This is a genomic window from Streptomyces sp. NPDC048002 (genome assembly GCF_040653275.1).
GTDB lineage: Bacteria > Actinomycetota > Actinomycetes > Streptomycetales > Streptomycetaceae > Streptomyces.
This window is the reverse complement of sequence record NZ_JBEZNL010000009.1, coordinates 1-55,417: the sequence shown is the minus strand read 5'-3', so window position 1 is coordinate 55,417 and position 55,417 is coordinate 1. Positions and strand designations below refer to the sequence as shown.

Below are 55,417 nucleotides of genomic sequence, written 5' to 3'. Positions count from 1 at the left end.
GGCGCGCGCGGCGCCCTGAAGGAGCGCGGGGGACCACGCCACTGGTCCCCGCGCGCCCGCACACCCACGCGCCCGCGTGCCCTCCACGACGCACGAAGGCCCGGATCGTCAGGCTGAGATGCCGTCGATCCGGGCCAGGGCGTCGTCCGCGCCGTACGGCTGCAAGTACGGCAGCCAGCGCGGGTCCCTATGTCCGGTCCCGATGATGCGCCAGGCCAGGCCCGTGGGCGGAGCCGGTTTGTGGCGCAGCCGCCAGCCGATCTCGAACAGGTGACGGTCGGCCTTCACGTGGTTGCAGCGGCGGCAGGAGGCCACCACGTTGTCCCAGACGTGCTTGCCCCCGCGGCTGCGCGGGATGACGTGGTCGACGCTGGTTGCGACGCCACCGCAGTACATGCACCGGCCCCCGTCGCGGGCGAAGAGCGCCCGGCGGGTCAGAGGAACGGGCCCCCGATAGGGAACCCGGACGAATCGCTTGAGCCGGACCACGCTTGGTGCGGGGACTGTGACGGTTGCGCTGTGCAGAAAGGCGCCGGACTCCTCAAGGCAGACGGCCTTGTTTTCGAGGACGAGGACGAGCGCGCGGCGGAGCGGTACGACGCCGAGCGGCTCGTACGACGCGTTGAGGACCAGGACATGCGGCACGGATGCCTCCTTGGGCGTCGGCGGCGCGTGGCTCGCGCCGGGACGATCTGTAGTCAGTCTCCCCTCAGCCCTGGTGAAAGCGCCACCATGTCCGGGTAACGGGCTGAGAGTGTTTTCGACCACACATTTCTTCATCCCCAGGTGAGCACGGTCTCTCCCTCGAACATTGCAACGATCCACACACGATGCACCGTTAGTGTGGTGGGTCTGCCCCCTCGGTGACCTTTCCGTGACCTTGTCGACCTTGACGCCCGGCCGCCGTACCGGGAGGCAGAACGCACCTGGAGGTACCCGCCGTGTCCTTGTCCGCCGTCCTGCTGGCCGCCGGTTCCACACCGTCCCCGTCCCCCTCGGGGACGAGCCCGGCGGTCCCGACGCTCCAGGACGCCCAGGAGCGCGCCACCAACGCGGCCAGCTGGGTCGAGGAGAACTGGTCCACCTGGCTCGCGATCGGTCTGCGGGTGCTGCTGATCCTGGTGATCGCGGCGGTGCTGAGAATGACGGTGCGGCGGGCCATCACCAAGTTCATAGACCGGATGAACCGCACCGCCCAGGCGGTGGACGGGACCGCGATCGGCGGCCTGCTGGTCAATGTGGAGCGGCGGCGTCAGCGCTCCCAGGCGATCGGTTCGGTGCTGCGCTCGGTGGCCAGTTTCCTGATCATGGGCACCGCCGCCCTGATGATCCTGTCCACCTTCGACATCAATCTCGCGCCGCTGCTGGCCTCGGCCGGTGTCGCGGGTGTGGCGATCGGTTTCGGTGCCCGCAACCTCGTCACGGACTTCCTCTCCGGCGTCTTCATGATCCTGGAGGACCAGTACGGCGTCGGCGACCAGATCGACGCGGGCGTGGCCTCCGGTGAGGTCATCGAGGTGGGCCTGCGGGTGACGAAGCTGCGCGGCGACAACGGCGAGATCTGGTACGTCCGCAACGGCGAGGTCAAACGCATCGGCAACCTCTCCCAGGGCTGGTCGACGGCCGGGGTCGACGTGACCGTGCGCCCGACCGAGGACCTGGACCGGGTGAAGGAAGTGATCTCGGACGTCGCCGAGCGGATGAGCAAGGAGGAGCCCTGGAACGAGATGCTCTGGGGTCCGATCGAGGTGCTCGGCCTGGACAGCGTGCTGCTGGAGTCGATGGTGGTGCGGGTCTCGGCGAAGACCATGCCGGGCAAGTCGCTCACCGTGGAGCGCGAGCTGCGCTGGCGGATCAAGCGGGCCTTCGACGCGGCGGACATCCAGATGGTCGGCGGCCTGCCGCTGCCGGTGGACGACGCGGCCCCGGCCGACCCGACCGCGGGCATGGCCGCCCCGTCGGCCTACGCCAACACCGCGTCCCCGCAGTCCCTGGCGGCTACTCCGCTGAGCCCGCCGAGCGTGACGAAGTAGCCCCTGCCGAGGGGGACGGAGTGGCCCCTGCCGAGGGGGGCGGAGTGGCCCCCGCCGAGCGTGACGAAGTACCCCCGCAGGCCAGGTCGTAGGCCTACCGGACCCAGGCGGACCGCTTCGACGCACCCTTGGTGCATCCGCACCGGAGGGCTGCCTCGCCGCCACTGCGCCAGGTGGTCACATGGCCGTGGATCGGGTCTGCGCCCTTCGGTCCGTCGCCGGCGCAGTCGAGGGTGAAGTCCGCCTCGACGCGCCGGACCGACCGGGTCTGTACGAAGCTTCCGCCCCCTTCGTGGTCGGCCTCCCCGAAGTGCCGCTCCTCCCGCTCGGCGGACGTCTCCCCGACGCGGGCCAGGTCCAGCCGCTCCCGTCGCTCCAGGGACCGGAGGATCCGTTCCTCGGGCACCGGTTCGCTCGCGTCGAGCCGCGGGACGACCGTGCGCACGTGCAGCAGCGGGAAGGCGACCGGGCCGTCGTCCTCGGCGACGTCGACGACCGGGGAGACGGCGGTGAGGACGAACTCGGAGGTGTGCGAGCTCCAGCGGAACGCGCCCCTTTCCCGGGCCCCCGTACCGGTGGCCGTTCGCACATCATTTTCCGGTCCGCCCTTGACGGCTCCGACGCCTGGGCCTACGTTCCTCATCAACCGATAGGAAACTTTCCTAACAGTGCTTCTTGAGCCCTCCCCGGTGGGCGGAGAGGCGTGAGAAGCTGTCCCCCCGAGAGGCAGGTGCAGACACGTGGCAGGAACCGCCGGCACGCCGGGCACCCCGCGCGTCCTGCGCGCCATGAACGACCGCGCCGCGCTGGACCTGCTGCTGGAGCACGGCCCCCTGTCCCGCACCCGGATCGGCAAGCTCACCGGCCTGTCCAAGCCCACCGCCTCCCAGCTGCTGGCCCGCCTGGAGGCCGCGGGCCTGGTCCTCGCCACCGGCACCACCGAGGGCAGGCCCGGCCCGAGCGCCCAGCTCTACGGCGTCAACCCGGCCGCCGGGTACGCCGCCGGACTCGACGTCACCCCCGAGCGGATCCTCGCCGCGGTCGCCGACCTCACCGGCCGCACCGTCGGACGGTTCGAACTCCCCACCCCGGGACGCCGGCCCGCCCACCCCGTCGTCCAGCAGGTCACCGACGCCCTCGACGGTGCCGTCAAGGCCGCCGGGCTCACCCGTGACGACCTGCGCCGGCTGGTCATCGGCACCCCGGGCGCCTTCGACCCCAACACCGGCCGGCTGCGCTACGCCGCCCATCTGCCCGGCTGGCACGCCCCCCACATCCTCGACGACCTCGCCGCCGCGCTGCCGATGCCGGTGGAGTACGAGAACGACGTCAACCTGGTCGCGGTCGCCGAACAACGGCTCGGCGCGGCGCGGGGGCACGAGGACTTCGTGCTGCTGTGGAACGAGGCCGGACTCGGCGCCGCCCTCGTCCTCGGCGGCCGGCTGCACCGCGGCTGGACCGGCGGCGCCGGCGAGGTCGGCTTCCTCCCGGTGCCGGGCGCGCCCCTGGTCCGCCAGGTGACCCGCACCAACAGCGGCGGCTACCAGGAGCTGGCCGGCGCCCAGGTGATCCCGCGACTGGCCCGGGAACTGGGCGACGAGGACATCCCCGAAGGGCCGTACACCGAGGTCGCCGCCACCCTGCTGGCGCGGGCCGCGGACAGCGGCGACGGACCCCGCCGGGAGCTGCTCACCACCTACGCGACCGGTCTGGCCACCGGTCTCGCCTCACTGGTCTCCGTGCTCGACCCCGAACTCGTCGTCCTCAGCGGCAGCGCCCTCAGCTCCGGCGGCGAGCGGCTGCTCGCCCTGGTCCAGGCCGAGCTGGCGGAGCTGGCGGCCTCCCGGCCCCGGCTGGTGCTGGGCGACGTGACCGAACACCCCGTACTGCGCGGCGCGCTGGAGAGCGCGCTCGCGACCACCCGCGACGAGGTCTTCGACACCTCGCGCTGAGCGCACCCGCACTCCCCCCTCCCCTCCTCCACCCCCTGCCGTCCCTCCCAGGGAGACTTCGCCATGCCCATGTCCATCCGAAATGCGGCCTATGTCCTCACGGCCTGTTCCCTCGCCCTCCTCGCCACCGCCTGTACCGGCGACGCCGGCTCCGCCGCGAACGACGACCCGAACGCCGAGACCACCCTCACCTTCTGGCACGGCTGGAGCTCGCCCGCCGAGGTGAAGGCCGTCCAGGAGAACGTCGACCGGTTCGAGAAGGCGCACCCCAACATCAAGGTGAAGGTCGTCGGCAACATCAACGACGACAAGCTCAACCAGGCCCTGCGCGCGGGCGGTTCGAACGGACCGGACGTGGTGTCGTCGTTCACCACCTCCAACGTCGGCAAGTTCTGCTCCTCCGGAGCCTTCCTCGACCTGAAGCCGTTCATCGACAAGTCCGGCCTCGACCTGGACGCGACGATCCCGAAGCCGATGCTCGACTACACCCAGTTCGAGGGAAAGCGCTGCGCCCTCCCCCTGCTCGGCGACGCCTACGGCCTCTACTACAACAAGGACGCCTTCGAGGCGGCCGGCATCGAGGCACCGCCGAAGACCTGGTCGGAGTTCGCGGAGGTCGCCGAGAAGCTGACGAAGACCAAGGGCGACTCCTACGAACAGCTCGGCTTCATGCCGACCTACCACGGCTACGAGACCGTCGTCTCGCACTACATGTCGCAGTGGGACCACGCCTACTTCGGCGCCGACGGCCGGTCGAACATCGCCGAGGACCCGGCCTTCGCGGAGATGTTCACGTACCAGAAGAAACTCGTCGACGACCTGGGCGGGTTCGCGAAGCTGGAGAAGTACCGCAACACCTTCGGCGACGAGTGGGGCGCCGAACACCCCTTCCACACCGGCCAGGTGGCGATGCAGCTCGACGGCGAGTGGCGCCTGGGCATGGCCGAGGACAGCGACCCGGGATTCGAGATCGGCACCGCGCCGCTGCCCGTCGCGGACGACGAGGTGGACGAGTACGGCAAGGGGTTCCTCTCCGGGACGATCATCGGGATCGCGCCGCGCAGCGAGAAGCAGAACGCCGCGTGGGAGCTGGTGAAGTACATGACGACTGACACCGAGGCCGTCGTCGCCTTCTCCAACGCCATCCACAACGTGCCGTCCACCTTCGAGGCGCTGGAGTCGCCGGACCTGAAGACCGACCCCGCCTTCAAGACCTTCCTGGACATCGCCCGGCACCCGGAGTCCAGCACCGCCCCGAACTCCGTCAACGGCGCCACCTACCAGCTGACCCTCCAGGACTTCGGCTACCAGTACGAGTCCGGCAAGGCGAAGGATCTCAAGGCGGGCCTGGAGAAGACGGCCGAGCAGATCGACCGCGACATCGAGCAGGCGAAGTAGCCGCCCATGTCCACCACGCTCGCCGTCCGGCGCCGCAGGTCCGCCCTGCGGACGCTGGCCTTCCTCTCCCCCTGGCTGATCGGCTTCGCGGTCTTCTTCGCCTACCCGCTGCTCTCCACCGTCTACTTCTCCCTGATGCGGTACGACGGCTTCAACACCCCCGAGTTCCGCGGCCTGGACAACTGGACCTACGTCTTCACCGACTACCCCATGTTCTGGCCCGCGCTGGGGAACACCCTGTGGCTGGTGCTGGTGATGGTCACCTGCCGGGTGGTCTTCGGGCTCGGCGTCGGCCTGCTCATCACGAAGATCAAAACCGGCACCGGCGTCTTCCGTACCCTGTTCTACCTGCCCTACCTCGCCCCGCCGGTGGCCGCGACCCTCGCCTTCGTCTTCCTGCTCAACCCGGGCACCGGACCGGTGAACTCGGTCCTCGACGGACTGGGGCTGCCGGCCCCCGGCTGGTTCACGGACCCCGCCTGGTCCAAGCCGGCGCTCACCGCCCTGGCCCTGTGGGGCGTGGGCGACCTGATGGTCATCTTCATGGCCGCCCTGCTCGACGTACCGAAGGAGCAGTACGAGGCGGCCGAACTGGACGGGGCCTCGGCCCGGCAGCGGTTCCGGTACGTGACGCTGCCGAACATCTCGCCGATCGTGCTGTTCGCGGTGGTGACGGGCGTGATCCAGACCATGCAGTACTACACGCAGCCGCTGGTGGCGGGGAAGGTCGCGTCCGGGGTCATCGGCGGCTCCGGCCAGTCCTTCGAACCGGGCTACCCCGACAAGTCGACGCTCACGCTGCCCCAGCTCGTCTACAACCTGGGCTTCCAACGCTTCGACTACGGCGCCGCCTGTGTGGTCGCCCTGGTGCTGTTCGTCCTCGCCATGGCGTTCACGGCGTTGCTGATGCGCAGCCGGGGCGGGCTGCTGGGAGCGGGAGAACGATGACTCACGTACTGGACAAGACGGTGCCGTCGCCGCCCGTCGACGACGGCGCCCGCACCGCCCGCCGCCGCGCGCTGCTGGAGTGGATCGCCGTGCACTCCCTCGGGGTGGCCGCCGCGCTCTTCTTCACCCTGCCCTTCGTCTTCGTCGTCCTCACCTCGCTGATGAGCGACCAGCAGGCGCTCACCCGGGACCTCGTCCCCGACACCTGGCAGTGGGACAACTACCGCCGGGTCCTGGACACCCCGGGCTTCCTCACCTGGTGGCGCAACACCCTGCTCTACGCGGGCCTGGGCACCCTGCTCTCGGTGGTGTCCTCGATCCCGGTGGCGTACGCGCTGGCCAAGTTCCGCTTCCGGGGCAGGAATCTGTCCATGATGCTCGTCGTGTCGATGATGATGCTGCCGCCGCAGGTCGTGATCATCCCGATGTACCTGTTCTGGGCGAAGCAGCTGGACCTGTCGGGCACGCTGTGGCCGCTGATCGTGCCGATGGCGTTCGGGGACGCGTTCTCCATCTTCCTGCTCCGCCAGTTCCTGCTGACGATCCCCGACGAGTACCTGGACGCCGCCCGGGTCGACGGCTGCGGGGAGTTGCGGACCCTGCTGAGGGTCGTGGTGCCGATGGCGAAGCCCGGCATCGCCGCCGTGGCCCTGTTCCAGTTCTTCTACGCCTGGAACGACTACTTCGGCCCGCAGATCTACGCCTCCGAGAACCCCGGTGCCTGGACACTCAGTTACGGCCTGGAGTCCTTCAAGGGCGCGCACCACACCGACTGGAATCTGACCATGGCCGCGACCGTCCTGGTCATGGCCCCCGTGATCGTCGTGTTCTTCTTCGCTCAGAAGGCGTTCGTCGAGGGCGTCACACTGACCGGAGTGAAGGGTTGAGCCGCACAATGAAACTGACCGTGGTCGGCGGAGGATCGACCTACACCCCCGAACTGGTCGACGGATTCGCCCGGTTGAGGGACACCCTGCCGGTGGAGGAACTGGTCCTGGTGGACCCGGCCGCCGAGCGTCTCGAACTGGTGGGCGGCCTGGCCCGACGCATCCTCGCCCGCCAGGGCCACCCCGCGCGGGTCGTCACCACCGGCGACCTGGACCGGGCCGTGGAGGGCGCCGACGCCGTCCTGCTCCAGTTGCGCGTCGGCGGCCAGGCGGCCCGCAACGAGGACGAGACCTGGCCCCTGGAGTGCGGCTGCGTCGGCCAGGAGACCACCGGAGCGGGCGGGCTCGCCAAGGCGCTGCGCACGGTGCCGGTGGTGCTGGACATCGCCGAACGGGTCCGCCGGGCCAACCCCCGCGCCTGGATCATCGACTTCACCAACCCGGTGGGCATCGTCACCCGGGCCCTGCTCCAGGCCGGACACCGCGCGGTGGGGCTGTGCAATGTGGCGATCGGCTTCCAGCGGAAGTTCGCCGCCCTGCTGGAGGTCGCCCCCCACGACGTCCACCTGGACCACGTGGGCCTGAACCACCTCACCTGGGAGACGGGGGTCCGGCTGGGCGGCCCGGAGGGCAAGGACGTCCTGCCCGAACTGCTCGCCGGTCACGGCGAGGCGATCGCCGCCGACCTGCGCCTGCCCCGCGCCGCGCTGGACCGGCTCGGCGTGGTCCCCTCCTACTACCTGCGCTACTACTACGCCCACGACGAGGTCGTGGACGAACTGCGCACCAAGCCCTCGCGGGCCGCGGAAGTCGCCGCGATGGAGGCGGAGTTGCTCCGTCTGTACGCCGATCCCGCGCTGGACGAGAAGCCGGACCTTCTGTCCCGCCGGGGCGGCGCCTTCTACTCGGAGGCCGCGGTGGACCTCGCCGCCGCGCTCCTGGGCGGCGGCGGAAGCCCGTACCAGGTGGTGAACACCCTCAACCGCGGCACGCTGCCCTTCCTCCCGGACGACGCGGTGATCGAGGTACAGGCGGCGGTCGGCGACCGGGGCGCCGCGCCCCTGCCGGTGCCCGCGGTGGACCCGCTGTTCGCCGGACTGATGGCGAACGTGACGGCCTACGAGGACCTCGCGCTCCAGGCGGCGCTGCGGGGCGGCCGCGAGCGGGTGTTCCGGGCGCTGCTGGCCCATCCGCTGATCGGCCAGTACGCGTACGCGGAGACCCTCACCGACCGGCTGATCGCACACAACCGGGAGCACCTCGCGTGGGCATGACGGGCACGGTCCTCGCTGTCGACGCGGGCAACAGCAAGACCGACGTGGCGGTGGTGACGGCCGAGGGGCGGGTGGTCGGAACGGCCCGGGGAGGCGGATTCCGCCCTCCGGCGGTCGGTGTGAACACGGCGGTGGACAAGGTCGAGGAGGCCGTCCGGCGCGCCTTCGCCGAGGCCGGCGTGGACTCGGTGAGCCATGTCTCGGCCTGCCTCGCCAACGCCGATCTCCCGGTGGAGGAGGCCGAGTTGACGGAGGCGCTCCAGACGCGCGGCTGGGGGTCGACGGTCGAGGTCCGCAACGACACCTTCGCCATCCTGCGCGCGGGCGTCGCCGAACCCCGGGGCGTGGCGGTGGTCTGCGGCGCGGGCATCAACTGCGTGGGCATGCTCCCCGACGGCCGCACGGCCCGCTTCCCCGCGCTGGGCCGCATCTCCGGTGACTGGGGCGGTGGTTGGGGCCTCGCGGAGGAGGCACTGTGGTTCGCGGCGCGGGCGGACGACGGACGCGGCGAGCCCACGGCCCTGGCCTCGGCGCTCCCCGCCCATTTCGGCCTGCCCTCCATGCCGGCCCTGATCGAGGCCCTCCACCTGGAGCGCTTCCCGCTGTCCCGCCGCCACGAGCTGACCCCGGTCCTGTTCGCGACGGCGGCTTCGGGCGACGCGGTGGCGCGGTCCCTGGTGGACCGACTGGCGGACGAGGTGGTCACGATGGCGACGGTCGCCCTCACCAGACTGAACCTCCTGACGGAGGAAACCCCGGTGGTCCTGGGCGGCAGCGTCCTGGCAGCCCGCCACCCCCTCCTGGACACGGCCATCCGGGACCGACTGTCCACCCGAGCCCCCAAAGCAACGCCCACAGTGGTAACGGCCCCACCGGTCATGGGCGCCATCCTCCTGGGCCTGGACAGCACGAAGGCAGGGGAACAGGCGAAATCCCAAGTACGCGCCCACTACAACTCACCCAGCCCGTCCGGCGTCTGAGGACGAGGCCCCTTCAGGGCCGAAAGGGGGTCCGGGGGCGCAGCCCCCGGTGGGGGTCCCCCTCTGGGGGAGGGAAGGGAAGGGGCGGCGGGGGCGAATCCAGACCGACCCCCGCACCCCCGCACACTCCCGCACACCCCCACCGGAACCGAACCGATTCCCGGCGCGTATTCATGGGCAGGGGGTGATCCGGGATCCCGCCTGGCCGTCGGCAGGCCAAGGCAGTGATACTGGCGGGCGACGGATGACCATGGGGGAGGTCGAAGTGACACAGCCGGCGCACAGCAACACCGCACCACCACCACCGCACCCCACCGCGCCCACCACCACACCCCCACCCCTCCCACCCCAACAGTCCCACCCCACTCCCCCCACTCCCTCCGCCCCACCCGAGCGCCGCCGCACCGCGTTCACCGAGGGCACCGCCCGCCTGCGCACCGCGGCGACGACGGAACCCGGCCGCCTCCGGATCATCGGCGCCGTACTCGCCCTGCTGGTCGTGGCCTTCGGGGCCGTCACCGCCTGGCAGGTCACCGACCGCGCGGCCGCCGCCGACGACGTCCTGCACAGCAGCCAGCCGCTCAGCTCCGACGCCGCCGACATCTACCGCTCCCTCGCCGACGCCAACACCGCCGCCTCCAGCGGCTTCCTGGCCGGCCGCCAGGAGACCGGCGTCAACCGGGTCCGCTACGAGAACGGCATCCGCACGGCCGCCCAGAAACTGGTGAACGCCGCGGCCAACTCCGACCCCGACTCCCCCTCCGCCGCCACCATCGCCGAACTCAACCGGCTGCTGCCGGAGTACAAGGGCCTGGTCGAGCAGGCGCGGACGTACAACCGCCAGGGCTTCCCGGTCGGCGGCGCCTATCTGCGCTACGCCAACGAGAAGATGCAGAAGGAGATGCTCCCGAAGGCGGAGGACCTCTACACGCGGGAGAACCAGCGGCTGCGCGAGGACTACGACGCCGCCACCCCGTATCCGTGGATCGCGATAACCCTCGGCGTGGTCGCGCTGGCCGCGCTCGGCTGGGCGCAGCACCGCAACTACCGCCGGACGAACCGGGTCCTGAACCACGGCCTGGTCGCCGCCTCGTCGGCCACCGTGGTGGTCCTGCTCTGGCTGGTCGTCGGGCACAGCGTGGCCCGCGCCGGGCTGAACGACTCCTACGACCACGGCGTCCGCTCGCTGAACGTCCTGCACGACGCCCGGATCGCCTCCCTGAAGGCCCGCGGCAACGAGAACCTGACGCTGGTCTCGCGCGGCGCCCAGACGAAGAAGGTCGGCGACGTGTCCTACGACGCCTACGACTACGACTTCGAGCAGGAGATGAAGACCCTCGGCAAGGGGCTCGCCCTGGCCGAGGATCTCGCGGACGACCGGGCGGGCGAGCAGCCGGTCACCGCGGCGGTGGGGAACATGCAGGAGTGGAAGAAGCGCCACGCCTCGGCCCGCGCGGAGGACGACAACGGCGAGTACCAGCGGGCGCTGGACAAGGTGATCGGCGCCAAGGGCACCACCGGCGAGTGTTTCGACAGTGTCGACACCAACCTCGCCAAGGCACTGGAGCACGAGACGACCGAGTTCAAGGCCGCGGCCGGGGACGGCCTGGGCGCGATGTCGGGGCTGTCGATCGGCGCCGCCGTCCTCGCCGTGCTGGGTGCGGCGGGCGCCGTACTGGGCATCGGCCGCAGGCTGTCGGAGTACCGGTGAGAGGGGGAGTGACGATGCACGGTCGCAGGTTCTTCAGGCCCCTCGGGGGCGGGGCCCGGCTGCGGGCCAGTCTGCGGGGCTGGGGAGGCGTGGGCGCGATGGCGGCGGTGTGCGCCCTCGCGGCGCTGCTCGCACTGCTGCTGCCGCTCACCCAGGCCCGCGGTGACGGCAGCACCGGGATCGGCGGACCGGGTGTCGCGGAGGGCACCCACGCCCGCGCGGAGGAGGAGTGCGTCGACCCCGAGAAGCAGACGCTGACTCCCTCGGGCGCCGACGGCCCGACCATCGACGCGATCAAGAACCGGCAGGGCGAGAAGCGCAAGCTGATCGTCGGCGTCGACCAGAACAGCTACCGCTGGGGCTACCGCAACCCCAACAGCACCGGCACCGCCGAGCTGGAGGGCTTCGACATCGACCTGGTGCGCCGTATCGCGGAGGACATCCTCGGCGACCCGGACGCCGTGCAGTTCAAGGCGATCCCCACCAGCCAGCGCATCCCGGCCATCCAGGAGGGCCGGGTCGACATGGTCGTCCGCACCATGACGATCAACTGCGACCGCCTCACCGACGTCGCGTTCTCCGCGCCCTACTTCAAGACCGGCCAGCAGGTCCTGGCCCCCAAGTCCTCGACGGTCACGGGGTACGACGACACCCTCGCCGACCGGAGGATCTGCACCGCCGACAGTTCGACGGCGTACTCCACGCTGAAGCAGGGGAAGGATGACGGCGACCTGCCGGCCAGCGCCGACATCGACTCGACCGTCGTCCCCAACCAGCTCGACTGCCTGGTCCGGCTGCAACTGGGCGAGGTGGACGCGGTGGTGACCGACGGCGCCCTCGCCGCCAGCCAGGCCGCGCAGGACCCGACGGTGGAGCTGAAGGGCGAGGCGTTCACCACCGAGTACTACGGCGTGGCGATGAAGAAGGACGCCGACGACCTGGTGCGCCGGGTCAACCGGATCCTGGTGGAGTACCGCCAGGACACCTCCGGCGGCTGGCAGTCGTCCTACGACAAGTGGCTCTCGGCGACACTGGGGGCGGACGCGGCGGAGTCGGAGCCCCCGGCACCGCAGTACCTGCGTACGACCTGAGGACGCGACCTGAGAACGGCGCAACCCCACGCACAAACACATGCACGAACCGACACAGCAGCGAGAGGTGATCGATGGGCGTCACGGGACCCCCCGGGCCGGTGATGGACCGGGACGAGGTGGACCGTGCGCTGGCGCGGCTCGGCGCGGAGCACGAGGCGATCGAGACCTCGTTGCTGGCCCTCCAGGACCACGCGGGCCGCAGACTCCTCGAAGGGGCCGAGCTGACCGGCGTCACGAAGGAGCGCTGGGCGTCCACGGACGCCTCGATCACGCTGCTGTGGGCCTACTTCGACGCCTACACGGCGACCCTGCGCGGCGCCCGGGAGATCCGTTCCCGGCGCCGCTGGTCCAGCCGTGAGGACCTGGTGGAGCTGACCGAGCTGCTGCGCGGCGAGTCGGTCACGATCGCCGGTTCCACCGCGGCGACCGCCAACGCACCCACCCTGCAAGGGGTTTCGGGCAAGCTCAGCGAGCGGTTCACGCTGGTGACGCTGGTGGACCGGATGAACGAGCTGTACGCGACCTCGCTGGACATGGTCGTCACCGCCGACGCGGTCTGGTCGGCGCTGCCCGCCCGGATCGATTTACTGGCCGCGGAGCTCCAGCGCACCCGCAGGCTCGCCCACTCGGTCGGCGTGCGTCCGGGCGAACATCCGGCCGGCGACGACCTGGAGCGGATCACCCGCACGCTGACGGCCCTGCGCGAGCAGGTGGTGTCCGACCCGCTGGCCTACTGGTGCCCCGCGCAGGGGAGTTCGGCGCCGGGCGGCGGCAGGCCCGACACCACGGTCTACGACCGTGAGGCGCGGGCGCTGGAGGAGGTGCGCCGGGAGATCGACGCGGTGCTCACGGTCCGCCAGGACGCGGAGGCCCGGCTGGTGAAGCTGCGGGACGTGCTCTCCCGCGCGGACCGCACGCTCGCCGAGGCCCGCACCGCGCGCGGTGAGGTCCTCGCGAAGATCGCCGCCACCGAGGTCCCGGTCGTCAGCGGTCCGCCGACGGTGCTCCAGGAGCAGCTGGCGACGGCCGCCGAGTACCGCAGGCACGGCCAGTGGCACCGGCTGTCCCCGCTGCTGGAGTCGCTGGAGGAGAAGGCCGAGGACGAACTGCTGCGCGCCCGCGAGTCGTTGACGGCCGTGACCGCGCCGCTCGCGGTCCGCGCGGAACTGCGCGGCCGGCTGGACGCGTACAAGGCGAAGGTGGCCCGGCACGGCATGGCCGAGGACCCGCTGCTGGTGGAGCGGTACGACGCGGCCCGCCGCATGCTGTGGAGCGCGCCCTGCGACCTGCGCGTCGCGGAACAGGCCGTGCTGCGCTACCAGCAGGCGGCGGCCGAACAGCTGGGCGCCCCCCGCGTGCCGGGGCAGGGCGGCCCGGAGGATCGTCGGGGGGAGAGCAGCTCATGAGTGGGACACGGACCTGCCAGCGGCCCGGCTGCGGCGGCGCCTACGAGGACGTGGGCGGCGGCGAGCTGTACTGCGACACCTGCGGGCTGGCCCCGGTGGTCTCCGCGAGTCCGGCCGGGCCGTCGGCCGGCGACAAGGACAGCTCCGGCAGCGCGAGTTCACGCGCCAGTAGCCGCGCAAGCTCCCGTACGTCCTCGCAGTCCTCGAAGTCGCGCCGCTCGGTCTCGGGTCGGCTGTCGCGGTCCCTGTCGGGGCGCTCCACCAGCCGCTCGGTGTCGGTGCGCAGCTCCGGTGCCGCCGCCAGTGCCTCCGGGCGCGGACGGCTCGGCGTCGGTCTGGTCGAGGTCCCGGACGTACCGCGGCCCGATCCGCGTGCGATGGTGCTGGAGAACCCGGAGGTGCCCGAGCGCAAGCGGTTCTGCTCGCGCTCCGACTGCGGGGCGCCGGTGGGCCGTTCGCGCGACGAACGGGCGGGCCGCACGGAGGGCTTCTGCACCAAGTGCGGCCACCCGTACTCCTTCGTGCCGAAGCTCAGGTCCGGCGATGTCGTGCACGGCCAGTACGAGGTCGTGGGCTGTCTGGCGCACGGCGGGCTCGGCTGGGTGTACCTCGCCGTGGACCGCGCGGTCTCCGACCGCTGGGTGGTCCTCAAGGGCCTGCTGGACACCGGTGACCAGGACGCGATGGCCGCCGCGATCTCCGAGCGGCGCTTCCTCGCGGAGATCGAGCACGCCAACATCGTGCGGATCTACAACTTCGTCGAACACCTCGACCAGCGGACCGGCTCGCTCGACGGCTACATCGTCATGGAGTACGTCGGCGGCAAGTCGCTCAAGGAGATCGCCAACGGCCGCCGCACCAGCGCCGGAAAGCGCGATCCGCTGCCCGTGGAGCAGGCCTGCGCGTACGGCATCGAGGCCCTGGAGGCGCTCGGCCATCTGCACAGCCGCAACCTGCTGTACTGCGACTTCAAGGTCGACAACGCCATCCAGACCGAGAGCCAGCTCAAGGTCATCGACATGGGCGCCGTGCGCCGGATGGACGACGAGGAGTCGGCCATCTACGGCACGGTCGGCTACCAGGCGCCCGAAGTCGCCGACGTGGGCCCGTCGGTGGCCAGCGACCTGTACACGGTGGCCCGCACCCTGGCGGTGCTGACCTTCGACTTCCAGGGCTACACGAACGTCTTCGTGGACTCCCTGCCGGATCCGGACCACATCGAGGTGTTCCGGCAGTACGAGTCCTTCTACCGGCTGCTGGTGCGGGCCACCGACCCGGACCCGGCGCGCCGGTTCGCGTCCGCGCAGGAGATGGCGGAGCAGCTGACGGGCGTGCTGCGGGAGGTCGTCTCGCTCCAGACCGGGCAGGCCCGGCCGGCCCTGTCGACGCTGTTCGGACCCGAGGTGAGGGTCACCGACACCGAGCTGTTCCCTCGGCTGTCCGGCGAGGTGTCGCGGCTGGGGGCGCGACGGGGGGCGCGCGACACGCCCGGTCCGTCCGCCGCGTCCGCGCTCACCGAGGGGCTCGTCAGGCCGGTGGACACCGCCGCTGCCGCGCTGGCGCTGCCGGTGCCGCACGTGGACCCCGGTGACCCCAACGCGGGCTTCCTGGCGGGCCTGCTGACCTCCGCGCCCGCCGAACTCGCCGGGGCGCTCGCCGCCGCGCCGGCCCCGTCCACCGAGACCCGGCTGCGGCAGGTGCGGGCCTGGCTGGAGAGCGGGGACGCGGGCACCGCGCACCGGACCCTGCTGGAGCTGGAGGCGGACCGGCCCGACGACTGGCGGGTGGTCTGGTACCGGGGCGTGGCCGCGCTGGTCACCGGCGACCACGAGGGCGCCGCCCTCGCGTTCGACGCGATCTACGACGCCTTCCCCGGCGAACCGGCGCCGAAGCTGGCCCTCGGTCTGTGCGCGGAGGTGCTGGGCCAGCTGGACAACGCGGCCGAGTACTACCGCCTGGTCTGGTCGACCGATCCGAGCTTCGTGAGCGCCGCGTTCGGCCTGGCCCGGGTACAGCTCGCCACCGGTGACCGGCGCGCCGCCGTGGTGACGCTGGAGTCGGTCCCGGAGAGTTCCGTGCACTGCACGGCCGCCCGGGTGGCGGCGGTGCGGGCGCGGCTGCGGCAACGCACCGCGGTCGCCGGTGACGTACCGTTCCTGGAGGATCTGACCGCCGCCGCCGGACAGGTGGAGGCGCTCCAGGCGTACGGCCTGGACCCGGCGCGCCGCGAGCAGTTGGCGGCGGAGGTGCTCGGCTCCGCGCTGGACTGGGTACTCTCCGGTGGCCAAGGTTCCGCCGTCCCCGACGCCGCCGGGGGACGGCTGCTGCTGGGCAGCGGCCTGGACGAGCGTGGACTGCGGTTCGGCCTGGAGCGTTCGTACCGCATGCTGGCCCGGCTCGCGCAGGGCGGCGAGGAAAGGATCGACCTGGTGGAACGTGCCAATCGTTACCGCCCCCGGACGTGGGTGTAGTTGATGTCGCAGATGCCCCAGCAGGCCGCGCTGTCGAAGTGCCCGAGTTGCGCCGAACCGCTGCACTCGGGTGACCGGTTCTGCGAGAAGTGCGGATACGACCTGTCCGCGCTGCTCGCCGCGCCGTCCGCCGTGAACGGCGACGTGGCGTGGCCGCACGCCTCCGAGCCGGCCGGCTCGGACACCCCCGAGGCGGTCCATCTGGCGACCGACCTCCAGGGCCGGGAGTCGGACGGCCGCGGTGGTCACGGGGTGCGGTTCGACCGTGCGCCCGAACCGGAGGAGTACCCGCTCCAGGCACCGGACCCGCGGATCTCCGCCGAGCAGGCCGCCGCCGAGGCGGCCGCCGCCAAGGTGTGCGTGGCCTGCCGCGCGGGCCGGGTCGACCACGACGGCTACTGCGAGAACTGCGGGCACGCCCAGCCCCGCGAGCGCGACCACATGGAGCAGGAGTGCGGCCCGGTGGCCGCCGTCAGCGACCGCGGGCTGCGCCACCACCGCAACGAGGACTCCTTCGCCGTGGGCTGCACGGCCCTCGCCGACGGCTCCCCCGCGGTCCTGGCGATCGTCTGCGACGGCGTCTCCTCCGCGACCCGCCCCGACGACGCCTCGCTGGCGGCGTCCAGGGCGGCGAGCGACGCGCTGCTGGCCGCCCTGCCGCAGGGCACGCACCCGCAGCAGGCGATGCACGAGGCGATCGTGGCCGCCTCCCGCGCGGTCAACGCGCTGGCCGGCGAGCCCGCCACCGCCCGCGAGCACGCCCCGCACCAGAACTCCCCCGCCTGCACCCTGGTCGGCGCGGTCATCACCGCGGGCCTGCTGGTCGTCGGCTGGGTCGGGGACAGCCGCGTCTACTGGGTCCCGGTGGACCGCAGCACGCCCCCCGCGCGGCTCACCGAGGACGACTCCTGGGCGGCGCAGATGGTCGCCGCGGGCCTGATGAACGAGGCCGAGGCGTACGCCGACGAACGGGCCCACGCGATCACCGGCTGGCTCGGCGCGGACGCCTACGAACTGGAGCCGCACACCGCTTCCTTCAAGCCGGACCGGCCCGGTGTGGTGGTGGTCTGCACCGACGGCCTGTGGAACTACGCCGAGGGCGCCGAGGAGATGGCCGAGGTGGTGCCCCTCGACGCGGCCACCCGCCCGCTGCACAGCGCCCAGGTCCTCGTCGGTCACGCGCTCGACGGTGGGGGCCACGACAACGTAACAGTGGCCGTGCTGCCGTTCCCGGCCCCGCAGATGGGGGCAGGATCGGCCTGAGGCCGCGTACGGGGACAAGCCTCGACGGACCGGAGGGGACCGGTCCGCCAACAGCCATCGCCCCACCCCGGTGGGGTGTCACAGGGGGATCAGAGAAGGCATGGCCATTTTCTCGAAATCGAACGTGCCGCAGTTCTCGATGGACGTGTACCAGAACGAGTACCTCCCCGAGGGCGGTCGCGAGGTCAACGCGATCGTCACGGTCACCTCGACCGGTGGCGGCACGATCGGCAACGCGGTCGCCGCGCCCCACCTCTACGCCCCGGGCCGGGGCCCGTCCGCCGCGGTGGCGATCATGGTCGACTGCTCGGGTTCGATGGACTACCCGGGGACCAAGATGCGCAACGCCCGGGACGCGACGGCCGCGGCCGTGGACACCCTGCGCGACGGGGTCCACTTCGCGGTGATCGGCGGCACCCATGTCGCCAAGGAGGTGTACCCGGGCGGCGGGCGCCTCGCGGTCGCCGACGCCACCACCCGCGGGCAGGCCAAGGAGGCGCTGCGCCGGCTCAGCGCCGGCGGCGGCACGGCGATCGGGACCTGGCTGCGCCTGGCCGACACCCTGCTGTCCACCGCCGACGTCGCCATCCGCCACGGCATCCTGCTCACCGACGGCCGCAATGAACACGAGTCACCACGGGATCTGCGGGCCGCCCTCGACGCCTGCGCGGGGCGTTTCACCTGTGACGCACGGGGCGTGGGCACCGACTGGGAAGTGAAAGAAGTCACAGGGATCGCCTCCGCCCTGCTCGGCACCGCCGACATCGTCGCCGACCCGGCGGGCCTGGCCGCCGACTTCACGTCGATGATGGAGACGGCGATGGGCAAGGAGGTCGCGGACGTCTCGCTGCGGGTGTGGACCCCGGTCGGCACGACCATCAAGTTCGTCAAGCAGGTCGCCCCCACGGTCGAGGAACTCACCGGCCGGCGCACGGAGTCGGGGCCCCGCTCCGGGGACTACCCCACCGGCTCCTGGGGCGACGAGTCCCGCGATTACCACGTGTGCGTGGAGGTCCCGGCCGCGGAACTGGGCCGCGAGATGCTGGCCGCGCGGGTGTCGCTGGTCACTCCGCTGCCCGGGTCGGACGACGTCCACAACCTCGGCGCCCAGGGCCTGGTCCGGGCCGTGTGGACCGACGACATGGCCGCCTCGACGTCGATCAACCCCCAAGTCGCCCACTACACCGGGCAGGCCGAACTGGCACAGGCCATCCAAGAGGGGCTCGATCTACGCAAAGCAGGCGATATCGATGGAGCAACGGCCAAACTGGGCCGGGCCGTTCAGCTCGCCGGCGCCTCCGGAAACGCCGATACGGCGAAACTCCTTTCGAAGGTGGTGGACGTGGTCGATGCCGCGACGGGTACTGTGCGACTGAAGGCGAAGGTCGCGGAGGCCGACGAGATGACTCTCGAAACACGGTCCACAAAGACTGTTCGTGTAAAGAAGTGACACCAGCACCGACCGAGCAAGACCACGAGCCCGGCCCCTCGGGGTGGGAGTAATCCGGCCATGGCGGCCGGAAAGGAGAGGGGGAAGCGCCGACATGCCGACCTGCCCGAACGGACACCAGTCGGGTTCCGACGACTGGTGCGAGGTCTGCGGTCACCGCATGGCCGGTGCCGTACCTCCGCCCCCTCCCCCGCCGCCCGGCGGTGGCTACGGCTTCCCGCCGCCCGGCGCCCAGCCCGGCGGCTCCCGCCCGCCGCACCTGTCGGCCGTACCGAACGCCGAGCCGGAGCTGTGCCCGCAGTGCCGTACGCCCCGTGAGGGCGGCGCGCCCTTCTGCGAGGAGTGCCGGTGGAACTTCCTGACCAACACGGCGACCTCGTACACCCCGGCCGCGCCGCGTCCGCCCGCGGGATCCGGCCCGAGCCCCGCCGCCCGCTTCCAGCAGCCGCCCGGTCCGTCCTACGGCGGCGGTGACTCCTACGACTACCAGAGCTCGCGGCCGTCCCAGATGAACCGGCCCGCCGAACCGATTCCGCCGTTCGGCTCCGACCCCGGCCCGGCGCCGGGCGGACCGGGCGGACCCGGATACGGCGGTCCCGGTGGACCCGGCGCGCCCGGCGGCCCCGGTCCCGGCTACGGCGGTCCGGGTGGCCAGGGAGGTCCCGGTGCCCCTGGCGGCTACGGCGGCCCCGGTGCGCCCGGCGGCACGGGCGCGTACGGCGGCCCCGGCGGTCCTGGTGGTCCCGGTGGCCCGTCCGGCTTCGGTGGCGACCCGTCGCGGCCGGTCCCGCCGCCGCCCGGTCCCACCCCGCCCGCCGGTCCCGGCGGCGCTCCGCAGGCGTTCCAGTCCCCCTCCGGCCCGCCCGCCCCGCCCGCGTTCCCGCAGGAGACGAACCGGCCGCAGCCCGGCGGTCCCTCCTTCGGCGGCGGCGAGGACGACTGGGTGATCCAGCCCCCGTCCGGCGGCGCGCCCGGCGGACCTGGCGGCCCCGGCGGTTACGGCTACCCGCAGCCCGGCCCCGGCCAGGCCCCGCCCGGACCGGGCTTCCCGCAGCGGCCGGCCACCTGGTCGGCGACGATCGGCCCGGACCGCGAGTACTTCATGGCGATGATGCAGCGCTCCGGCCCCGAGGCCGCGGGCCTGAACCTGCCCGCGTACTCCCCCGAGCAGCAGCGCGCCCTCAACGGCAACCAGGTCACCATCGGCCGCCGCCGGCACTCCACCGGCGACACCCCCGACATCGACCTGTCGGTGCCGCCGGAGGACCCGGGCGTCTCGCACCAGCACGCGGTGCTGGTCCAGCAGCCCGACGGCTCCTGGGCGGTCGTCGACCAGAACTCCACCAACGGCACCACGGTGAACGGCTCCGAGGAGCCGATCCAGCCGTTCGTCCCGGTACCGCTCCAGGACGGCGACCAGGTCCACGTCGGCGCGTGGACGACCATCACCATCCGCCGGGGCTGACCCCCCGGCCCGTCGAACGGGCGCTCACCGGAGGGGCCAGGCGTACGGCCCCTCCGGATCGTCCAGCCAGGCCCACCCGCGCCCACCGCTCACGGTGACGCCGTAGCGCCGCCGCTGCGGCCTGCCCTCCCGCTCCCACATCGCGTACGCCTCCCGCGGGTCCAGGCCGGCCCGGCTGAGCGCCAGCAGGAAGCGGAACAGCTCGTGCTCCCTGGCCCGGCGCGGGACGCCTCCGTAGGGCAGGGGCTCCTCCTCGGGCGGGCCGCCGCGCAGCGGGACGAAGTAGGCGGGCGTGGGCAGGAAGCGGCCCTCGGCGTGCTCCGGGTCGCGCACGGTCAGGACGACCAGACCGGTGGCCATCGGCGCCAGGATGCGGGCACCGGCCCGGCACTGGGCGAGCCAGGCCGGCGGGACCGACGACAGGGCACAGGTCGCGATGATCCGGTCGAAGGGGGCGCGTGCGGCGGCTCCGCGGGCGCCGTCGCCCGTCAGCACGGCGGGGCGGTGTCCGGCGGCGGCCAGATGGACCCGGGCCGACTCCGCGATCTCCGGCTCCAGCTCGACGGTCGTGACGAGTGCGTCGTCGCCCAGCCGCCGGGCCAGCAGCGCCGCGTTGTACCCGGTCCCGGCGCCGATCTCCAGCACCCGGTCACCGTCCCGCACGCCCAGTGCGACGAGCATCATCGCCATCAGCGAGGGCTGGCTGCTGGAGGAGAGCAGTTCCCCGTCGCGCAGCCGGGTGGCCAGCGGTACGTCGGCGTAGGCGCCGCGCAACCAGCGCTCCCGGCCGCCGGGTTCGGGGCTCCCCTCCCAGCAGCGCTCGTACCCGCCGACGGCGCCCACGTAGTAGTACGGCACGAAGAGGTGGCGCGGGACGACCGCGAACACCTCCCGCCACACCGGGTCCTCGTCCCAGGCCCCGCTGCGGTCGATCTCCCGCACGAGCTCCGCCCGCGCCGCGGCGGCGAGGTCGTCGAGATCGCGGACGTGGTCGCGGTCGTGGTCGTGGTCACGATCGGGAGCGGGGACGGGGGCGCCCATGTCTCCACTGTCCTGCGCGGGACGGTCCGCGGCGAGTGCCGGACCGGACGAATCCGGCCGCTTCCCGGTCCCCGGCGGCCGAGGTCCTAAGTCTCCGGACCTCGGTCGTGGCGTCTGAGACCATGGGAGGGTGAATGAGATTCGGCGCGGCACGCTTCAGGAGCAGACCTTCTACGAGCAGGTCGGCGGGGAGGAGACCTTCCGTCGGCTGGTGCACCGTTTCTACGCGGGTGTCGCCGAGGACCCGCTGCTGCGGCCCATGTACCCCGAGGAGGACCTGGGCCCCGCCGAGGAGCGCCTGGTGCTGTTCCTGATCCAGTACTGGGGCGGTCCGACCACCTACAGCGAGAACCGCGGCCACCCCCGGCTGCGGATGCGCCACGCCCCGTTCACCGTGGACCGCGCGGCCCACGACGCCTGGCTGAAGCACATGCGGGACGCCGTCGACGAGCTCGGCCTCTCCGAGGAGCACGAGCGGACGCTGTGGAACTACCTCACGTACGCGGCGGCGTCGATGGTGAACGCGCCGGGCTGAGCCGCCCGCCGAGCCTGTCCGCGCGGCGGGTCACCGGGAGACGCTGAAGCCCAGCGCCCCGAGGCCCGCCGTCCGCACGGCGACCGATCCGTAGGGGGTGCGCAGGCGCAGCCAGGCGCCCGCGGAGAGCAGCGCCGGTTCCCCGCCGGGCCGCAGGAACCCGAGCGACTGCGCCGCGTGCACGGCCCGTACGGGCAGGGTGGTGTCGCCGACGACACGGGACCAGATGTCCCGCCCGATCCGGTCGAGTTCGGCCCTGGTACGCCGCTCGGGGTCGAGTTCCTCGGTGCGGGCCCGGAATTCGGCGACCGCGGCGCCCACCATGGCCCGCAGCGCGTCGGGCGCCGGGAGCCCCGGCTCGGTCCGCCAGCCGCCGCGGGGCGGCAGCACACCCGCCCAGGGCGGTCCGGTGACGGCGCCCGGGACGACGGCCGTGGCCGCCGCCTCGTCCACCGCCTCCAGAAGCTCACCCGCGGACACGGTGAGGTCCAGGCGCACGTCGAGGCCGTTCTCGTAGGGCTTGGCCAGCCGTGCCGCGCGGATCGCCAGCACCTCGAAGGAGGGCGGGCGGCCGAAGACGGCGAGCGCGGTGCCGGCCGCCTGGAGGCGCACCGCGGCGGACCGGTCGTAGTGGAGCAGCCGGGAGAGGAAGGCGGCCAGATCGGCCGCCTCCCCCTCGTCGGCGAGGTGGAGCACCGTCATGCGGCGACGGCCTCCTCCTCGGTGTCGTCGGTGTACTCCTGGAGGAACTCGCGTTCCTCGGCGGTGATCCTGCGGGGCCGCTGCGCCTCGAAGTCGAACGGCACGATCACCGTCGACGCCCGGACGTAGACGAGGTCCTCGTCCTTCACCTCGTAGGTGAGGGTGAAGGACGCGGCCCGTATCTCCGTGACCCACAGCTCGATGTCCACCGGGCGGTGCCGGTGGACGAGCTGCCGCTTGTAGTCGATCTCATGGCGCGCCACCACGGACCCCTGCTGGAAATCCTTGTCCGGACGGAACAGGAAGTCGATACGGGCTTCCTCCAGGTACCGGAGGAAGACCACGTTGTTGACGTGGCCGTACGCGTCCATGTCCGCCCAGCGCAGCGGGCAGCGGTAGATGTGCCGCAAGATCGATCAGCCCCGGGTCAGCTTCTTGTAGGTGGCGCGGTGCGGACGCGCGGCGTCCGCACCGAGGCGCTCGATCTTGTTCTTCTCGTAGGACTCGAAGTTGCCCTCGAACCAGAACCACTTGGACTCGCCCTCGTAGGCGAGGATGTGGGTGGCGACCCGGTCCAGGAACCAGCGGTCGTGGGAGACGACCACGGCGCAGCCCGGGAAGTCGAGCAGGGCGTTCTCCAGGGAGGACAGCGTCTCGACGTCGAGGTCGTTGGTCGGCTCGTCGAGGAGCAGCAGGTTGCCGCCCTGCTTGAGGGTGAGCGCCAGGTTGAGGCGGTTGCGCTCACCGCCGGACAGGACGCCGGCCGGCTTCTGCTGGTCCGGGCCCTTGAAGCCGAAGGCGGACACGTACGCCCGGCTCGGCATCTCGACCTGGCCGACGTTGATGTAGTCCAGCTCGTCGGAGACCACGGCCCACAGGGTCTTCTTGGGGTCGATGTTCTCGCGGCTCTGGTCGACGTAGGAGATCTTGACGGTCTCGCCGACCTTGATCGAACCGGCGTCCGGCGTCTCCAGGCCCTGGATCATCTTGAACAGGGTGGTCTTGCCGGCGCCGTTCGGGCCGATCACGCCGACGATGCCGTTGCGCGGCAGGGTGAAGCTGAGGTCGTCGATCAGGACCTTCTCACCGAAGGCCTTGCTGAGGTTGTTGACCTCCACGACGATCGAGCCCAGGCGCGGGCCCGGCGGGATCTGGATCTCCTCGAAGTCCAGCTTCCGCATCTTCTCGGCCTCGGCGGCCATCTCCTCGTAGCGGGCCAGACGCGCCTTGGACTTGGCCTGGCGCCCCTTGGCGTTGGAGCGCACCCACTCCAGCTCTTCCTTCAGACGCTTCGCACGCTTGGCGTCCTTCTGCCCCTCGACCTTCAGACGGGTCTGCTTGGTCTCCAGGTACGTGGAGTAGTTGCCCTCGTACGGGTAGGCGCGGCCGCGGTCGAGTTCCAGGATCCACTCGGCGACGTTGTCCAGGAAGTACCGGTCGTGGGTGATGGCCACGACGGTGCCCGCGTACTTGGCGAGGTGCTGCTCCAGCCAGTTCACCGACTCGGCGTCGAGGTGGTTGGTGGGCTCGTCGAGGAGCAGCAGGTCCGGGGCCTCCAACAGCAGCTTGCAGAGCGCGACACGGCGCTTCTCGCCACCGGACAGGTTGACGACGGGCCAGTCGCCGGGCGGGCAGCCCAGGGCGTCCATGGCCTGCTCCAGCTGGGCGTCGAGGTCCCAGGCGTTGGAGTGGTCGAGGTCCTCCTGGAGCTTGCCCATCTCGTCGAGCAGCGCGTCGGAGTAGTCGGTCGCCATCAGCTCGGCGATCTCGTTGAAGCGGTCGAGCTTGCCCTTGACCTCGGCGACACCCTCCTGGACGTTCTCCAGGACGGTCTTGTCGTCGTTGAGCTTGGGCTCCTGCATCAGGATGCCGACGCTGTAGCCCGGCGACAGGAACGCGTCGCCGTTCGACGGCTGCTCCAGCCCCGCCATGATCTTCAGCACGGTCGACTTACCGGCGCCGTTCGGGCCGACGACGCCGATCTTCGCCCCGGGGAGGAAGTTCAGGGTGACGTCATCGAGGATCACCTTGTCGCCGTGCGCCTTGCGCGCCTTGCGCATGGTGTAAATGAACTCAGCCAAGAGAAACCGTCCGGCAGCTTGAAATCTGGCAGTGGGCAGATACACCCCATCTTGCCTGACGTCCACCCTTGGGTGGTAACCCGTTTGGCTGGGGCGCTGTGACCTGGGGGTTCGTCGTCGGCGCCTATAGATCGACTGTCACTGTCAGTTGTCGTCGAGTGGCCTCGGGGGACGTCGGACGGCCCAGGGACGGCCCGAGCGCCCTAGGCATCTAGCCCCTGCAGGACACGTGCGGGCGGTGCCGCGATTGACAGAACGCAGGAGTCAGCTACTCTGGACGCGTGCTGGTAGGACTGCCAACGCGGTTCCGAGCAGCAGGATTAGGACTGCCAACGCGGTGCCTAAGTAGCTGCACCGGCTAGAGTGCCAGGAAGAGCGGACCCTTTATATAAAGGGTCCGCTTTTTCATTACCCCCTTCATAATGAATACCGCGTTCAAAGAACGAATGGGGTGGGTCAATGTACCTACTTTTTGTCGACGAGTCTGGCACCCACGGGGGAAGCCACGCCTTCGTACTGGGCGGAGTGGCTATTCACGAGCGGGACGCCAGAAAGCTTCACAAGCTACTCGATTCCGCCGTTCAAAAATACATCACAAACCCAGCACTGAACGCCGAAGAGTTTGAGCTTCATGTTTCCGAGATGAAAAACGCCAAGAAGCCCAAGCAGAAGTCTTCAAGGCCGCAAAAGGTGAGCAACTGGGCGTTCATCCCGCGAGCAGATCGACTCGCGCTTCTCGATGAGTCTTACAAAATCGTTAGAGATTTCAAGTCTAGCAACCCCGCTCTACCGATGGCCCTATTCGGTGTCGCCGTGGATCAGAATTTTCGAAGCGGCATGCCTCCAGCCGCGCGAGAAGCTTTCGCCTACGAAGTGTTGCTCAACAAGTTCGACGTGATGCTGAAGCGCAACAGGACGGACAATGGCAGCGGCGACCTTGGTTTGGTCATCCATGATCGCCGAGTTGTCGCCGAACGTGACATTCAGGCATGGACCAGAGAATGGCGTAGAGCTGCTGGAACAGTTGGCCAGATCAGGAATCTCGCAGACGTTCCCCTGTTCGCGGACTCTAAAGCAACTCGCCTAATTCAGGTTGCAGACCTCGTGTCGTACGCGATCTGGAGGCACTACTCACCTGACCCACCCAAGGATGACTACATGGAGTTCTTGTGGGATAGCTTCGACAAGAAGCTGGAACAAATGTGCGGGATGGTGCACTACACGCCTTCTTACGGCAGTGGAACTTGCACTTGCAAGTCATGCTCCGAACGCCTTACAACGGAGGCGTTGAAGAGTATTTAGCACCTTCCCCTGCAGTTTCAACGAGGTCGGCGGAGCGGCTTTGGGCTGGAGCTGCTTTGGGGCGAGTGATCATGGCCCCGTAAGCTTCCGGCGAGTCGGGCAGTCTGTGGACCTGCCCGTTAAAGCACGACGTTGGGGCCATGATCTTAGAGGCTCGCCCCAAAGTGGCTGCCTAAAGCCGTGGAGCCGACCGCCCCAGCCACAGAGGGTGTATCCCCCTTCATGCCCGCAGCCGCCGAGCGCGCCGCCGTGGCGCGGCCAGCCGGGGCGAAGACAGAGGCAGGCCGCGCCGTCGAGGCGGCGCGCGCCCGCGCCGTGCGCGGGCCTTGATGAACGTAGGGAAACTTCCACCGCATCAGGCTCAGGGCGCGGCGGGCTCCCCCACCTTGCTATGCGGCAACGCCCTTTGGCTGCTGGCCGTGTTCGAGATAGATCGGTGCGGCACCTGATGACCGGGCCTCAACGGCGGCAAGGATCCGCCGAGCCAAGCGCGGAATCGTCCGCTCGGCCACCTCGTCGGCGGCCACGAACGCATAGCTCTTCAGCTCTTCCGCCTGCAAGGTCACTCCGGCCAGGGTCTCCGGGCTGAGCTGGCCGCCATCGAAGAGGTACAGCACCTTGTCTCCCTCGGAGTCATTCGGCGCCCAGTCGACGGCCAACAAGCGCACCAGCGGAGGATTGATCCCCAGTTCTTCTTCCACTTCTCGGACGGCGGCCTGAAGGGGCGACTCCCCCACCTCGACATAGCCGCCGGGGATGTCCCAGTACTCCTTGTAGGTGGGCTGCACCATGAGGACGCGCCCGCCGGCATCAAAGAAGAGCGCACCCGCGGCCATACGCGGATGCGCCATCTTCGCTTCGTGCTCGCTCACTGCCATGTGGCTGAGGGTACCCACCTCAGACGACATGGAGCCTGTCGGCAAGGTCCGCCAGTGTCCGGCTCGGTCGGCCGCGCTGGTTCCGCACCCAGGTGAGGACAAGTTCCCTGGCAAGGTAGTGGCTGCGGACCTGTTCCGGCGCCCACTGCTCGGCTTCGAGGATCATCGACAGGGCGTCGTCGGTCCGGTTGTGCGCGCTGAGGGCGCGAGCCACTTCGAGGTTGTGGCGGGTCCTTCGCTCGACGGGCATGCCGCTGGTGTCGATCTGCGGGCCAAGATCCATGGCCACCTGCATGTCTCCCAGCTCGGCCGCCGCGGCGACTCGGTGAATGTCGACGTTCGTGGGCCCGAAGGCGGTCCACATGTGGTTGGCGTCTCGCCCGAGCCGCTGTGCTGCCTGGTCCGCCTCGGCGAGGAATGCGCGAGTAGTGGCACGGTCGTCGGAACGCGCAGCAGCGATCGATCCCGCAAGGAAGAGCGTCCCGTAGATCGACAGGAACTCCGCGTTGGCGTCCCTGAGCGCCGGGCGAAGGTAGTCGGCGGCATCGCCAACAAGCTGTACGGCGGCATCGAATCGACCATTGGACAAGAGGCAGTGAGCCACGGAGCGGAAGAGCGACCCGGACACGGCCATGTTGTCGGACTGCTGCGCCGCGGACAGACCACGGTCCGCCGCGATCCATGCGAGGTCGGTTTCCCCGACCTTCGTCAGCACCATGGCGGCGCCCTGATAGGTCATCGCCATCAGTTCATGCGCTCGCTCGCGTTCCCGGCCTCCGTGGGCCTGCGCCGTGATGAGCGCATCGGCCAGCACCAGGGGAAGACGCCGGGTCGCAAAGCCATACCGGGAATCCTGGTAGGCGTCCCAGACCTCGGCAACGCTGCTCTTCAGCTCGCCGAGCGGTGTCGGCTCGCCCTCGGTGGTCACGCCCAGGAGCGGGGTCAGCTGCCGGTAGTTCATCAGCGCCGACCGAAGCGCCGGCACTGTCCGGGTCCCGCTGTCCGGCGTCCACTCCATCAAGGTCGGCTCGGCAAGGAGGTCGCCAAGGGACACGTCCAGGGCGTCAGCCAGCGACTTGATCACTGAGAGTCTGTCCAGCTCCAGCCGGTTGTTCTCGGCCTTGCTCAGCCAGTCGACCGTACGGCCCACCAGACCGGCCAAGACTTCCTGGGACATGCCGCGTCGGCGCCGGTACCAAGCGACTCGCTCACCGATCGTCAGGTTCGTCGTCATTCCTCGCATGGGAAGAGCGTCCCCCTGTCTCTTCGCGCGACCCCGGAGAGTTTTTCCGGGGTGGTGAGCCGGACCGGTCCTAGCGTTGCTGACAACCCGAGGAGCTGTCAGACCGAGAGTGCGATGAGGGGGCCGTCATGGCGCTGACCCCGGCAGAACGGTTGGAACTGATCAACCAGATAAGGGAGCTTGGTGACGAGGTGGCACAACTGGCAGACCGCGCACATGCGTTGGTCACCGCCCTTGGGCCTGCTGCCGTACCAACTCCTCAAGCTGATCCATCCGTTCGGCGAGGCGGCGCACATCCCGGCGGACCTCCGTCAGGTACTCCGTGATCTGCTCGAACTCCGGACTCCGCTTCGCTGCGGCACCCTCGCCAGGCAGTGCGGCAAAGCTGCCCTTGCCCTGGTGAGAGATCGCGTAGCCGTCCTCGCGAAGTCGGGAGATCGCCTGACGGGCCACGGTGCGGGATACCCCGTGCTTGGCCATCAGGTCAGCCTCTGAGGGCAGCTTGTCCCCCGGTGCGAGTTCCCCGTCTCGGATCTTGCGCTTGAACTCGTCGGCGATCTGCAAGTACGCGGCCCGTCCGGCGGTGAAGTCGGCCATAGCCCCTCTCCGTGGTTGTCGTACCTAGTGCAGCACATTCCTCGGACAGGAGTCGAGGCCAAGCCACTTGACACACCAAGTAGTACAGGTGCAAGCTCGAAGGCACATGACATACCAAGTACGTCAAGTCAATCGACTCTAGGAGCACGCTCATGCGTCAGATCCCCGTCGACACCTCCGCCGCGACCGTGATGGTCGCCAAGGCCCCGCAGCCCAAGGTCAAGGACCGTCGTACCGGCGAGATCGCCACCGACGCCGAGACCGGCGCGAAGATGATGACCGTCGACGTGATGTTCGCGGCGAACGACGAGGTCGAGATCCTGTCCATCACCGTCCCCGAGCCCGGCATCTCCGGTGAGCTGGGTATGGGCACCCCGGTCGCCCTGACCGGTTTGATCGCCCGGCCGTGGGAGAACGAGTTCAACGGCCAGAAGCGGCACGGCATCGCCTTCCGCGCGGTCGCGGTCACCTCGCTCGTCGACACGTCCGCGAAGTCGAAGGCGGCCTGAGCCATGACCTGGCTGACCGTCGCCCTGGTGCTGGTCGTCGCCACTGCGGGTCTCCTGCGGTGGCGGCGCCCCGCCTGGTACTGGATGACGTTCGGCGTCACCGCCGCGGTGCTGCGGGTGCTGTTCCGGTACGCGTCCGTCATGGACGCCTGCGGGCTGACCGTCCCGCCGTCCCGCTGGCGCCTGGCCCTGGCCCGGATGACCAACCGGCCCGTACCGGAGTCCCGTTCGCCGCGCATCCTGCGGATACGACCAACACGTACCGGCCTGGTGCTGCGACTCAAGCTCCGGCCTGGTCAGGACGCGTTCGACGTGGCTGCGTCCTGCGATCGGCTGCGGCACTCCTTCGGCATGTACGGCGTCACCTCGCGGGAGCTGCGCTCGGGCGTCGTCGAGCTGCGGATGACCGGCTACGACGTCCTCAAGCGGGTTCAGATGCCCACCGAGACGGCCACAACTCCGATGCGCGTCCCGGTCGCCCTGCGCCAGGACGGCTCGGTCCACTACCGCGACTACCGGGCTGTGCCTCACGCCCTGACGCTGGGCGCCACCGAGTCGGGCAAGTCCGTCTATCAGCGCAACCTCGTGGCAGGGCTCGCCTCACACGACGTAGCCCTGGTCGGTATCGACTGCAAGCAGGGTGTGGAACTGTTCCCGCTGGCCCGCCGGTTCTCCGCGCTGGCAGACAACCCCGACACCGCCGCCGAACTCCTCGACGCGCTCGTCGCGCACATGGAGGACGTCTACCAGCTCATACGCACCGAGCAGCGCATCACCGCGGACGTACCGGATGCGGAGATCGCCGCTGACATCTGGAGTCTGCCTGCCCACCTTCGGCCGGTGCCGATCGTGGTCCTGGTCGATGAGGTCGCGGAACTCGCCCTGTACGCCACCAAGGAGGAGGAAAAGCGCCGGGATCGTATCATCACCGCCCTCGTGCGGCTCGCCCAGCTCGGCCGCGCCGCCGGCATCTACCTCGAAATCTGCGGACAGCGCTTCGGCTCCGAACTCGGCAAGGGCATCACCATGCTCCGCGCCCAGCTCACCGGCCGCACCGCCCACCGCGTCAACGACGAGACATCCGCCAACATGGCCTTCGGCGACATCGCCCCGGACGCCGTCCTCGCCGCCATCCAGATCCCCGCTGAGATGCGCGGGCTTGCCATCGCGGGCGATTCAACCGGTGGCTGGCATCGCATCCGCGCACCGCACACCTCGCTTCGCCAGGCCGTCAACACCTGCAACCGGCACGCAGATCTGACGCCCCACCTATCCACCCTGGCTCCCTTCCGCCCCGTCTTCGACGGACCGGCGCCGGTTTCTGCTCCGGCCGTCGAATCGGCTCCGGCCACCGCCTGATCCTCCCTGCTTCCCGGTCGGCGTGACCTCCATCGCGCCAGTGCCCTACCCCCTCCATGCCTACGACCCGAAGGAGTGCCGATGTTCTGCGAGCACTGCGGCGACCTTGACGGCGCCGAGACCGGCATCGACCACGACGAACGCGACTGCCCCTGGTACGCCGACCAAAGCTGGACGGCCGAAGACCTGGAAACCGTTCTGCGGCAGACCGCCGACGGCAACCCCGCCATGACGGCCGCCGTCGAGCTGCTCGCCGCGCACGCCGTCTGGCTGCCCCGCCTGGTCCAGCTCCCGGACGTGCTGATCGCCGACGACGAGAACCGCGAGGTGTACGACCTCGACTGGCCCGCCCTCGCCACCGCCGCCCAGGGCCCGGCCCTGCCCGGCTCCGGAAGCGAACTGCGCATCCTCGCCCTGGCCGCCTCCCTGGCTTCCGACGCCTCCGTCCGCCTCGGCGACGCCGTCAGCGGCCTGGATGACACGAACCTGCGCCTGGTCCTGCATGCCATCGCCACCGCCAACGGCCGCCCCGACGCGGCCTGATCACCAGGAAGGGAAGTCAAGCCCATGGCCCGCTCGATCCGTCTGGACGCCGTCCTCATTCAGGCCGTCATCGCGGGCGCGTTGTCCTTCGCCCACTTGCACGACCTCGCCGCAGCAGCAGGACAGACCGGCTGGAAGGCCTGGGCCTACCCGGTCTCTGTGGATCTGCTCCTGGTCGCCGTGTGGCGACGCCTCCGCACCGATGGCCCGTCCCGGATGGCCTGGTGCTGGTTCCTGGTCGCCCTGGTCGCCTCGCTCGGCGCCAACATCGCCACTGCCGGGCTCCTCGACCTCAACCACGTCCCGGCCTGGCTTCGCATCCTCGTCGCCGGATGGCCCGCACTCGCCTTCCTCGGCGGCACCCTGCTCGCCCACACGGCGACCGCGGTCGCCGACCCGACACCGGTCCCGCCGGCACCCACACCGGAGCAACAGCCTGATCCGGCACCGGCCGTGGAGGCGGAGCCCGCACCCGCACTCCCCGCCGCCGACCCGGCACCCGATCCGGTTACGGCTCCTGCTCCGGCTCCCGCGGTTCCGGTCCCGGCCGCCCTCGTCGACCACGCCCGCAAGGTCGCTGCCGACCACGAAGCACGCACCGGGACCCGGATCGACACCGACACCCTGCGCGCCCGCCTCGGCGTCCCGTCCCACCTCGCCGACGCCATCGCCGCTCAGCTCGCCTAGCAGAAGAGGAGACAGCTCATGCCCACCCGCGATCACTTCCACTCCGTGATGCGCATCGGCCCGGTGCAGATCGGCACGCACCGCGACCGCCACGGCCACACCAAGCACGCCGCCGTATGCACCGCCGACCACTGCGGCTGGTCCGCCGACTACTCCAGCCAGTCCGCCGCCCAGCTCGCCGCCCGCACCCACCGCTGCAAGGTCCGCTGAGGAGGCCACCGCCATGGAAGTACCGCTCTGGTTCGCCCTGCTTGTCGTCGGCTACCTCGGCGTGAAGCTCATTCGCCCGCCCGCCTGGCTCATCGCGGTCCTCCTGCTCGGCGGCTTCCTCCTCGCCGACAGCGTTCTGGCCCCCGCGATCGACAGCTTCGTCAAGTAACCCACCACTGAAAGGAGTTCATCCATGCTCCGCCCGAAGATTCCGACCATGCCGACGCCGACCGGCCACGCCGTCCCGCCCGTGGTCGTGGAGCCGACCACGATCGTTCCCAGCAGCCAGACCCCGCCGCCTTCCCCGGTCGCCCCGGTGCCCACCCGGCCCACCGTGCAGCTCACCCCTGGCACCGCGCTCGCCCTCGTCGGCGGTGGCACCGCCGTGGTCCTGGTCGTCGGCGCCGTCCTCGTCTCGCTGCTCCTGGCGGTCGCCATCACCGGCGTCTCGGTCGCCGTGTGCGCCGTGGTTTTGCGCTCGCTCCTCGCTTCCGAGGGCAAGCGACGCTGACCGGCCCCCGGGCGGCCTCGATACCGCCAAGCATCCGCCGCCCGGGCGCCATCCCTGTCCGAACCATCGATCCGGAAGGACCTCCATCATGACCGGCTCCACCCCGGCCGCGACCAGCAACGCCCGCATCTGCCCCAACTGCGACGGCTACGCCGCCGTAGCCATCACCGTCGGTGGCCGTGACACCCGCGGTCGCCTCCGCACCATCACCGCGCACTGCCCGGCCTGCAACGGCCTCGGCACCCTGCCCGTCCGTCGCGTTCGGGAGGGCGCCGGTGCCTGACACCCTGTTCGACCCGGTCACCCTCGGCGACCTGCTGAGGGTGGCCTCGGCCTCTGACTACACGCGCTGGGAAGACCAGATCCGCCGCACTGGCGGCTGCGCCGACCCGATCCACCTGCGCGGCTGGGTCCTTCACAAGGACAAGACGACTGGCGAGGTGCTGCACCACTACACCACCGAGAACGAGCCAGGCGGACGGCTTCGCGTCGCATGCGGCAACCGTCGCGCATCCCGCTGCCCGGCCTGCGCCTGGATGTACGCGGGCGACACCTACCGACTCATCCGCGCCGGACTTGCCGGGGACGAGGACAAGGACATCCCGGCAACCGTCCGCGATCACCCGCGAGTCTTCGCCACCTTCACCGCGCCGTCCTTCGGCCCGGTCCACAACCGCCCCGACCGCAGCACCTGCCGCTGCGGCGTACGGCACGCCTCGGATGACCCCGCCCTCGGAACAGCTCTCGACCCGGCCACGTACGACTACGCGGGCGCCGTGCTGTTCAACAACCACGCGAGCGAGTTGTGGATGCGGTTCGTCAACCGGCTCCGCCGCGAGATCGCCAAGCGTGCCGGACTGACGCAGCGGGAACTAAAAGAGGCCTGCCGGGTCTCCTACGGCAAAGTCGCCGAGTTCCAGAAGCGCGGTGCCGTCCACTTCCATGCCGTCATCCGCCTGGACGGACCGGACGGGCCCGACTCTCCCTCGCCATCATGGGCCACGGTCACACTCCTGGAAGATGCGATCCGGGCATCGGCCACGCACACCTACAGCAGTGTGAGCATCCCAGCCGCCGGGGACCAGCCTGCCCGCACCTTCCAGTGGGGGCGGCAACTCGACGTCCGCCCCGTGAAGGCCTTCGGCGACGGCTCCAACATCACCGAACAGGCCGTCGCTTCCTACGTCGCCAAGTACGCCACCAAAGCCGCCGAGAACACCGGCACCCTAGACCGCCGCATCGGCGAACTCTCCGAACTCGACCGCCACGGTGTCCCCGACCACGCCCGCCGCCTGATCACCGCATGCCGCGACCTCGACGCGCTGTACCCGGACCGGCGCCTATGGGCCTGGGCGCACATGCTCGGCTTCCGCGGCCACTTCTCCTCCAAGTCCCGCCGCTACTCGACCACCCTCGGCGCCCTCCGCCAGGCCCGCGCCGACTACCGCGCTGCCCAGGAACACGCCGCCCTCGGCCTGGACGATCGCGAGCCGGACACCGTCCTCGTCCTGGCCGATTGGCAGTACGCCGGACACGGCCACACCCCCGGCGAATCCGCCCTCGCCGCCACCATCGCTCGCGACCTGCAGCTGAACCGCGAAACCGCCCGTGAAGCCCTGCGTGACCAACTCTCTGAGGAAAGGGGGTGCTGAGTATGGCGACAGCACTGCCGCACCGCTTCCTGACCCCTGAGGACCTGGTCGAGATGTTCGAGCTGCCCAGCGTCGAGACGGTCTACCAGTGGCGCCGCAAGCGCACCGGTCCCCGCGGCTTCCGCGTCGGCCGGCACCTCCGCTTCGACCCGACCGACGTACGGGCCTGGGTCGACTCCCAGCTCGGGGAGGCTGCCTGATGGCCGGACACGTCCAAGACCGCTGGTACCGGACCGAGACCGGCCCGAACGGCAAGCCCCGCAAGGTCAAGACCGAACGCCACGGCGTGGGGATGCGGTACCGCGCCCGCTACATCGGTCCCGACGGCACCGAGAAGTCCAAGAGCTTCCCGGACAAGCAAAAGCGGCTGGCCGACACCTGGCTGACCAACATCGAAGCCGACATGGCCCGCGGGCAGTACATCGACCCGAAAGCGGCCCGTGTCACCTTTCGGGAGTACGCGGAACGCTGGCTCGCCGCCCTCACGACCGACCTCACCAGCCGGGCCGCCGTGGAAGGACGGCTGCGCCTCCATGCCCTGCCGTACCTCGGCGCCCGCCCCATCGGCTCGTTCCAGCCCGAGCACATCCGCGACTGGAACCGCCAGCTCGAAGAGGCCGTCTCGTCGGCTCAGTACCGGCGCCTCATCTTCGACGCGGTCTCCTCCGTGCTGAACGCGGCCGTGGATGACCGCCTGTTGGCCTCGAACCCCTGCCGTGCCCGATCGGTCAAGGCACCGCGCCCGGTCCCGACACGCGTCCATCCGTGGTCCGCTGAGCAGGTGTTCGGCGTACGCGCTGGCCTGTCCGAGCGCTACCGCGCCATGGTCGATGTCGGCGCCGGGTGTGGCCTGCGACAGGGCGAGATCTTCGGCCTGGCCGTCGACAACATCGGGGACCTCGGCTGGCTTTACGTACGCCAGCAGGTCAAGAAGGTGCGTGGGACGCTCGTCTTCGCCCCACCCAAGCGGGGCAAGGTCCGTGACGTCCCCCTCGACGCCGAGGTGTCGACCGCGCTGAGCGAGCACATGAAGCGGTTCCCGCCCGTCGAGGTGACCTTGCCGTGGCTCAGGCCGGACGGCCCGAAGGTGACACACCTGCTCGTCTTCACGAGCGGCGTCGACTCCGCCATCTGGAGCCAGGGGTTCAATGACCAGTCCTGGAAGCCCGCGCTGGCATCCGCCGGCATCATCTCAACCCCCAAGAAGGGCCAGCGGTACGCGGCGGCACGCGAACACGGCATGCACGCCCTACGCCACTTCTACGCCTCGGTCCTCCTGGACGCCGGAGAGAACATCAAGGCCCTGAGCCTCTACCTCGGTCACAGCGACCCGGGGTTCACCCTCCGCGTCTACACGCACCTCATGCCGTCCAGCGAGACCCGAACCCGGAAAGCCATCTCCGCGATGTACCGGGCCGCCGGTCACGCTCATGACGGCCCGGAGGCGCAAGACGGCCCACAGACGGCCCAAGCCGCCTGACACGGCCCCTCATCGGCAGGAAAACCGCTGGTGAGGGGCCTTTTCATGCCCTCTCGCGGTAAGTAACACCCCATCTTGCCCGACGGCTACCCCTGGGGGGAAACCCGTCTGGGCTGGGCCCTGTGACCTGGGGTTTTGGTAGCGCGCGTCAGCCGGTGCGCAGGACGCGGAACCGGTCCGGGCGCGCCGGGTCGCGGTCGGCCACCTGGACCGGCGGCCAGGCCCACTGCCGGACGCCGATGCCCGGTACACGGGAGAACCGGATCGTGCCGCGGGTGCCCTCGACTGTCACGTCCGGCCAGGCACCGGCGATCCGGGCCCGGTCCGTGCCGTGGGCGCGCAGCAGCCCGGCGAGGACCGCGATCGTGTCGTAGCCCTCGTAGGCCACGAAGGACGGCGTCCCGGCGAGTGTCTCGCGCAGGGCGGCGCCGACCCGTTCGCCGAGCGGGCCGAGGCGTTCCGGCAGGTAGCGCAGGAAGGGGATCCCGGCGCCGTGGGCGCCCAGCAGCCGCTCCCACTCCGGGAGTTCCGGCTGCCCGGCCGGAGCGCCGATCAGGACCTCGGTGAGCCGCTTGTCCTCCCGGACGGCCCTGACGAGGGGCACGGCCGGGTCGGGGTGGCCGACCAGGAGCAGGAGGGCGGTCGCGCCGTCCTCGGCGAGTGCGTCGCACAGTTCCTCGGGGCCGAGCGCGGCCGCGTCGAGTTCGGTCACGGTGCCGCCGTGCGGGGCGAGGCGCTCCCGCAGGATGCCGGTCCCGGACGCCCAGTAGAGGCTCGGCTGTGTCGCCAGGGCGACCCGGCGGTGGCCCGCGCCGAGCAGGTGGTCCGCGTAGGTTCGCCAGCCGTGGGACTGCGCCGGGGCGATGCGCGCCACATGGTCGGTCGGCTCGTCGGTGAGCGCGTCGAGCACCGCCGACGAGCACAGGAAGGGCAGGCCGAGGGCGTCGGCCCGCGCGGCGGCGGCGCGGGCCACGACGCTGTGGTACTCCCCGGCCAGGGCGGCCGCGCCCAGGCCGGCCAGTTCCGTGACGGCCGCCTCGGCCCGCCGGGGATCGGCGGCGGTGTCCCGGACGACCAGCTCCAGCGGCCGTCCCCCGATCCCGTCGGCCTCGTTGACCTCGCGTACGCCCAGTTCGAGCCCGGCGAGCAGGTGCCGGCCGGCCTCGGCCCAGCCGGGCGGGGTCAGCGGGGCGAGGGCGCCGATGAGCACGGCCGTGCCGTCGGCCGCTCCCCGCGCGGGCAGTCCTGAGCTGTCCATGTGATTCCCCCGTTGCTGTTCGGTTGTGGGTCCCCGGAGGACCGCCCGCGCCTCGGCCCGTGCCTCAGCCCGTGCCTCAGCCCGTGCCTCAGCCGGCCCGCCCGACCGCCCGGCCCGACCGCCCGACCGACCGCCCGCCCGCCCGGACGACGGTGCACGCCGGCTCGGACGGCGCTCTCAGCCCTGTCCCGATGCCTGCCGACGGCGGACGATCAGCAGGGACGCGCCGCCGATGACGACCAGGCCGATGGCCACCGCCGCGATCACCGGGGTCGCGGCGGAACTGCCCGTCGCCGCCAGGTTGGTGTCCGTCGAGGTGCCGCCCACCGTCGCGGGGCTGGGCTCGGCCAGCGTCTGGGTCGTGGTGTTGTCGGCCGCCTCCGCCGCGTGGGTCATGCAGTCCAGTACTCCGGTGAAGCGCTTCTCGAAGCCACCGGGCCCCTCGATGGTGAAGTCGTAGGCCTGGTCCTCCTGGAGCGGGATCGTCACCGTCCGCGTCTCCCCGGCGGCGATGGTGTACTCCGTGCCCAGCAGTGCGAAGGTGAAGCTCTCGTCGCCCTCGTTGGCGGCCACGATGTCCACGCCGCCCTCGGCGCAGTTCTTCGAGGCCGACAGCGCGGGTATCGCGCCCTCGCTCGCCCAGGTGGCACTGGCGGTCGCCGACACGGTCGACTCGCTGGAGCCGGCCAGGATCTGCGTCTGGCTGCGGCTCTCGGAGGTGAAGGCGCGCCCCACCGGCACGGTGGTGGACGCCTGCACGGTCAGCTCGGCGGTACCGTCCGCCGCGTCCTCGGGCACGTCGAACCAGACCTGGCCGCCGTCGGAGGTGCCGGTGACCGGCTTGCCCTCCTCGTCGACGACCCGGACCCCGCTCATCGCCGAGGGCGGGACCACGGTCACCGCGTTCGCGCCGGTGTGCACGGTCACCGGTCCGAGCCGCTCGCCGGGGTGCCCGGAGAGCACGGGCGGATCGAGGGTCAGCGATGCCCGGGGCTCGGCCACGTCGCGGGCGTTCTGCTCCAGGTAGTCGGCGAGCTTCTCGGCCTGCGGGTCGACGGCGTCCACGTCGGCGCCGTCGGAGTAGCGCCACACGGCGACCTGCGTGCCCGCCGCCGCGTCCTGCTCGGTGAGACCACCCTGCACCCCCGCCTTTCGGCCGAGCGCCGCGAGGTCGTTCACCTGGGGATAGGAGTTCTGAAGGATCCAGCGGATGCGGCCCGAGTTCTCGTTGGCGCCGAGCGAGGTCCCGTCCCACGGCGTCTCGTGATACTTGGCGTCCTTCTGCGTGGGGTTGTAGAGGTCCACGCAGTACGTCTGGAGGGTTCCCCCGCCGTCGACGGACATCTCGAACAGGCCCGCCGATATCTCCTGGTCGCCGGAGTCGCCGTGGACGACGGCGGCACCGTAGGTCTTCAGGCCGCCTATCGTGGCGGTCGCCCCGCCCTGGCTCCCCGCAGCGCCGGCCGCCGCGGCGGACGGGCCGGCACCGGCCACCGTCGTACCGGCGGCGAGCAGGCCGGACACCAGCGTCGCGGCGGCGAGCCGGGCCGCCGCCCCTCGGCCGCGCCCGGTCAGCGCGGAGAAAGCAGAGAGCACAGAATTCCCCTTCGAGCAGGACCCGTTGATGTGGGGGGACGGTCCCACCAGCAGAACTACAAGCCACCAGAGCCTTGTTCGGCATCCTAAGGAACTGCCGCACCACGCCTCCCGGAGATCTCATGGGAGGGGTGATCCGACTCGGAATCGTTATCGCCCCGGACGGTTGCGGGCCCGGCTTATCGACAAATCTACCGGGATGGGTCGAGGTGAAGCCATCGATAAGCCGAATAACGGTCAGATCGGCCCGTCTGGTGGTGACGTCATGTCACCGCTGCCGTCTGGGGAACTTGTTGAGCCGGCGGACCGGCCGCCATCGACCGGGCCGTCATCGGGCCGGCCTCCATCGATCCGGCCGTCATCGGGCCGGCCGCCGCCTCCCCCGTCGAGTCGTCCGCCGGACCCACCGGTGTCTCCCAGTCCGGCTCCGGCCGGGGCGGCGTGGCGTTCGCGGCCGGTTCCGGCCGGCCCGGGCGGCGGAAGGCCGACGTGCCCCGCGCGAGATCGTGGCCGATCGCCACCGCCTCGATGTCCGCCGAGGTCCAGGTCTGCTGGTCCCGCACCTCCGAGCGGACCTTCAGCCTCCCCTGGACGAGCACGGGGTCGCCGACGGTCAGCGAGGCCGCCGCGTTGGTGGCGAGCTGTCGATTGGCCCACACCGTGAAGAAGTTGGTGTGCCCGTCCGTCCACTCGTTCCTCTCGCGATCCAGATAACGCGCCGTCACGGCCAGCCGGAACCGCGCGGACGGCCCCGTCACCGCCTCCCGGTACACCGGCTGCGTCGCCACGTTGCCCACCACGGAGATGGTTGTCTCGTTCATCGTGCGCCCCTCACTCGCCCGGCTCACCAGGTCCGGGCGGATCCACGTACGGGCCCGTCCCGTACGGCTGCGTCTGCCGCGCCGACCGCGTCTTCCGCGTATCGCCGCGTATCGCCGCGAAGCCAGACTGCACCCGCCGGACCGAGCCCGCCGCGCCCTGTGGACCACCCCCGCGCCTGTGGAAAACCCCGCAACGCGAACGTGGGGCTCCGCATCCCGCGAAGCCCCACGTCCACATGAGCCACCGACCACCAACCGTCACCCACGGGCGATCAGTCGCCGAGCCCGCCCCCGCACCTCACTCGCCGAAGGTCACCCGGACCCCACCCCGCAAACCCGCCCGTACTGCTCCCGGACCTCCCGGTACCGAAGCAGTTCCGCGGCCAACGGATCCAGTACCCGCGCCCGGCCGCACCCGGCGGCCGCCTCCCGCAGTCGTCTCTCCGCCTCCGCGCCGTAGCGCCGGGCGGGCCCCCGCGCCGCCATCCGGCAGCCCCACTCCACGAGCGGACCGCCGACGATGCCGGCCACCATCAGCAGCACCGGCACGCCCAGGTTCGGCGCCATGACACCCGCGATCTGCGCGGCCAGCCACAGCCCCCCGACGACCTGGAGCAGCGTCATCGACGCCTGCACCAGCACGGCCGCCGGCCACCAGCCCGGCCTCGGCGGCCGGCCCGGCGGCAGCCCCGCCTTCGCCGCCAGGTCGTCGAGGGCCTCGGGCAGACCCTGGGAGCCGCGGACGGCGGCCTCCCGTACCGCCTGGGCCCACGGCGCCGGAAGCCCGGCCGAGGCCCGCTCGGCGACCGTGCGCACCGCCTGCTCCACCCGCTGGCGCGCGGTGGCCTCCTCGTCCGCCTGGGACCGCAACGGGAACCGTCCGGTCGGGGGTTCCATCCGGTCCTGGTACCACCGCCACAGCCGCAGCCACGGCGTGCCACAGGCGCGGTTGGCGTTGCGCAGCCAGGCGCGCTCGGCGGCCTCCCCGGCCGCGGTCGCGCCCACGGCGTCGGCGAGCCGGGCGGCGAACTCGTCGCGGGCTTCCTCGCTGAGCCCGCCGTGCCGGGAGGTGGCGTACACGGGCCGCAGCTGCCACGCGGCCGTGTCCACGTCGGCGGAGATCCGGCGCGCCGCAGCGCCCCGCTCCCCGACGAACTGGCCGAGCACCTCGCGCAGTTCACCGACGCCGTCGCCGGTGAGCGCGGACAGCGCGAGGACGGTGGCGCCCGGTTCGCCGTACTCGCCGAGCGCGATGCCGTCCTCGTCCAGCAGGCGCCGCAGGTCGTCGAGGACCTGCTCGGCCGCCTCGCCGGGCAGCCGGTCGATCTGGTTGAGCACGACGAACATGACCTCGGCGTGGCCCGCCATGGGCCGCAGATACCGCTCGTGCAGCATGGCGTCCGCGTACTTCTCCGGGTCGACGACCCAGATGACCGCGTCGACGAGGTTCAGCACGCGGTCCACCTGCTCGCGGTGCTGCACGGCCGCGGAGTCGTGGTCGGGCAGGTCCACCAGGACCAGTCCGCGCAACTGCCCGTCGGCGTCCGTGTGCTGGGCGGGGCGCCGGCGCAGCCGGGGCGGGATGCCGAGCCGGTCGATCAGCGCGGCCGCGCCGTCGCTCCAGCTGCACGCGATGGGCGCGGCGGTGGTCGGGCGGCGCACTCCGGTCTCCGAGATGGTCACCCCGGCCAGCGTGTTGAACAGCTGCGACTTGCCGCTGCCGGTCGCGCCCGCGATGGCGATCACCGTGTGCTCGCCGGAGAGCCGGCGCCGCGCGGTGGCCTCGTCGAGGACCCGGCCGGCCTCGGCGAGGGTCCGGCTGTCGAGCCGGGCGCGGGACAGCCCCACGAGTTCGCGCAGCGCGTCGAGCCGCGAGCGCAGGGCGCCGTCGTACGCCAGTGTCGGAGCCCCCTGCGGCACGGACGCCCGGCTCTCCACGGCGGGTACGGGCTGCTCGGCGTCGCCCTCGTTCACCCGGCGGGCGATGAGCCCGTCGTCCCAGGCGGGTCCGGAGTCCGGTCCGGCGCCGGGCTCCTCGGGCGCGCTCCCGGAACCGGAGTCCGCGGGTACGCGCGCGTGCCCGCGTCCGGACGCCCGGCCGGCATCCTTACGACCGACGCCGGGGCCGGGGCCGGCGTCGGCCCCGGGCGTGTCGTGCTCGTTCTCCGCGTGCTCGGCATGTTCGGCGCTCCCGGCCTTCCCACCGGTCCGCGCGGCGTCGTCTCCGGCGGTGTCGTCCTCGGCGGGCTCGCCGTGCCGCGGGTCGTGGTCCTGGTCAGTGACGGCGGTCACCGGTCACCTCTCCTTCTGCAGTACCGACAGGGCGGCGATGAGTTCGGCCTGGGGCTCGGGATGGACGTCGAGGGCGTCGAGGGGCGCGAGCCTGCGCTCGCGTTCGGCGAGCATCACCCGGTCCAGGTGCTCGGCGAGCAGCCTGCCGCCGCGGTCGCGCAGCCGCAGCGCGCCATGGGCGCCGATGCGCTCGGCGAGCCGCTCCCCGGCCGCGCGGGCGCGGCGGCCGCCCAGCAGCGCGGTGGCCACGAGGGCGGCGACTGCCTCCGGATCGGGCGCCACGCCATTGTCCATCTCGCGCACCTCCTCCTCGGCGCACTCCTCCAGCTCGCGCAGCCAGCGCCGCACGGCGAGACCGATGCGGTGCTCGGCGCTCTCCAGGGCGGGGTCGCGGTCCCGGAGGCCGGGCGCGGCGGACGCCGGTTCGCGGCGCCATGCCTCGTCGACGCGCTCGTCGGCGGCCGTGACGGCGCACAGCAGGAGCGCCGCGAGGCTCTCGGCGAGGGCGTCGAGCAGCTCACCGGCGGAGCAGTCGAGGGGGAAGGCGCGCCAGCGCTTGAGGGCGTCACCGGCGAGCACGGCACCGGACTGGAGCCGCCCCCGCACGCGCGCGTGCTCGCTGTCGTACGCGGACTCGACGGCGGCGGTGAGGCGGAGGGCGGCGGCGTATTGGGCCGCCGCCGCGCCGGCGAGCTCCGGCATGCGGGCCTTGAGGGAGTCGAGGACGCCGTAGGCGGTACGGGCCATGACGTGCTGGCGGGCGACCGGGTCCTGGGTCTGGTGCACCAGCCAGGTGCGCAGCGACGCCACCGCGCTGGCGGGCAGCAGCCCGCCGCCCCACGCCGACTCGGGCAGCTCGGGGACGGTGAAGCGGGGCACGCTGCCGAGTCCGGCCTTGGTGAGCAGGGCGCCGTACTGCCGGGAGACCTCGGAGACGACCTGGTGCGGTACGCGGTCCAGGACGGTGACGAGGGTGACGTCGTACTCCTTGGCGGTGCGCAGCAGGTGCCAGGGGACGGCGTCGGCGTAGCGTGCGGCGGTCGTGACCATGACCCAGATGTCGGCGGCGCAGATCAGTTCGGCGGCGAGGACGCGGTTGTCGGCGACGAGCGAGTCGACGTCGGGCGCGTCGAGGAGCGCGAGGCCGCGCGGGATCGTGTCGGCGGTCTCGACGCGGAGCACGCGCGTGGGGTCCTCGCCGGGCAGCAGGAGATCGTCGCCGGGATCCTGCTGGGGCACCCACACGCGGGTGAGGTCGGGCAGCACGCGCATGCCACTGAACCAGTGGTGATCCTCCGGATGGCAGACGAGCACCGGGGTCCGTGTCGTGGGCCGCAGCACGCCCGCCTCGCTGACGCGGCGGCCCACGAGGGAGTTGACCAGCGTCGACTTGCCGGCCCCGGTGGAACCGCCCACCACCGCCAGCAGGGGTGCTTCAGGTTCTCTCAACCGGGGCACCAAGTAGTCGTCGAGCTGGGCGAGCAGTTCGTCGCGGTTGGCACGCGCGCGTGGCGCCCCGGCCAGCGGGAGCGGAAAGCGTGCGGCTGCGACACGGTCGCGCAGAGCGGAGAGTGCGTCGATCAGCTGAGGCCGTACGTCCAAGGTCACCACATGTGAAGAATGCCCAATTTTAGGGGAATTCTGAAGCATATGAGCATGTCTGCGCGCCGACAGAACAGAAGGGACGGAAGGGGCGACTGGGACACCGGCACAGTCCAGGCATAACGAGTGCACAACACCCGGTGCGCCAGAGGCCAAAAGCGGTGCACGATTCGTACCTGCCTGCGATTATCAGGACCGCTTCACTGAACCTCCACATAGGGTCACGGAGGCGAAGCAACAGGGACAAGGACGCGGGAGCCCTATCCTTGTCCCCGGCAACGTCAAGGATCAGCCCGCACCCGGGCACCACGACAGAGGCCACCACACCGGCCCCCGTAGCTCAGTGGATAGAGCAGGCGCCTTCTAAGCGCTTGGCCGCAGGTTCGAGTCCTGCCGGGGGCGCCATTTCACAGCTCTCCTCCGGGAGGGCTTTTTGCTGGTCAGTGGCCGTTTCACTCACCCCGGGACGAAGCCCGTAGGGTGCTGGTCATGGTGACTGCGACCGTTCGTGAGTGGTACGACGAGGAAGGCTGGGGCGTGCTCGACTCCGCCGAGACTCCTGGTGGTTGTTTCGGCCACTACTCCGATATCGCGCGGCCCGGCTTCCGCACCCTGTCGCCCGGGGAGCAGGTGGACCTCACGTGGGAGGCACCCGGCTTCAAGCAGGACGGGTACGACTACCGCGCGGTCAGTATCGTGCCTCGGTCCGCCTGACCGCCGTAGCCGCGGACTCGGCGGACGCGACGGACTCGGCGGACGCGACGGACTCGGCGGACGCGACGGACTCGGCGGACGCGACGGACGCCGCCGGCACGCTCGCCAGCAGGCGCAGGGCCGCGTCCGACGGGGTGCCCGGCTCGGCCGTGTAGGCGATCAGGCGGTGGTCTCCGGGGCCGGGGACGAGCAGGTTCTCGAAGCTGAGTTCCAGCTCGCCGACCAGCGGGTGGCGCAGGCGCTTCAGGCCGGAGGTGCAGGTGCGCACCGGGTGCCGGGACCAGCGTGTCGCGAACTCGTCCGAGCGGAGCATCAGTTGGCCCACGAGTTCGGCCAGGGCCCGGTCGTCGGGGTGGCGGGCGGCGATCAGGCGCAGGGAGGCCACCGCGAGTTGGGCCTCCTCGTTCCAGTCCGGGTACAGGTTCCGGTACCGCTCGTCCAGGAAGAGCATCCTGGTCAGGTTGGGGCGGGTGGCGGGAGTGTCGGGGCTCCCGGCCGCCAGGTGCCCGGCGAGGAGGGCGTGGCCGAGCCGGTTCCAGGCGAGGACGTCGCCGCGCCGGTCCAGGACCAGGGCCGGGACCTCGGTCATGGCCGCCAGCAACTGCCGTGCGGAGGTGCCGACGTGCTCCGCCCGCGCGGGTGCGGGACGGGACGACGACGCGGCCGGCCTGGCGAGGGTCTTGAGGTGGGCCGTCTCGTCGGCGCTGAGGCGCAGGGTGCGCGCGAGCGCCTCCAGCACACTGTCGGAGACTCCGGTCGCCCGGCCCTGTTCGAGCCGGGTGTAGTGGGTGATGCTGACCCCGGCGAGCATCGCGAGCTCCTCCCGGCGCAGCCCCGTGACGCGGCGGCGCGTGGGGTGCGGCGCGATGCCGACCTCCTCCGGGCGCAGCGCGGCACGGCGGGACTTGAGGAACTCTCCCAGTTCGGACGGGGCGGCCATCCATGCCTCCAGGTCGGCGCGGTGCGGCGGGCTGCGGTCACTGGCTTCCCATGATGCCCGCCGCTCCCGGCCGACGGGGCGGGTGAGGGTGGTCCTGCGACGACTACCCTCACGCCGGCTGTGCGCGACAGGGATCTGGCTGGGGTCCCGGGCGCCGACCAGCCTTTCCTCCGTAACGACCATGTCCCCGACGGCGCATGGGGCGCCCCGTGGCGCAGCCCCGCCGGGAACCGTGAGGAAGAGGTCTCGACGTCATGTCCGTCACCGATGCGACCGATACGAAGGAGGCCGGCTCCGCTCCGGCCACCGCGCTCACCCCCCGCCTCAGGCTGGTGCTGGTGCTGCTGCTCGCGGCCCAGTTCATGCTGGCCGTGGACTTCTCCATCCTGAACGTGGCCCTCCCGGTGATCGGCGCGGGCCTCGGCTTCTCGCTGGCCCATCTCCAGTGGATCGCCACGGCGTTCGCGCTGTGCGCGGCCGGATTCACCCTGCTCTTCGGGCGGATCGCCGATCTCTTCGGCCGCCGCCGGCTGTTCCTGGGCGGACTCGTCGTCCTGGCGGCGGCCTCGCTGGTCGGGGGCCTGGCGCAGAGTCCGGAGGTGCTGATCGTGGCCCGGGTCTTCCAGGGGCTGGCCACCGCCGCGGTGACCCCGGCCGGGCTCTCGCTGCTGACCACCTCGTTCCCGGAGGGGCCGCTGCGCGAGAAGGCCCTCGGACTCAACGGGGCCCTGATGTCCGCCGGGTTCACCACCGGCGCCGTGCTCGGCGGCCTGCTGACCGACCTGCTGTCGTGGCGCTGGGCGTTCTTCATCAACGTGCCCGTCGCGCTGGCCGTGCTGGTGGTCGCCCCGACGGTCCTGAAGGAGTCGCGGCCCGCGGCGCGCCCCCGGCTGGACGTGCCCGGCGCCGTCGCGGTCACGCTCGGTCTGCTGGCCGTCGTCCTCGGGCTGACGCGGGCCGGTGAGCGGGGCTGGGGCTCGGCGGACGCCCTGGTGCCGCTCGCCGCGGGCGCCGCGCTGCTGCTGGTGTTCGTCGCCGTCGAGCGCCGGGTGTCCGCGCCCCTGGTGCCGGTCACCGTGCTCCGCAAGCGCTCGGTGGCCTGGGGCAACGTCGCCGGTCTGCTCGCCTTCCTCACCGAGACCTCCCTGGTCTTCCTGCTGACCCTGTACCTCCAGGAGGTGCTCGGCTTCTCCCCGCTCGCCGCCGGACTGTCCTTCGGGGTGCTCGGCGCCGGAACCGTGGTGGGCGGCTTCCTGGCCCCGAGGGTCATCGGAACGATCGGACGCAGGCGGACCCTGATCGCGGGCGGCCTGCTCCAGACCGTGTCCACCGCAGCCCTGCTGGGCCTCGGCGAGGGCAGCTCGTGGATGTGGCTGCTGCTGACCGCGACCTTCGCCGGCGGCGTGGGCAACATGCTTGTCATCGTGGGCTTCATGGTCACCGCCACCTCGGGGCTCGCCGACCACGAACAGGGGCTGGCCACCGGACTCGCCACGATGACCCAACAGATCGGCATCACCATGGGCACGCCGGTCATGAGCGCCGTCGCCACCGCCGCGATGACCGGCACCGGCGCCGCGGCCATGCTCGCCGGGCTGAAGGTGGCGATCCTGGTGAACGCCGCCCTCGCCCTCCTCGGCGTCCTCACCAGCGCCCTCTTCCTGCGCGACGCGTAAGGTCGCGCGGGAACAGGCCCGAGCCCCCGGAAGGATCTCCCGTGCCCCTGCGCTGTGCCGTCCTCGACGACTTCCAGCAGGTCGCGACCGAACTCGCCGACTGGTCGCCGGTCGCCGCCGACGTCGAAGTGGTCTCCTTCGACGCGCACTTCACGGACGAGGACGCGCTGGCCGCCGCGCTCGCGGAGTTCGACATCGTCGTCACCCTGCGCGAGCGCGTGTCCTTCCCCGCCTCCCTGTTCGCCCGTCTCCCCCGGCTGCGGCTGCTGATCGCCTCCGGCATGCGCAACAGCGTGATCGACTACGCCGCGGCCCGGGAGCACGGCGTCACCGTGTGCGGTACGGCCAGTTCCTCGACGCCTCCCGTGGAGCTGACCTGGGCCCTGCTGCTGGGCCTGGCCCGCGGCCTCGTGACGGAGAACGGCGCCCTGCGCTCCGGCGGGCCCTGGCAGTCCACCGTCGGCGCCGACCTGCACGGCAGCCGGCTGGGTCTGCTGGGACTGGGCCGGATCGGCGGCCAAGTGGCGCGGGTGGGGCTCGCGTTCGGCATGGAGGTCAGCGCCTGGAGTCAGAACCTCACCGCGGAACGGGCGCAGGAGGTGGGCGTGGAGCGGGCGGCGAGCAAGGAGGAGCTCCTGGCCCGCAGCGACTTCGTCTCGGTCCATCTCGCGCTCGGCGACCGCACCCGCGGCCTGCTGGGCGCCCCGGAACTCGCCCTGCTCAAGCCGACCGCCTACCTGGTCAACACCTCCCGCTCGGCCCTCGTCGACCAGGAGGCCCTGCTGGCCGCGCTCCACGCGGGCCGGATCGCCGGGGCGGCGGTGGACGTCTTCGACATCGAACCGCTCCCCGCCGGCCACCCGATGCGCACGGCGCCCCGACTGCTGGCCACCCCGCACCTCGGCTACGTCTCCCGGGCCAACTACCGTACGTACTACGGCCAGGCCGTCGAGAACATCCGGGCCTTCCTGGCGGGTTCCCCGGTGCGTCTCCTGCCCTGATCCGTGCTCCCGGGCAGCCCGCACCACGGCACGCGCCACCGCCCCCACCACCGCCCGCACCACCGCACGGGTTAACGCCCGGGGTGATCCCGGCGTGATCGCCGTGACCAGCCGCGCCCCTCCGCGTTGAACGGGAAGTGCGGCGGCGCACCCTGCCGCCCAGCTCACCGAACCAAAGGAGAAACGTGATGTCGCGCATCGCGAAGGCGGCCGCGGTCGCCATGGGCACCGGTGCCATGGTCGTCGGCGGGGCCGGAATGGCCCTGGCGGACGCGGGCGCCAACGGCATGGCCGAGCACTCGCCCGGCGTCGGGTCCGGCAACCTCATCCAGGTCCCGGTCAACGTGCCGGTCAACCTGTGCGGGAACACCGTCGACGTGATCGGCCTGCTGAACCCGGCCTTCGGCAACACCTGCGTCAACGCCGCCGACGACGAGCGCTCGCACGACGACGGCGGCTACGGCTACGGCGGCTGACGCCTCGTCGACCCTCGCAGTACCAGCAGTACCAGCAGTACCAGCAACACCCGCAGAACCCGCACCACCCGCACCACCCCCGTACTTCCCCGTACGGACGAGAGCCCCGGCACCTCCGAGCGCCGGGGCTCTCCCCCTTTCCGCACGCGGTCGGCGAACCGCGCTCACCCGTACCGGTAGATCGCGCTGACGTCCTCCAGCTGGTCCGGCGTCACGTCCCACGGCGGCAGCTTCTCGTGCCGGGCGACGACCCGCCCGCGCTGCTCGTTCCCGACGGCGGGCTGCTTGGCGGGCAGATAGCGGTGCACCTTGTGCCGCCGCTGCCAGCGGGTCCAGCACAGGTCGATGAAGGCGTGGTGCAGCCAGAACACCGGGTCATTGACGGAGGCGCCGCCGACCATGTCACCGCCGACCCAGCGGTGCACCCGGTTGTGGGTGCGCCAGGCGACCGGGCCGCGACCGGGGGCCCATCCCTCCAGCCGGTTGCGGAATCCCTTGCCGGAGGTGGAGTTCCACGGCGACACGTCGTAGACGGGGTCCGCCAGCGCCGCCTCCAGGTCGCCCTTGGTGGGCAGGGCGATCGGGTCTCGGGACCGGCCCAGGTCCCGGGTGAGGAACCTGCGGTCGGTCACCCGTTCCCGCAGGGGCCAGTTGCCCTGGGCGTAGGCGAACGGCCCGGTCATCACCTGCCGGTCGAAACTCCGTCCGTTCCCGCCGAGCAGATCCGCCGTCCAGGGCGCCGCGCTCGCGGTCCGGTCCTTGGTCCAGTCCCAGTACGGCAGGGTCACCGAGGAGTCGATCCGGCGCAGCGCCCGCTCCAGGTCCAGCAGGAACCGCCGGTGCCAGGGCAGGAAGGAGGGCGCCATGTGGGCGGTGCGCAGTCCGCCCTCGCCGTCGGCGACGTAGTACTCGATGTGCATCCGGACGAACTCGTCGTACTCGCCGCGTCGTTTGAGTTCCAGCAGCGCCTTCACCAGCCGCCGCCGTTCGGTGACGGTCAGTGTGCTGACGTCCTTACGCGTGTACGCCATGGGTTCCCCCTGTCCCGGTCCGTGTGTCACACAGCTGTTCGCCCGGCCCGAGTTCGTCCACCGCCGCCCGGGCCGCGTCCAGCGGTGCGGCGTAGGTGCAGTAGTGGTCGACCATGCTCAGCCAGGTGCCGTCCGCGCGGCGCATCAGGTGCAGCGGGGTGCCGTCGACGGTGACGTACCACTGCTCGGGGCCGCAGGCGCCGCCCGCCGAGAGGCGGACGCCGCGCAGGTGCCGCCCCCGGTAGGTCTCGTCGAAGGCCCTGCCCCCGGGGGCCTCCCGGGTCCGCTCGGGGGCCGGTGGCCGGGAGGCCGCGATCACCGGTGCCGTCGCCAGCGCCCCGGCCGCGGCGAGGAGCCGCCGCAGTACGGCCCGGCGGCTCCCCGGGCGCCGTCCCGGTCCCGCCCTGCCCCGCGTCGCGCGCTCCGCTCCCGCCGTCACGCCGCCACCTGCCATCGCGCGCTCCTCATCCGGTTGGTTTGTCATAGCGGTAACCTCCCGGCGGCCCGGCCGGTCACCGCCCGTACCCCGGAAAGGCGAAAGGGCCCGACGGGCGCGGCGCGCCCCGGGCCCACATCGCCGACGGCTACAGGCCCGGCCCCATCGCCAGGGAGGCGCCGGGCACGGTCTGCAGGAGCGGGGTGAGCACACCCACCTCCGGCAGCTTGGGCTCCGGCAGGCCGAAGTGGTCCGGGTTCGGCGGGGTGAGCGGGGCGTCCAGGGTCAGCCCCGGGGCCAGGGTGCGCAGGTCGGAGGCGGGGGCGTCGAGGGCGACGTGGTCGAAGTCGTCGCCGAGGAGCCGCGGCAGCGGGGCGCGCAGGCCCACGCCGGGCAGACCGCCGCTGACCGGGAGCTGCGGGACCGCCCGCTCGGGGATGAGCCGGCCCTCGACGTACCGCGGGCCCTCGGGGGCTCCCGGCACGGGCAGGGGCAGCTCGCCGCCGATCTTCGGGAGTTCGATGTTGAGGGACTTCTCCACGCCGTCCAGCGGCACCGGGACCGGGACCGTGCCGACCGCGGTGGCGGGGGTGGCGGAGGCCACCGCGGCCGCGACGCCCGCGACTACGGCGGCCAGGGTTCCTCGGGTGGTCGACTTCATCTCAGCTGTGGTCCCTTCCAGGGTCTCGGTGGAACGACGTCCGTACCGCACAACGACTCCGGGACCACGGCAGCGCGGAATTCGCCCGATCGCCGCAGTAGTAGGATCTTCGCCAGTGTGACCGTCGCCAGTAAGACCATCGTCAGTAAGGCCGTCGTCCGCACGAAAGCCGCCAGCACGAAAGCCGCCAGCACGACAGTCGGCAGTACGACAGTCGGCAGTACGCCCGTCGGCCGGTCAGCTCGTCCAGAAATCCCACCAGCGGGTCAGGATCAGCATCCCGACGACGCCGAGGTGCAGCACCGGGGGCACCCAGGCGAACTCGCCGAGGAACCCGGCCAGCCAGGCCGGAGCGGGCACGAGCCCGGTACGGACGAGCAGCGCGACGACGTACCAGAAGAGGACGATGGTGGCGACCCACGCCAGACAGCACCACAGGCACAGGGCGTTGATCCGGTACAGCGACTCGAACTGGAGCCAGGAGACGAAGCCGACGCCGAACAGACAGCCCGCCGCGAAGGTCAGCCAGTACCAGCGCGGGAAGCGGGCGCCGGCCCACAGGCCGACACCGACGCAGACGACGACTCCGTAGGCGACCAGGCCCAGCATCGGGTTGGGGAAGCCGAAGGCCTCGGCCTGGTCGCTCTCCATCACGCTGCCGCAGGACACCACCGGGTTCAGGCTGCACCCCGGGGTGAAGTCCGGGTCCTCCAGCAGCTTGAACTTGTCGATGGTGATGACCCAGGAGGCCAGCAGTCCGGCGGCCCCGGTGAGCACCAGCAGCAGGGCGAAGCCCCAGCCCGCGCCCACGGTCCGCGCGGACCGTCCCGCGGTCGCGGCCATCAGCGCAGGCTGCGGGCCGGCAGGACGACGTGCGCGGCGGCGTTGAGGGTCTCGTCCGCGCCCGCGAACGCGGCCAGCGCCTCGGGGTCGACGGGCTTGCCGGGCTCCGCCTCGGGCCAGGGGCGGGTGGTGAACACGAAGTAGGCGAAGCCGCGTTCGGCCACGGCCTCGATCCACTCCGGCGGCGGGGAGCACTGGGCGTTGAAGCCGGGCATGTTGACGACGGCCTGGCCGGCCTCGACGAGCAGGCTGACGGGCAGGCTGGGCCGGGCGTTGCCGTCGACGAGGTCGCCGCCGACCGGCAGGTCGTTGCGCTCCAGGAGCGCCTCGACGGCCCGGGTGGAACCCTCGGGGCCCTCGGCGCCGTCGCCGAGGGTGTAGGCGAGCAGGTAGGGCATGTCGCCGCCGGGGGCCTCGCCGCTCCAGGCCATCACGACGAGCGTGCCGAGTTCGGCCGCGCTGAAGGGGCGGTTTTCGCTTGAGGTTGAGGTCACCGCGCGACCTTATCGACGGCGCGGAACCCCCTCCGGGCGCTTCTCACCCGACCGGGCGACCTCCCGCGCCCTGTCCACACGAACGAGTTACCCGGGCCTCGAACAGGGCCGGGCGGGTACGCGCCGAGGGCCGGTTCCGCGGGTGCGGAACCGGCCCTCGTGGCGGTGCGGGGCGTCCTGTCAGCCCTGGAGGGGCAGGCCGCCGAGCAGGCCGCCGCCCGCGTTCAGCGCGGTGGTCGCGCCCTTGACGGTGTTGAGCACGGAGTCCTTGTTCTCGGTGTCGAGAGCGTCCGACTGGTGCTGGAGCGGGAGCGCGTCGGTGGCGGAGGGCGCCAGGCGTCCGCTGGTCAGCGTGTTCACGGCGCCGGTGAGGCTGGTCGGCGTGAGGTCGGCGGGGCTGTGCGCGAACGCGGGCGCGGCCGCTCCCGCGACGACCAGGGAACCGGCAACGACAGCGGCGGCCTTCAGGGACTTCATCGTCTTCCTTTCTTCGGCAACGCACGGTCACCACGGGGAGTTCTAACGACGTGCCTAACGACCTTGTCCCGGCGCGGAAACCCCGGGGCCGCATCCTCATATGAGATCCCGGCGAGGAGCGCGGGAGGGGCGGGAAGGGCGGAGCCCCGGGTGCCGGCGTGCGGTTCCCGGGGCTTCGCGGGTCGGTTCAGGAGGTGGGCAGCAGACCGCCGGTCGGCAGCGCGGGCGCCTCGACCGGCAGGCTCGGGGCCTCCACCGGCAGGCTCGGGGCCTCCACCGGCAGGCTCGGGGCCTCCACCGGCAGGCTCGGGGCCTCCACCGGCAGGCTCGGCAGGGCCGGCAGTCCGGGCAGGTTCGGCGCGGGCAGGCCGCCGCCGAGCAGGGTGGCGGCGACGACGTTGACCAGGCCGGTCAGTACGCCGGTGACGGCGGGGACGACCTGGCCCACGTCACCGGAGGTGACGGCGGTGAGCAGGGTGTTCACCGCCGTCTGGAGGCTGGTGAGGGAGTCGGCGACGACGTCGGCCGGCAGCGCGGAGCGCGCCGTGGAGTCGTCGCTCTTGGCGGCCGGCAGGCTCGGCGCGGCGGGCAGGGCGGGTGCGGCGACCGGGGCGGCCGGCAGGGCGGGCGCCGCTGCCGGGGCGGCCGCCGCGGCCTCGGCTATGGCGTCCTTGACGGCCTGGCCGAGCTTCTCGGCGTCCGCGGCGGGCAGTTGGCCGTTGTCGGCCTTGAGCGCGGCCTCCAGCAGGTCGGTGACCGGGGTGAGCACACCGCCGAGGTCGCCCAGGGCCTCGGTCTGGGCGAGCAGCGCGTCCGCGCCGGGGACGGGCGCACGGGACGCCGCGTGGGTGCGCTCACGGGCGGAGTCGTCGGCAGCCGTGGCGACTGGCCCGGCGATTCCGAGCAGGAGAGTGGCGCAGAGTGCGGAGACCGCGATACGCCGTGCGGGCAGGGCACGCATGGGTGTTCCTTTCGGTGGTGCTTCGATCTTGTGCCCACCGTGGAAGCGTCGAACGCGCTCTGCAACCGTTCGAGCGCTCTGCGTAATCATCGGCGCCCCGTTCGGACCACGTCTTCCCTGGTGAGAGGGGCTGTCAAGGCGACGCGACGGACCTGGCGACGGGGTCCCCCGTTCGGGGTAACGCGAAACGGCCGCCCCGCCGTGGCGGATCCACGGAAGAGCGGCCGGTGAAGGGGTTTCGCGGCGACGTCAGTCGTTGACGCAGGTGTTGCCGAACGCCGGGTTCAGCAGACCGATCACGTTGACCGTGTTGCCACAGACGTTGACCGGAACGTGGACCGGAACCTGGAGGACGTTGCCCGACAGCACGCCCGGGGAGTGGGCGGCGCCGCCGTTCGCGCCGGCGTCGGCGGAGGCGATGCCGGCGCCACCCGCGACGGCAGCGGCAGCGGCGGACGTAAGGACCAGGCCCTTCGCGATACGCGACATGGAGAGGTGCTCCTTGGTGTTGACACAAACATCCGGGCGGGGATGCCCGGCGCTGTGTCAACGCGTGACGCGCACCGGGGTTGTGCCGCCAAAGGGGTGATGTCCCGACGAGGCGGCTTCACGATTCCGACACACATGCCCGGTTTCTACGGATTAGTCCGGTCGGCCACTAGAGTTGCGGGCCTCGTTCGAACCGGACAAGGCCCGGCCGAACGGCGGTGACCCGCCGCCCGTTCGGCTCGTTTCCCAGCGGGGCGCGGTGTGGGCCGGCGCGCTCCTCGTCGCCGTCGGCGCCCTGAGCTGAGGCGCGATCCCCCGCCCGTCCCCCGCGACACCATGAGCGAGGAAGCCGCGCAATGCACCTGCCAGCCACCGACCGTCCGCCCCGGGTGCTGCACCTGACGCAGCCCGTGGACGGCGGAGTCGCCCGCGTCGTGACGGACCTGGCCCGCGCCCAGCTCGCGGCCGGTCTGCACGTCACGGTCGCCTGCCCCGACAGCCCGCTGACCACCACCCTGGGGGCGCTCGGAGCGGACGTACGCGCCTGGTCCGCGACCCGCGCGCCGGGTCCGACACTCGTTCGGGAAGTACGCCTTCTCGCCCGCCTGATCGAGGACGCGCGGCCCGATCTGGTGCACGCCCACAGCGCCAAGGCCGGTCTGGCGGGGCGGCTCGCGGTGCGCGGCCGGATCCCCACCGTGTTCCAGCCGCACGCCTGGTCGTTCGAGGCGGTCGGCGGCACCACCGCGGCACTGGCGCTCAACTGGGAACGCCGGGGTGCCCGTTGGGCCTCGCGCGTGGTGTGCGTGAGCGAGGCGGAGCGGCTGACCGGGGTACGCGCCGGGATCCGCGGCCGGTACACGGTGATCCCCAACGGGATCGACCCCGAGCGCTTCGGCCCCGCCCCCGCCGGCCCCGTCCGAGCCGAACTGCTGCCGGACCTCCCGGCGGAGGCCCCGCTGGTGGTGTGCGTGGGACGGCTGTGCCGCCAGAAGGGGCAGGACGTGCTGCTGCGGGCCTGGGCCTCGGTGGCGGAGCGGGTGCCCGGGGCGCGGCTGGTGCTGGTCGGCGACGGACCGGACGCCGGGCCGCTGCGGGCGCGGGCGCCGAGGTCGGTGGTGTTCGCGGGCGCCGTCGCCGACGCCGCCCCCTGGTACCGGGCCGCCGATCTGGTCGTCCTGCCCTCGCGCTGGGAGGGCATGGCGCTCGCCCCGCTGGAGGCGATGGCGTGCGGCCGGCCGGTGGTGGTGACCGAGGTGGACGGGGCCCGGGAGAGCATGCCGCCCTCGCTCGCGCCGCACTGCCTGGTGCCCCCGCGCGACCCGGCACGGCTCGCCACGGCCGTCACCGAACTGCTGCGCGACCCACTGCTGCGCGAGTCCCTCGGACACCAGGGCCGCCGGCACGTCCTGACCACGCACGACGTGCGGCACACGGCGGAGACCGTCGCGGAGGTCTACCGCGACCTGATCGACCGCCCCGTGCCCACCCAGTCCAGGGAGTCCATCCACTCGTGACCGCCGACAGCACCCTCCAACCGCCCGGCAGGCGGGCACGGGACACCGGATTCTCGTCCGTCGCCGTCATGCCGCCGCGCGGCTCGACCGCCGGTTTCCGCTTCCCGGTGCGCCGCCCCCGGCCGCGCCCGGCCTCACCCCTGCCGCTGCTCGCCGCCGACACCGTGGCCGCGCTGCTGGGCGCGCTGGCCCTCACCTCCGTCCAGCGCAACCCGCTGACGGTCGCCCTGCTGGTGGCGGCCACCCTGCTCACGCGCATGCGCCCGCCCCGCCCCGTCACCGGACTGCTGGACGAACTGCCCGTGGTCTGCGGCCGGATCACGGTGGCCTGGCTGGCGCTGGCCACCGCCGTCGCCGCGCACACCCCGCACCAGCCCGTGGCGTGGCGCACGCTCGGACTGGGGCTGCTCATCCAGTGCGTGGCCGGCTGCGCGGGCCGCGCGCTGGTGCACGCGGCCCGCGCCGACGCG

56 protein-coding genes, 1 tRNA gene and 1 pseudogene (1 of these 58 cut by a window edge) are annotated in these 55,417 nt (G+C 71.7%); 35 read left to right on the top strand and 23 right to left on the bottom strand.

The features are described from left to right. On the top strand, positions 1–19 hold the end of the coding sequence (locus AB0E07_RS14570) for a hypothetical protein (protein WP_362250416.1). 581 nt of this gene lie to the left of the window's left edge; 19 of the gene's 600 nt are visible here — the last part of the coding sequence; its start codon lies beyond the left edge, outside the window; the stop codon is at positions 17–19. An 89-nt stretch (positions 20–108) separates the two neighbouring features. Here AB0E07_RS14570 and AB0E07_RS14565 read toward each other — a convergent pair whose 3' ends face one another. After that, positions 109–645 (bottom strand): HNH endonuclease, encoded by a 537-nt coding sequence (locus AB0E07_RS14565; RefSeq protein ID WP_351924226.1) that lies wholly within the window; start codon positions 643–645, stop codon positions 109–111. A gap of 296 nt (positions 646–941) precedes the next feature. Between AB0E07_RS14565 and AB0E07_RS14560 the strand changes: the two genes are divergently transcribed. Then, entirely contained in the window at positions 942–2,033 is a 1,092-nt protein-coding gene (locus AB0E07_RS14560; RefSeq protein ID WP_362250412.1) for a mechanosensitive ion channel family protein, read from the top strand. 94 nt (positions 2,034–2,127) lie between these two features. On the opposite strand, the gene AB0E07_RS14555 is transcribed toward AB0E07_RS14560, so the two are convergent. Beyond that, positions 2,128–2,622 (bottom strand): hypothetical protein, encoded by a 495-nt coding sequence (locus tag AB0E07_RS14555; RefSeq protein ID WP_362250409.1) that lies wholly within the window; start codon positions 2,620–2,622, stop codon positions 2,128–2,130. 151 nt (positions 2,623–2,773) lie between these two features. Here AB0E07_RS14555 and AB0E07_RS14550 point away from each other — a divergent pair, with 151 nt between their 5' ends. From AB0E07_RS14550 to AB0E07_RS14490, 13 genes are all read left to right on the top strand, one after another. Beyond that, entirely contained in the window at positions 2,774–3,985 is a 1,212-nt protein-coding gene (locus AB0E07_RS14550; RefSeq protein WP_362250406.1) for an ROK family transcriptional regulator, read from the top strand. Positions 3,986–4,054: 69 nt separating this feature from the next. After that, complete coding sequence (locus AB0E07_RS14545; protein WP_362250403.1) at positions 4,055–5,383, top strand: ABC transporter substrate-binding protein; 1,329 nt, start codon at positions 4,055–4,057, stop codon at positions 5,381–5,383. A 6-nt stretch (positions 5,384–5,389) separates the two neighbouring features. Continuing rightward, positions 5,390–6,331 carry a sugar ABC transporter permease gene (locus AB0E07_RS14540; RefSeq protein WP_362250400.1) on the top strand — a complete coding sequence of 314 codons (942 nt, stop codon included), beginning with the start codon at positions 5,390–5,392 and terminating at the stop codon, positions 6,329–6,331. Next, on the top strand, positions 6,328–7,218 hold the full coding sequence (locus tag AB0E07_RS14535) for a carbohydrate ABC transporter permease (protein ID WP_362250398.1): 891 nt from the start codon (positions 6,328–6,330) through the stop codon (positions 7,216–7,218). Before AB0E07_RS14540 ends, AB0E07_RS14535 begins: the two co-directional genes overlap by 4 nt. A gap of 8 nt (positions 7,219–7,226) precedes the next feature. Continuing rightward, positions 7,227–8,492 carry a 6-phospho-beta-glucosidase gene (locus AB0E07_RS14530; protein ID WP_362250395.1) on the top strand — a complete coding sequence of 422 codons (1,266 nt, stop codon included), beginning with the start codon at positions 7,227–7,229 and terminating at the stop codon, positions 8,490–8,492. Beyond that, positions 8,489–9,472, top strand: a complete 984-nt coding sequence (locus AB0E07_RS14525) for a BadF/BadG/BcrA/BcrD ATPase family protein (RefSeq protein WP_362250393.1) — start codon at positions 8,489–8,491, stop codon at positions 9,470–9,472. The genes AB0E07_RS14530 and AB0E07_RS14525 overlap by 4 nt, the downstream gene beginning before the upstream one ends. A gap of 250 nt (positions 9,473–9,722) precedes the next feature. Further along, positions 9,723–11,183 (top strand): hypothetical protein, encoded by a 1,461-nt coding sequence (locus AB0E07_RS14520; protein ID WP_362250390.1) that lies wholly within the window; start codon positions 9,723–9,725, stop codon positions 11,181–11,183. Between the two features lie 14 nt (positions 11,184–11,197). Then, positions 11,198–12,274, top strand: a complete 1,077-nt coding sequence (locus tag AB0E07_RS14515; protein ID WP_362250387.1) for a glutamate ABC transporter substrate-binding protein — start codon at positions 11,198–11,200, stop codon at positions 12,272–12,274. 74 nt (positions 12,275–12,348) lie between these two features. Beyond that, positions 12,349–13,683: a hypothetical protein gene (locus tag AB0E07_RS14510; RefSeq protein WP_362250384.1), complete on the top strand. Its 1,335-nt coding sequence runs from the start codon at positions 12,349–12,351 to the stop codon at positions 13,681–13,683. Continuing rightward, entirely contained in the window at positions 13,680–16,154 is a 2,475-nt protein-coding gene (locus AB0E07_RS14505) for a tetratricopeptide repeat protein (protein WP_362250381.1), read from the top strand. The genes AB0E07_RS14510 and AB0E07_RS14505 overlap by 4 nt, the downstream gene beginning before the upstream one ends. A gap of 3 nt (positions 16,155–16,157) precedes the next feature. Next, positions 16,158–17,417, top strand: a complete 1,260-nt coding sequence (locus AB0E07_RS14500) for a protein phosphatase 2C domain-containing protein (protein ID WP_362250378.1) — start codon at positions 16,158–16,160, stop codon at positions 17,415–17,417. Between the two features lie 100 nt (positions 17,418–17,517). Next, positions 17,518–18,867 carry a VWA domain-containing protein gene (locus AB0E07_RS14495; RefSeq protein ID WP_362250375.1) on the top strand — a complete coding sequence of 450 codons (1,350 nt, stop codon included), beginning with the start codon at positions 17,518–17,520 and terminating at the stop codon, positions 18,865–18,867. Between the two features lie 94 nt (positions 18,868–18,961). Further along, positions 18,962–20,332: an FHA domain-containing protein gene (locus tag AB0E07_RS14490; protein ID WP_362250373.1), complete on the top strand. Its 1,371-nt coding sequence runs from the start codon at positions 18,962–18,964 to the stop codon at positions 20,330–20,332. A 24-nt stretch (positions 20,333–20,356) separates the two neighbouring features. Here AB0E07_RS14490 and AB0E07_RS14485 read toward each other — a convergent pair whose 3' ends face one another. Next, positions 20,357–21,373 (bottom strand): methyltransferase domain-containing protein, encoded by a 1,017-nt coding sequence (locus AB0E07_RS14485; protein WP_362250370.1) that lies wholly within the window; start codon positions 21,371–21,373, stop codon positions 20,357–20,359. Positions 21,374–21,503: 130 nt separating this feature from the next. Between AB0E07_RS14485 and AB0E07_RS14480 the strand changes: the two genes are divergently transcribed. After that, positions 21,504–21,908 carry a globin gene (locus AB0E07_RS14480; RefSeq protein ID WP_362250367.1) on the top strand — a complete coding sequence of 135 codons (405 nt, stop codon included), beginning with the start codon at positions 21,504–21,506 and terminating at the stop codon, positions 21,906–21,908. Between the two features lie 30 nt (positions 21,909–21,938). On the opposite strand, the gene AB0E07_RS14475 is transcribed toward AB0E07_RS14480, so the two are convergent. From AB0E07_RS14475 to ettA, 3 genes are read right to left on the bottom strand one after another with little or no spacing between them, the layout of a single operon-like run. Continuing rightward, a complete protein-coding gene (locus tag AB0E07_RS14475) occupies positions 21,939–22,610 on the bottom strand; it encodes a hypothetical protein (protein ID WP_362250364.1) in 672 nt (223 codons plus the stop codon). Continuing rightward, positions 22,607–23,020, bottom strand: a complete 414-nt coding sequence (locus tag AB0E07_RS14470) for a thioesterase family protein (RefSeq protein WP_362250362.1) — start codon at positions 23,018–23,020, stop codon at positions 22,607–22,609. The genes AB0E07_RS14475 and AB0E07_RS14470 overlap by 4 nt, the downstream gene beginning before the upstream one ends. Before the next feature lie 6 nt (positions 23,021–23,026). Further along, the gene (gene ettA / locus AB0E07_RS14465; protein WP_362250359.1) at positions 23,027–24,691 is read right to left on the bottom strand and encodes an energy-dependent translational throttle protein EttA; all 1,665 of its coding nucleotides are present in this window, start codon (positions 24,689–24,691) and stop codon (positions 23,027–23,029) included. A 459-nt stretch (positions 24,692–25,150) separates the two neighbouring features. Here ettA and AB0E07_RS14460 point away from each other — a divergent pair, with 459 nt between their 5' ends. After that, on the top strand, positions 25,151–25,993 hold the full coding sequence (locus AB0E07_RS14460) for a DUF3800 domain-containing protein (protein WP_261718413.1): 843 nt from the start codon (positions 25,151–25,153) through the stop codon (positions 25,991–25,993). Positions 25,994–26,382: 389 nt separating this feature from the next. On the opposite strand, the gene AB0E07_RS14455 is transcribed toward AB0E07_RS14460, so the two are convergent. The 3 genes from AB0E07_RS14455 to AB0E07_RS14445 form a co-directional block, all read right to left on the bottom strand. After that, positions 26,383–26,871, bottom strand: a complete 489-nt coding sequence (locus tag AB0E07_RS14455; RefSeq protein ID WP_362250356.1) for an NUDIX hydrolase — start codon at positions 26,869–26,871, stop codon at positions 26,383–26,385. Positions 26,872–26,890: 19 nt separating this feature from the next. Further along, positions 26,891–28,105 carry a helix-turn-helix domain-containing protein gene (locus tag AB0E07_RS14450; RefSeq protein WP_362250353.1) on the bottom strand — a complete coding sequence of 405 codons (1,215 nt, stop codon included), beginning with the start codon at positions 28,103–28,105 and terminating at the stop codon, positions 26,891–26,893. A 234-nt stretch (positions 28,106–28,339) separates the two neighbouring features. Continuing rightward, positions 28,340–28,711, bottom strand: coding sequence for a winged helix-turn-helix domain-containing protein (locus AB0E07_RS14445; protein ID WP_354714802.1), 372 nt, complete (start codon positions 28,709–28,711; stop codon positions 28,340–28,342). Positions 28,712–28,863: 152 nt separating this feature from the next. Here AB0E07_RS14445 and AB0E07_RS14440 point away from each other — a divergent pair, with 152 nt between their 5' ends. The 11 genes from AB0E07_RS14440 (at position 28,864) to AB0E07_RS14390 (ending at position 35,662) form a co-directional block, all read left to right on the top strand. Further along, positions 28,864–29,220, top strand: coding sequence for a hypothetical protein (locus AB0E07_RS14440; RefSeq protein WP_354714801.1), 357 nt, complete (start codon positions 28,864–28,866; stop codon positions 29,218–29,220). Between the two features lie 3 nt (positions 29,221–29,223). Continuing rightward, entirely contained in the window at positions 29,224–30,579 is a 1,356-nt protein-coding gene (locus AB0E07_RS14435; RefSeq protein ID WP_362250350.1) for an FtsK/SpoIIIE domain-containing protein, read from the top strand. Positions 30,580–30,660: 81 nt separating this feature from the next. Continuing rightward, positions 30,661–31,122, top strand: coding sequence for a hypothetical protein (locus AB0E07_RS14430; RefSeq protein WP_354714799.1), 462 nt, complete (start codon positions 30,661–30,663; stop codon positions 31,120–31,122). A gap of 24 nt (positions 31,123–31,146) precedes the next feature. Beyond that, complete coding sequence (locus AB0E07_RS14425) at positions 31,147–31,809, top strand: DUF2637 domain-containing protein (RefSeq protein ID WP_362250346.1); 663 nt, start codon at positions 31,147–31,149, stop codon at positions 31,807–31,809. 18 nt (positions 31,810–31,827) lie between these two features. Then, positions 31,828–32,019, top strand: coding sequence for a mobile element transfer protein (locus AB0E07_RS14420; protein ID WP_362250343.1), 192 nt, complete (start codon positions 31,828–31,830; stop codon positions 32,017–32,019). A 13-nt stretch (positions 32,020–32,032) separates the two neighbouring features. Beyond that, positions 32,033–32,188, top strand: coding sequence for a hypothetical protein (locus tag AB0E07_RS14415; protein WP_354714796.1), 156 nt, complete (start codon positions 32,033–32,035; stop codon positions 32,186–32,188). A gap of 24 nt (positions 32,189–32,212) precedes the next feature. Continuing rightward, entirely contained in the window at positions 32,213–32,530 is a 318-nt protein-coding gene (locus AB0E07_RS14410; RefSeq protein WP_354714795.1) for a SpdD-like protein, read from the top strand. A gap of 88 nt (positions 32,531–32,618) precedes the next feature. Beyond that, positions 32,619–32,813 (top strand): hypothetical protein, encoded by a 195-nt coding sequence (locus tag AB0E07_RS14405; RefSeq protein WP_354714794.1) that lies wholly within the window; start codon positions 32,619–32,621, stop codon positions 32,811–32,813. Further along, positions 32,806–34,182, top strand: coding sequence for a replication initiator protein RepSA (repSA, locus tag AB0E07_RS14400; protein WP_362250335.1), 1,377 nt, complete (start codon positions 32,806–32,808; stop codon positions 34,180–34,182). The genes AB0E07_RS14405 and repSA overlap by 8 nt, the downstream gene beginning before the upstream one ends. A 2-nt stretch (positions 34,183–34,184) precedes the next feature. Beyond that, on the top strand, positions 34,185–34,382 hold the full coding sequence (locus tag AB0E07_RS14395) for a helix-turn-helix domain-containing protein (RefSeq protein ID WP_354714792.1): 198 nt from the start codon (positions 34,185–34,187) through the stop codon (positions 34,380–34,382). Continuing rightward, positions 34,382–35,662: a tyrosine-type recombinase/integrase gene (locus tag AB0E07_RS14390; RefSeq protein ID WP_362250331.1), complete on the top strand. Its 1,281-nt coding sequence runs from the start codon at positions 34,382–34,384 to the stop codon at positions 35,660–35,662. The genes AB0E07_RS14395 and AB0E07_RS14390 overlap by 1 nt, the downstream gene beginning before the upstream one ends. A 148-nt stretch (positions 35,663–35,810) precedes the next feature. On the opposite strand, the gene AB0E07_RS14385 is transcribed toward AB0E07_RS14390, so the two are convergent. From AB0E07_RS14385 to AB0E07_RS14365, 5 genes are all read right to left on the bottom strand, one after another. Then, positions 35,811–36,920: an ABC transporter substrate-binding protein gene (locus AB0E07_RS14385; RefSeq protein ID WP_362250328.1), complete on the bottom strand. Its 1,110-nt coding sequence runs from the start codon at positions 36,918–36,920 to the stop codon at positions 35,811–35,813. Between the two features lie 177 nt (positions 36,921–37,097). Then, positions 37,098–38,516 (bottom strand): Cys-Gln thioester bond-forming surface protein, encoded by a 1,419-nt coding sequence (locus AB0E07_RS14380; RefSeq protein ID WP_362250325.1) that lies wholly within the window; start codon positions 38,514–38,516, stop codon positions 37,098–37,100. Positions 38,517–38,779: 263 nt separating this feature from the next. Further along, entirely contained in the window at positions 38,780–39,337 is a 558-nt protein-coding gene (locus AB0E07_RS14375; RefSeq protein ID WP_362250322.1) for a single-stranded DNA-binding protein, read from the bottom strand. 312 nt (positions 39,338–39,649) lie between these two features. Further along, entirely contained in the window at positions 39,650–41,629 is a 1,980-nt protein-coding gene (locus AB0E07_RS14370) for a GTP-binding protein (protein ID WP_362250320.1), read from the bottom strand. A 3-nt stretch (positions 41,630–41,632) separates the two neighbouring features. Next, entirely contained in the window at positions 41,633–43,240 is a 1,608-nt protein-coding gene (locus AB0E07_RS14365) for a dynamin family protein (RefSeq protein WP_362250317.1), read from the bottom strand. A 320-nt stretch (positions 43,241–43,560) separates the two neighbouring features. On the opposite strand from AB0E07_RS14365, the gene AB0E07_RS14360 reads away from it, so the two are divergent. Together AB0E07_RS14360 and AB0E07_RS14355 are read left to right on the top strand one after the other, a co-directional pair. Beyond that, positions 43,561–43,636 (top strand) — tRNA-Arg (locus AB0E07_RS14360). A gap of 84 nt (positions 43,637–43,720) precedes the next feature. Continuing rightward, entirely contained in the window at positions 43,721–43,945 is a 225-nt protein-coding gene (locus AB0E07_RS14355) for a cold shock domain-containing protein (protein WP_362250315.1), read from the top strand. Here the strand turns inward: AB0E07_RS14355 and AB0E07_RS14350 are convergent. Next, positions 43,920–44,885, bottom strand: a complete 966-nt coding sequence (locus AB0E07_RS14350) for a helix-turn-helix transcriptional regulator (RefSeq protein ID WP_362250312.1) — start codon at positions 44,883–44,885, stop codon at positions 43,920–43,922. The two genes, AB0E07_RS14355 and AB0E07_RS14350, sit on opposite strands and share 26 nt — an antisense overlap. 254 nt (positions 44,886–45,139) lie before the next feature. On the opposite strand from AB0E07_RS14350, the gene AB0E07_RS14345 reads away from it, so the two are divergent. The 3 genes from AB0E07_RS14345 to AB0E07_RS14335 all read left to right on the top strand — a co-directional run bounded on the left by AB0E07_RS14345 (position 45,140) and on the right by AB0E07_RS14335 (position 48,038). After that, positions 45,140–46,561 (top strand): MFS transporter, encoded by a 1,422-nt coding sequence (locus AB0E07_RS14345; protein ID WP_362250309.1) that lies wholly within the window; start codon positions 45,140–45,142, stop codon positions 46,559–46,561. A gap of 41 nt (positions 46,562–46,602) precedes the next feature. Beyond that, positions 46,603–47,562: a D-2-hydroxyacid dehydrogenase family protein gene (locus AB0E07_RS14340; protein ID WP_362250306.1), complete on the top strand. Its 960-nt coding sequence runs from the start codon at positions 46,603–46,605 to the stop codon at positions 47,560–47,562. Positions 47,563–47,750: 188 nt separating this feature from the next. After that, positions 47,751–48,038, top strand: coding sequence for a chaplin (locus AB0E07_RS14335; protein ID WP_362250304.1), 288 nt, complete (start codon positions 47,751–47,753; stop codon positions 48,036–48,038). Positions 48,039–48,202: 164 nt separating this feature from the next. Here AB0E07_RS14335 and AB0E07_RS14330 read toward each other — a convergent pair whose 3' ends face one another. From AB0E07_RS14330 to AB0E07_RS14295, 8 genes are all read right to left on the bottom strand, one after another. Next, on the bottom strand, positions 48,203–49,069 hold the full coding sequence (locus tag AB0E07_RS14330; protein ID WP_362250301.1) for a tyrosinase family protein: 867 nt from the start codon (positions 49,067–49,069) through the stop codon (positions 48,203–48,205). After that, on the bottom strand, positions 49,053–49,523 hold the full coding sequence (locus AB0E07_RS14325; RefSeq protein WP_362250298.1) for a tyrosinase family oxidase copper chaperone: 471 nt from the start codon (positions 49,521–49,523) through the stop codon (positions 49,053–49,055). The genes AB0E07_RS14330 and AB0E07_RS14325 overlap by 17 nt, the downstream gene beginning before the upstream one ends. A gap of 130 nt (positions 49,524–49,653) precedes the next feature. Beyond that, positions 49,654–50,166 (bottom strand): hypothetical protein, encoded by a 513-nt coding sequence (locus AB0E07_RS14320; RefSeq protein ID WP_362250295.1) that lies wholly within the window; start codon positions 50,164–50,166, stop codon positions 49,654–49,656. A gap of 237 nt (positions 50,167–50,403) precedes the next feature. Further along, complete coding sequence (locus tag AB0E07_RS14315; protein WP_362250292.1) at positions 50,404–51,009, bottom strand: vitamin K epoxide reductase family protein; 606 nt, start codon at positions 51,007–51,009, stop codon at positions 50,404–50,406. Continuing rightward, complete coding sequence (locus tag AB0E07_RS14310; protein WP_362250289.1) at positions 51,009–51,503, bottom strand: DUF5949 family protein; 495 nt, start codon at positions 51,501–51,503, stop codon at positions 51,009–51,011. Before AB0E07_RS14310 ends, AB0E07_RS14315 begins: the two co-directional genes overlap by 1 nt. Before the next feature lie 180 nt (positions 51,504–51,683). Then, on the bottom strand, positions 51,684–51,980 hold the full coding sequence (locus tag AB0E07_RS14305; RefSeq protein WP_362250286.1) for a hypothetical protein: 297 nt from the start codon (positions 51,978–51,980) through the stop codon (positions 51,684–51,686). 187 nt (positions 51,981–52,167) lie between these two features. Further along, entirely contained in the window at positions 52,168–52,941 is a 774-nt protein-coding gene (locus AB0E07_RS14300; RefSeq protein ID WP_362250283.1) for a hypothetical protein, read from the bottom strand. Between the two features lie 249 nt (positions 52,942–53,190). Beyond that, positions 53,191–53,430, bottom strand: a complete 240-nt coding sequence (locus AB0E07_RS14295) for a chaplin (protein ID WP_351924300.1) — start codon at positions 53,428–53,430, stop codon at positions 53,191–53,193. Between the two features lie 356 nt (positions 53,431–53,786). On the opposite strand from AB0E07_RS14295, the gene AB0E07_RS14290 reads away from it, so the two are divergent. Together AB0E07_RS14290 and AB0E07_RS14285 are read left to right on the top strand one after the other, a co-directional pair. Beyond that, positions 53,787–54,947 carry a glycosyltransferase gene (locus tag AB0E07_RS14290; RefSeq protein WP_362250280.1) on the top strand — a complete coding sequence of 387 codons (1,161 nt, stop codon included), beginning with the start codon at positions 53,787–53,789 and terminating at the stop codon, positions 54,945–54,947. Continuing rightward, a pseudogene (locus AB0E07_RS14285) lies at positions 54,944–55,417 on the top strand (transferase); the annotation flags it as partial. The gene AB0E07_RS14290 and the pseudogene AB0E07_RS14285, both read left to right, overlap by 4 nt.

Bases quoted from the DNA above. Each gene is read 5' to 3' on its own strand.
- AB0E07_RS14460 (WP_261718413.1), top strand. From the start codon at position 25,151: ATGTACCTACTTTTTGTCGACGAGTCTGGCACCCACGGGGGAAGCCAC.
- AB0E07_RS14485 (WP_362250370.1), bottom strand. From the start codon at position 21,373: ATGGGCGCCCCCGTCCCCGCTCCCGATCGTGACCACGACCACGACCGC.
- AB0E07_RS14355 (WP_362250315.1), top strand. From the start codon at position 43,721: ATGGTGACTGCGACCGTTCGTGAGTGGTACGACGAGGAAGGCTGGGGC.
- AB0E07_RS14320 (WP_362250295.1), bottom strand. From the start codon at position 50,166: ATGAAGTCGACCACCCGAGGAACCCTGGCCGCCGTAGTCGCGGGCGTC.
- AB0E07_RS14535 (WP_362250398.1), top strand. From the start codon at position 6,328: ATGACTCACGTACTGGACAAGACGGTGCCGTCGCCGCCCGTCGACGAC.
- AB0E07_RS14305 (WP_362250286.1), bottom strand. From the start codon at position 51,980: ATGAAGTCCCTGAAGGCCGCCGCTGTCGTTGCCGGTTCCCTGGTCGTC.
- AB0E07_RS14490 (WP_362250373.1), top strand. From the start codon at position 18,962: ATGCCGACCTGCCCGAACGGACACCAGTCGGGTTCCGACGACTGGTGC.
- AB0E07_RS14520 (WP_362250390.1), top strand. From the start codon at position 9,723: ATGGGGGAGGTCGAAGTGACACAGCCGGCGCACAGCAACACCGCACCA.
- AB0E07_RS14385 (WP_362250328.1), bottom strand. From the start codon at position 36,920: ATGGACAGCTCAGGACTGCCCGCGCGGGGAGCGGCCGACGGCACGGCC.
- AB0E07_RS14390 (WP_362250331.1), top strand. From the start codon at position 34,382: ATGGCCGGACACGTCCAAGACCGCTGGTACCGGACCGAGACCGGCCCG.
- AB0E07_RS14375 (WP_362250322.1), bottom strand. From the start codon at position 39,337: ATGAACGAGACAACCATCTCCGTGGTGGGCAACGTGGCGACGCAGCCG.
- AB0E07_RS14315 (WP_362250292.1), bottom strand. From the start codon at position 51,009: ATGGCCGCGACCGCGGGACGGTCCGCGCGGACCGTGGGCGCGGGCTGG.
- AB0E07_RS14420 (WP_362250343.1), top strand. From the start codon at position 31,828: ATGCCCACCCGCGATCACTTCCACTCCGTGATGCGCATCGGCCCGGTG.
- AB0E07_RS14495 (WP_362250375.1), top strand. From the start codon at position 17,518: ATGGCCATTTTCTCGAAATCGAACGTGCCGCAGTTCTCGATGGACGTG.
- AB0E07_RS14450 (WP_362250353.1), bottom strand. From the start codon at position 28,105: ATGACGACGAACCTGACGATCGGTGAGCGAGTCGCTTGGTACCGGCGC.
- AB0E07_RS14410 (WP_354714795.1), top strand. From the start codon at position 32,213: ATGCTCCGCCCGAAGATTCCGACCATGCCGACGCCGACCGGCCACGCC.
- AB0E07_RS14425 (WP_362250346.1), top strand. From the start codon at position 31,147: ATGGCCCGCTCGATCCGTCTGGACGCCGTCCTCATTCAGGCCGTCATC.
- AB0E07_RS14545 (WP_362250403.1), top strand. From the start codon at position 4,055: ATGTCCATCCGAAATGCGGCCTATGTCCTCACGGCCTGTTCCCTCGCC.
- AB0E07_RS14300 (WP_362250283.1), bottom strand. From the start codon at position 52,941: ATGCGTGCCCTGCCCGCACGGCGTATCGCGGTCTCCGCACTCTGCGCC.
- AB0E07_RS14435 (WP_362250350.1), top strand. From the start codon at position 29,224: ATGACCTGGCTGACCGTCGCCCTGGTGCTGGTCGTCGCCACTGCGGGT.
- AB0E07_RS14455 (WP_362250356.1), bottom strand. From the start codon at position 26,871: ATGGCAGTGAGCGAGCACGAAGCGAAGATGGCGCATCCGCGTATGGCC.
- AB0E07_RS14505 (WP_362250381.1), top strand. From the start codon at position 13,680: ATGAGTGGGACACGGACCTGCCAGCGGCCCGGCTGCGGCGGCGCCTAC.
- AB0E07_RS14515 (WP_362250387.1), top strand. From the start codon at position 11,198: ATGCACGGTCGCAGGTTCTTCAGGCCCCTCGGGGGCGGGGCCCGGCTG.
- AB0E07_RS14500 (WP_362250378.1), top strand. From the start codon at position 16,158: ATGTCGCAGATGCCCCAGCAGGCCGCGCTGTCGAAGTGCCCGAGTTGC.
- AB0E07_RS14510 (WP_362250384.1), top strand. From the start codon at position 12,349: ATGGGCGTCACGGGACCCCCCGGGCCGGTGATGGACCGGGACGAGGTG.
- AB0E07_RS14440 (WP_354714801.1), top strand. From the start codon at position 28,864: ATGCGTCAGATCCCCGTCGACACCTCCGCCGCGACCGTGATGGTCGCC.
- AB0E07_RS14295 (WP_351924300.1), bottom strand. From the start codon at position 53,430: ATGTCGCGTATCGCGAAGGGCCTGGTCCTTACGTCCGCCGCTGCCGCT.
- AB0E07_RS14445 (WP_354714802.1), bottom strand. From the start codon at position 28,711: ATGGCCGACTTCACCGCCGGACGGGCCGCGTACTTGCAGATCGCCGAC.
- AB0E07_RS14405 (WP_354714794.1), top strand. From the start codon at position 32,619: ATGACCGGCTCCACCCCGGCCGCGACCAGCAACGCCCGCATCTGCCCC.
- AB0E07_RS14325 (WP_362250298.1), bottom strand. From the start codon at position 49,523: ATGGCAGGTGGCGGCGTGACGGCGGGAGCGGAGCGCGCGACGCGGGGC.
- AB0E07_RS14350 (WP_362250312.1), bottom strand. From the start codon at position 44,885: ATGGCCGCCCCGTCCGAACTGGGAGAGTTCCTCAAGTCCCGCCGTGCC.
- AB0E07_RS14475 (WP_362250364.1), bottom strand. From the start codon at position 22,610: ATGACGGTGCTCCACCTCGCCGACGAGGGGGAGGCGGCCGATCTGGCC.
- AB0E07_RS14525 (WP_362250393.1), top strand. From the start codon at position 8,489: ATGACGGGCACGGTCCTCGCTGTCGACGCGGGCAACAGCAAGACCGAC.
- AB0E07_RS14330 (WP_362250301.1), bottom strand. From the start codon at position 49,069: ATGGCGTACACGCGTAAGGACGTCAGCACACTGACCGTCACCGAACGG.
- AB0E07_RS14430 (WP_354714799.1), top strand. From the start codon at position 30,661: ATGTTCTGCGAGCACTGCGGCGACCTTGACGGCGCCGAGACCGGCATC.
- AB0E07_RS14290 (WP_362250280.1), top strand. From the start codon at position 53,787: ATGCACCTGCCAGCCACCGACCGTCCGCCCCGGGTGCTGCACCTGACG.
- AB0E07_RS14415 (WP_354714796.1), top strand. From the start codon at position 32,033: ATGGAAGTACCGCTCTGGTTCGCCCTGCTTGTCGTCGGCTACCTCGGC.
- AB0E07_RS14530 (WP_362250395.1), top strand. From the start codon at position 7,227: ATGAAACTGACCGTGGTCGGCGGAGGATCGACCTACACCCCCGAACTG.
- AB0E07_RS14540 (WP_362250400.1), top strand. From the start codon at position 5,390: ATGTCCACCACGCTCGCCGTCCGGCGCCGCAGGTCCGCCCTGCGGACG.
- AB0E07_RS14335 (WP_362250304.1), top strand. From the start codon at position 47,751: ATGTCGCGCATCGCGAAGGCGGCCGCGGTCGCCATGGGCACCGGTGCC.
- AB0E07_RS14395 (WP_354714792.1), top strand. From the start codon at position 34,185: ATGGCGACAGCACTGCCGCACCGCTTCCTGACCCCTGAGGACCTGGTC.
- AB0E07_RS14345 (WP_362250309.1), top strand. From the start codon at position 45,140: ATGTCCGTCACCGATGCGACCGATACGAAGGAGGCCGGCTCCGCTCCG.